This is a genomic window from Mesorhizobium sp. L2C084A000, from assembly GCF_000502875.1.
Taxonomy (GTDB): domain Bacteria; phylum Pseudomonadota; class Alphaproteobacteria; order Rhizobiales; family Rhizobiaceae; genus Mesorhizobium.
Genome location: NZ_AYWX01000010.1, coordinates 167,743 through 210,006 on the forward strand (window position 1 = coordinate 167,743; position 42,264 = coordinate 210,006).

A 42,264-nucleotide genomic window follows, 5' to 3' on the forward strand; every position below is an offset into this window, starting at 1 on the left:
GTTCTGGATGACGTCGGTCGCGCCCGCTGACTTGGCGCCGCCGACATAGCCGCATTCGAACTTGCGGATCAGCGGGATATCCATGCCGCCGACGAAGGAGACCTTCTTCGACTTCGAAGCCATGGCCGCCAGGACGCCGACGAGGTAGGAGCCCTCCTGTTCCTTGAACTTCAGCGACCGCACGTTCGGCAGATCGACCTGGTCGTCGATGATGGCGAAGTTCAGGTCGGGATATTCGGCGGCGACCTTGGCCAGCGCGTCCGTCCAGGCAAAGCCGGCCATGACGATCGGGTTGCGGCCGTCCTCGGCGAAGCGGCGCAGCGCCTGCTCACGCTGCGAGGCATTGGAGACCTCGAATTCGACGTAGGCCGTGCCGGTTTCCGTCTTGAATTTCTCGGCGCCGTTGTAGGCAGCCTCGTTGAAGGATTTGTCGAACTTGCCGCCGAGATCATAGAGGATGGCCGGCTGGACATCCGCGGCGAAAGCCGGAAGAACCATTGCGGTTGCGGCCAGGAGGCCGAGAACGATACGTTTCATGTGATCCACACCCTGTCGGTTATTTTTCCGTTATGCACCGCATGCCGGCCCGGTTCTCCGGCAGGCATACGACGTCAGCCAGGAGTGTACTCCCTCCCGCTCGGCGGCAATCTGGCATGGCCCGAAACAAAATTCACGCGGAATTTTGACCTTTTGGAAAAGCTTGATGCGGGCAAGCTGCACCGCAGCTTGTCCTTGCGCCAAGTGTTACGTGGACGCGGTGGCAGGGATGACGCAAGCGACGCCGGTGCCTTTGAGGTTGCACGTGCCGTAAGGGTTCTTCGCCAGATATTGCTGGTGATCGGCTTCGGCGAAGTAGAATTCGGCCGCCGGCGCGATCTCGGTGGTGATCCTGCCGTGGCCGGCACCGCGTAGCGAGGTCTCATATGCATCGCGCGAGGCGCTCGCCGCCCGCAATTGCGCCTCGTCGCTCGTGTAGATCGCGGAGCGATAGGCGGTGCCGACATCATTGCCCTGGCGCATGCCCTGCGTGGGGTCGTGGCTTTCCCAGAACAGCTTCAGAAGCCCAGCATAGGAGACGATCTCGGGGTCATGGACCACCAGCACCACTTCGGCATGGCCGGTAAGCCCGGTGCAGGTCTCCTGATAGGTCGGATTGGGCGTGAAGCCGCCGGCATAGCCGGCGGTCGTGACCCAGACGCCTTCGATCTGCCAGAACAGCCGCTCCGCACCCCAGAAGCAGCCCAGTCCGAACATCGCCGTCTCCAGCCTCTCGGGATAAGGACCTTTGAGCGGTCTTTTCAAGACCTTGTGCCTGGATGCGGTCGGGATCGCCCTGGCGCGGCCCGGCAGGGCCTCGGAGGGCTTCGGCAGATTGAGCTTCTTGTTCAGCATGTCGCTGAGAAAGAACATGCGCGGCTCCTCTCCGGGTGAAACATAAGATGCCGCATGATGGCGGCTTTGTTTGAGCATCGGATTTCCCAAAACCGGCAACCGCTTTTGGGTCCGATGCTCTAGGTGGCGGCGAACTGCCCAGCACGCGGTGGCCGCCTGTAGCCTATCGCATAGAGCAGGAAAGCCAGCACCGCGAACACGGCGAAGCCCGGCTGGTTCAGCACCCAGGCGATGGCGCTGTCCCACAGCAGCGGGCTGGCCTTGGTTCGGATGAAGGTTTCGAAGGCGGCCCTCGTGTCGGGCGAGACCGCCAGCCAACTGGTGTTGAGCGGGGTCAGCACCAGCACGGAGGCCGCCACGGTGCGTGTCGCGTCGAGCACCGCCATGATGACGGAAATCGACAGCGCGATCATTGCGGCAAGACGAAAGACGAAGCGAAACATCAGAACCCTCCTCCGGGCTGGTCCCCCTCCCGAGGGGCCTTTCAGAGATAGAATGCGCATGGCTGGATCGCAATCGCCATACGCGAATTTGCAGACTCCAAACTCAGGTCAACAGAAGGCCGGACGACAGTCGGTCGGGTGGCTTTTCATTGACATGTGAGGGCAGCTATGCTAACAATTTCGGTATGGTGCTGACTTGCGCCGACGACCCGCCGTACTGAACTGACCCCTTAAAGTTGGACAGTTTAAGGTGGCGGCAGATTTAAGGGCTGGTTCTGTATTGCACAGGGCTCAGCCCTTTCAGTTTCAGTTTGATGCGATCATGATTGTAGTAGTGGATGTAATCCTCGATGCTGGCCTTGAGGCTCNAGCCCTTTCAGTTTCAGTTTGATGCGATCATGATTGTAGTAGTGGATGTAATCCTCGATGCTGGCCTTGAGGCTCTGAACGTTCTCGAAGGTATTGGGGTAGAAGAGCTCGGATTTGAGTGTTGCGAAGAAGCTCTCGATAGGTGCGTTGTCGAGGCAATTGCCTTTGCGTGACATGCTCTGGGCAATGCCTCGTGCCTGGAGCCTGCGCTGGTAGGCAGGCGTCTGATACTGCCATCCCTGATCGGAGTGTAGGNGGGCAATGCCTCGTGCCTGGAGCCTGCGCTGGTAGGCAGGCGTCTGATACTGCCATCCCTGATCGGAGTGTAGGATGGGCCGTTGGGTTTGGTCGAGCCGGTCCAGCGCTCTGGCGAGCATATTTTCCACCAGCTTGAAGAGTGGTCGCCTTGCGGTCTCGAAGGCGATGATCTCGCCATTATAAAGGTCCATGACCGGTGAGAGATAGAGTTTGTCGCCCGCCAGGTTGAACTCCGTCACATCGGTCACCCATTTATGGTTGGCGCTGTCAGCGTTGAACTGGCGTTGAATGAGATCGGGAGCCGTCCTTCCGATGCCGCCTTTGTAGGAGCGATACTTCTTCGGCCTGACCAGCGACTTCAATCCCATCTCCACCATCCGACACTGCACCGCCTTGTGATTGACGACATGACCGAGCCGGCGCAGTGCAGCAGCCACCCGGCGATAACCGTAGCGGCCCTTGTGGCTGTCGAAGACGGCTCTGATCTTCTCCTTGAGACCAGCATGGCGGTCGACGCGGGACGCCTTCTGTCGATAGTAGAACGTGCTGCGGGAAAGCCCTGCCAGTTTGAGCAGACCATCGAGCGGATAGAGCAGCCTTAACGCTTGGACAGCTTGCGCTTTTTGGGCGCGTGTCCCTGCGTTAAGGCCTCCAGTTTTTTTAGGTAGGCGTTCTCCATGCGCAGATGGTTCAGTTCCGCAAGCAGCTCTTCGCGGCTCTTGGTCTCATCACTCTGCGCCACGGGCGGCTCGCCAGGCGACGGCTGGTCTGACATCGATCGCGGCCTTCCTCTGCGGCGCGGCGCGAGCGCCTCTATCCCACCGGCTTCGTAGCGCCTCTCCCAGTCCGGAAGGCAGCCGGCGTTGCGGATATTGAACAGCGCGGCCGTCTGTCGGCAGGACAGTCCATCCTCCCACATCCGGTGCAGAACCGACAGCTTGAACTCGCCGTCATAGTGGCTGAGCTTGCGAGCGAGGCCGGCAACCCCGTGCGCTTGATAGCTCGCAACCCATTTGCGCACCGTTGCAGCATCTACGCCGTCGGCTGCACCGGCGCTCGCATAGCTCTCTTCACCACTCAAATAACGATCAACAACAGTGCGCTTCAAACTCTCGCTGTGTTTGGACATGAAAACCCCCGAAGGTGGATGTCCAACTTTCGGGGGTCAGTTCACGACTGCCCGGCCACGCTAAATCCCCTCATCACCATGATAGAGCTGAACAGCTTGCGGTATTTACCGCTGTCGTGGCGTTCCTGGATGGAAAGAGGTGATTCCGTGACTTGCTATATAAGGCATAGCTAATCCTTGACGCCAGCCGGATGCCGCCCCAGAATCAGAAGCATGGCAATAAAGGTCGGCGACGAAGTGGCGGTCATGGCGACGGTGCTGAAGCGCGTCACGGAAGACCGCGTCAGCGTGTCGATCCCCGGTTACGATTTTTCGCATTCGGTCATTGGTCCAGCGACCAAGCTGACCGAGGGCCAGCCGATGGAATTATCCGGCGACGTTACGCAGATCGAGGGCGACAAGGTCACGGTGTCGTTCGGACAATGGTCACCGTGGGTCTGGACAAGGTGCACCTGGTGCAAAGCCACCTCCCGCCGAAGCGAAGGGATCTGAGGATGTGAACACGCGAAGCTCCACCGTCTCAGGGATCCAGCCCCTTACGTCCCAGCAGTGCAGAGCCGCACGAGCGATGCTGAAATGGTCGCAGGTGCGACTCGCCGCGAAGTGCGGCCTTAGCGAAGGAACGATCGGCAGTTTCGAGAGCGGACGAAGGATTCCGAGCTCGGCCAAGCTGGCTGCCATCCGTCGAGGGTTGGAGGCAGCGGGCGTGGTTTTCATCGATCAGAAGGTTGCAAGGACCAAGAGCGGTCCGCCTCGTCAAACTATCGGCGGAACATAATTTAGATATCGCTGTTAGATCCCAAACGGGAGGCGCGCGATGTTCAAAGGTGAAATCGGCATTGTTTCGGACTGGTCGAAATTGGTGGCGGACGATCCTCTGATCGCCGCCGATATTGCCCAGCGTCTTTCTCTACTCGCTTGCAATGACAACACTCCCGCTGCCGCCGACGGCCCGTCGCCCGGCACCGAAACATTTCGAAATCCCCACTTTGCCGGCCTCGCGACACCCGCCGAATATCCTCGCCCGATCGTGCTTCTAGCCACGATCTATGCGTCGACGGTCCTGGGGGTAACGCTGCTTCTGGCGGCGGCGGTTTGAGCGCACGAGGCCTGGTGACGCTCTCTGAAAGCCCATGTCCGCGACCTATGTGTCCGGAATGGACCCGAAAGGCTTTGGCGATCCCGACAGGATTCGAACCTGTGACCATCGGCTTAGAAGGCCGGTGCTCTATCCAGCTGAGCTACGGGACCGCTGGCCGGCCTTTGGACCGGCTGGATATTCTGGCGCTGGGCGCCGTTCAATGCGTCCAGGGCGTCCTGCGGTCATAGCGGAAATTCTCCGCATAGGAAATCTGGCGGCGCTTGGTCTCTTTCGGCTCTTCGACGCGGAAAGCGAGCCCTTGCTTTTCGGCGTAGGCCACCGCCTCTTCCCGCGTGTCGAAGCTAAGCCTGATCTGGCTTCTCATGTCTGCCGACGTCGTATAGCCCATCAGCGGATCGATCTTCTTGCGCGTCTCGGGATCGAATTCCAGCACCCAGTGGCCGGTCTTGGCCTTGCCGGACTGCATCGCGGTTTTGGCTGGGCTGAAAATGCGCGCGGACATGGCCACCTCGTTCTTGTGCAAGGCAGCATCGCCACCCTTCGCCCGTCATTACTGCGCAATGCGCACGGCGGCAAGGTTTTTGCTCTCGCGGGTTTTTGCACTTGCCATGCACCACCGAAATGAATAGGCAACAGACCGTTCGGAGTGTAGCGCAGCCTGGTAGCGCATCTGGTTTGGGACCAGAGGGTCGGGAGTTCGAATCTCTCCACTCCGACCATCCCCTCACAGCCCAATGCCCGGCGCAGCCATATGGTCACTTGCTCCGGCTCCGGTCGTGCATCCGGCAGCCGCGGGCCGGTTCGGCAAACAGGGGGTTCAGATGCTTGGAATCGATGCCTGGGTGTCGCTTTTCGGACCGGCCTACTTTGCCTATGCCGGCATCACCGTTCCGTTCATGGTGACGTGGGCAATTGCCTGCGCCGCGCTGGCGATGTGGAACAACCGTGAAAGCCGCAGACAGGCGAGGCAGGCCCCAGGCGCTGTCGTCTCCCGCTCCTGGCGTATCAGTATCGGAATGTTTGTGCTGGTCGCCGCCGGCTATATCGCCGCTCACTCTGCCGTCTACCTCGCGGTCCGTCATTTCGCCAGAATGTGGCTCTGAGACTGGCCTCTCAGGCTAAATCTCGAATTCGCCCTGCCCTTCGTCCATGGCGTTGACGGTTTCGGCTGCCAGCGCCCTGGTGATCGGCGTCTTGCGTTCGAGCGCGGTCCGGTCGAGCCGCTCAACCACGCGCATCGCTGTCGCCAGCGAGCGCTCGATACGGCGGACCAGATACTGCACGACATGCGGTTCGACCTCGATCTGACGGTCGGCGAAGAGTTTTGTGATGACGCCGGCGAGCAGGAGATCGTCGGGCTCATGAATTTCCACTGTCGCCGCTGCTTTCAGCCGTGAGGCGAGATCAGGCAGCGTGACGCCCCAGGCGGACGGAAAGCGGCGCGCCGTCAGGAGCAGCGTCGACCCGGCACCACGCACCGCATTGATCAGATGGAACAGGCCCTGTTCATCGACCGCGCCGGTATCGACATCGTCGATCAGCGCCGGCCGCGCGCCGAGATTGGCAATGCTGTCGCCGATGCGCCTGGCGTCGACCGCCACCGCATCGGCACGCGCGCGCCAGATCGAGGCCAGATGCGTCTTGCCCGAACCCGCGGGACCGGCCAGCACCACCACCGGCGATGGCCAGTCCGGCCAGCGGTCGACCAGCGCCACCGCCTGGTTGTTGGTGCCGGAGACGACGAGTTCGTCGCGCGAATAGCCGGTGCCATGGCCGAGATCGAGCGGCAACTGGCGTGGCGGGTCGGTTGGCTGGGCAGTCACTTCAGCGACGCGGTTGCGTGCGGTGGCCGCCGCCGCGATCGGCCGGAAGCTGCGGCACAGGTGCCGTGCCGCGACCCTTGTAGAGCGGCGATTCGAGATAGCGGGCAATGGCGAACCGCACCAGCACGGCGACGGCCGCAGAAGCCGGCACCGCGATCAACAAGCCGACGAAGCCGAACAGCGCACCGAAGGCAAAAAGCGAAAACATCAGCCATACCGGGTGCAGGCCGACGCTTTTGCCGACCAGCCGCGGCTGCAGGATGTTGCCCTCGATGAACTGACCGATGAAGAACACGACCGCGACGGCGACGATCATCGTCCAGTCCGGCCAGAACTGGACGAAGGCGACGCCGACGGCCAGCACCAGCCCGGTCAGCGAGCCGACATAAGGGATGAAGGAAATCAGCCCGGCGAACAGGCCGATGAGGATGCCGAAATTCAGTCCGGTCAGCGTCAGCCCGGTGGCATAAATGGCGCCCAGCACCAGGCACAGCGTGCCTTGGCCGCGCACGAAGCCGGCTGTGGCGGTGTTGATGTCACGCGCGATGGCGCGCACGGTCGCGACGTTGTCGCGCGGCACCCAACCGTCGATGACCGCCACCATGCGGTCCCAGTCGAGCAGCATGTAGAAGGCGACCACCGGCGTCACCACGAACAGGCTGACCACCGAGACCAGCGCCATGCCGGAACTCCACAGTGAGGTGAAGACGGTGGTGATCAGGCCGAAGCCCGAGGTCAGCAGCGAATTCAGCCCGTCGCGCAAGCTATTGGCGTTGACGCCGAACTTCTGTTCCAGCCATTTCGGATCGAACGAGGTGATCAGGCTTTGCAGCCGGGTCAGATATTCCGGCAATTTGCCGGCGAAATCGGCCATCTGCGTGGCCAGAACGGGGATGAGGATGACGAAGGCCAGCACCAGCACGATGAGGAAGGTGATGAGGATGACCACCGTCGCCATGAAACGGGACAGGCCGAGCCGCTGCAGCCGGTCGGCAACGGGATCGAGGAAATAGGCAAGCACCATGCCGGCGACGAAGGGCAGCAGGATCGCGCTGAAAACATAGAGGAAAAGCGCCAGCAGCGCGGCGCCGGCCAGCCAGAAGAAGATCTGGCGGCGAAAGGTCGCGGACGCGGCGGTGTCGGCGGCCGCGGCCTCGATCGCTGCCGCTTCTGTCTCAGATGTCCGGAGTGGAGCCTTCGCCATAGCCGCTCATGTGCCTCAGCCAAGTCACGAGATAGGCTGCGGCCGAAGCCACGGTCAAGACCCCGGACAGCAATATGAGAACTGACCTCAGCGGGTCGAGGTGAACGGCAAGGGCAAGTTCTCCCAGCACAAGCGCGGCCAGCACGATCTGGATCGCGGTGTTGGCCTTCGACACGAACAACGGTTTCATCTCGACCGGATGGGTCATGACGGCGGACAACACCACCGCGCAGACGATCAACGCGTCGCGCGACACCATGATGACGACAAGCCACAGCGGCAATTGCCCGATGAAGCTCATGACAACGAACACCGAAACCAGCAGCAGCTTGTCCGCCACCGGGTCGAGATAGGCGCCGAGGGTGGATTGCTGGTTGAAACGGCGGGCGATGAACCCGTCGACGCCGTCGGAAATACCGGCGACGAGGAACCCGGCAAAAGCCCAGTCCCAGCGCGCCTGCAGCATCGCCAGCACCACCGCCGGCACCAGGATAAGGCGCAGGATGGTGATCAGGTTGGGGATGGTCAAATGCTTGGCACCTCCTCTTGGTCGGAGATAGATGATGAAGATGGTGAGTGGCAACAAGGGAGAAGCTGCCGATCTCCCCGCATGGGAGAGCGGTTTTCAGCCCGGCTTTCGCCAATCACGAGCCCCTACGCGCGCCCTGTCCACGGTTTTGTAGGTCGAGATGGCCGTTATCCTTGCGGACAGAAACCGTTCATGCGAAGAGCCCGCGACAAGGAAAATTGTTGAACGGGCACCAGAAATGAGCAAGCGCGACGTGAACAAGCGCAAGAACGGGCTCACCTATGCCGCGGCCGGTGTCGATATCGATGCCGGCAATCTCATGGTCGAGAAGATCAAGCCGCTGGTGCGCGCGACGCGCCGGCCGGGCGCCGATGGTGAGATCGGCGGTTTCGGAGGCCTGTTCGACCTCAAGGCCGCGGGCTTTACCGACCCGGTGCTGGTGGCGGCCAATGACGGCGTCGGCACCAAGCTCAAGATCGCCATCGATGCCGGCAAGCACGACACAATCGGCATCGACCTCGTCGCCATGTGCGTCAACGACATCGTCGTGCAAGGTGCCGAACCGCTGTTCTTCCTCGACTATTTCGCCACCGGCAAGCTCGATCCCGACCAGGGTGCCGCGATCGTCGGCGGCATTGCCGAGGGCTGCCGCCAGGCCGGCTGCGCGCTGATCGGCGGCGAGACGGCCGAGATGCCCGGCATGTATCACGGCAATGATTACGACCTGGCCGGCTTTGCGGTGGGCGCCGCCGAACGCGGCCAATTGCTGCCCACCGACGATATTGTCGAAGGCGACGTGCTGCTGGGCCTGGCTTCCTCTGGCTTGCACTCGAACGGATATTCGCTGGTGCGCCGCATCGTCGCCGTCAGCGGTCTGTCGTGGAGCGATCCGGCGCCGTTCAACGACGAGGCCACGCTGGCCGAGGCGCTGCTCGAGCCGACCCGCATCTACGTCAAGTCGATTCTCAAGGCGATCCGCAACACGCATGGTATCAAGGCGCTCGCCCACATCACCGGCGGCGGCTTCCCGGAAAACATCCCGCGCGTGCTGCCCAAGGATTTTTCGGCCGAACTCGACCTCGAAGCGATCGACGTTCCTGCCGTGTTTTCGTGGCTGGCCAAGACCGGCGGCGTGGCGCCGGAAGAGATGATGCGCACTTTCAATTGCGGCATCGGCATGATTCTGGCCGTCGCATCCGGCCAGGCAGCACAGGTCGCCGCCGTGCTGCAGGAGGCCGGCGAGACGGTGACGCCGATCGGCCGCATCGTGCCGCGCCGCGACGCCGGGGTCATCTATCGGGGCTCGATCGGCCTATGAGCGCGCAGAGGAAACGCACCGTTGTCCTGATCTCGGGACGCGGCTCCAACATGACCGCGCTGATTGCCGCGGCCAGCGACCCGGCGTTCCCGGCCGAGATCGTCGGTGTCATTTCCGACAAGGCGGATGCCGCCGGGCTCGGCATCGCCAGGGCGCGCGGCATCGCCACGCAGGTCGTCTCGCGTGCCGACCATGGCAGCAAGCAGGCGCATGACGCGGCAATAGACGCGGCGCTCGCGGCCTTCAACGCCGAGATCGTGGCGCTGGCCGGCTATATGCGCATCCTCACCCCCGGCTTCGTCCAGAGATGGCAGGGCCGCATGATCAACATCCACCCTGCCCTGCTGCCGGCGTTCAAGGGGCTCGACACCCATGTGCGCGCACTGGCCGCCGGCATCCGCATCCATGGCTGCACCGTGCACTTCGTCACCTCCGAGATGGACGACGGTCCGATCATCGCACAGGCGGCCGTACCGGTGATGGTCGGCGACACCGCCGATACATTGGCAGCCCGCGTGCTGAAGACCGAACACCGGCTCTATCCGCTGGCGCTGGGACTGGTTGCCGAAGGCAAGGCGCGCATGGAGGCCGGCCGCACCGTGCTTGCCCACTTTGCCGACGATGCCGACAACGGCACCTCGGTGGTGATGGCCCCGGATCCGCTGCGCGAGGAAGCCGACCTCGAGCATCTGGCGCGCATCACGCCTTGAACCTAGATCGGGAATGACAACGGCACTTAGCCTGGAACCGCCAAATCAGACTCGGTGCCAGGCCGAAACGGACCGGCTGCGCAGAGCTTGGCTGGAAGGATTGGAAAGCGGCCCGTTAGATCCCTTCGACATTGAAGCGATCAAACAAAAGGCCCGCACTCGTCTGACCAGTCTCCCTGGTCCTGACCGACATCGATGAGACAACTACTCCTCCTCCGTCACGCCAAATCGAGCTGGGACGACCCTGATCTCGATGATTTCGACCGGCCTTTGGCCGAACGCGGGGTTAAGGCGGCGTGCTTGATGGGACGCGAGCTTGCGGCGCGCGGCTGGCTGCCGGACCTGGCGCTGGTGTCGCCGGCACTGCGCACCCGCGACACCTGGCGGCTTGTGGCGGCGGAGCTGCCCGTGCCACCCCGGATCGCATTCAAGGCGCTGTACGATGCTTCAGCGGCGGACATTCTGAGCCAGATTGGTCAAACCGACGCTTCAAGCGGCAGCTTGCTGGTAATTGGCCACAATCCGGGCCTGGAACATTTGGCCAGACAGCTTGCCGGGCCGGGGTCAGACGCCAAGGCGCTCAAGAGACTTGAGGAGAAATTCCCGACGGCAGCCCTGGCCCGGGTGGTCTTCGAAGGCGATTGGTCCGTCGTGTCCCCCGCCCGGTTGACACATTGCCTGCGGCCGAAGGACCTTGGCTAGCGTCCATGGCAGGTGCGGCAGGCCAAGCCCACCGCACGCCCGCTTGAGCCGTCAGTTTCCCCAGTTGCCCTGGCCGGATTCCGGCTGGACCGAATCGGGCCTCAGCGTGAGGTCGCGGTGCTTGACCAGCCTGTGGGTCGAAGCCGTGTAACTGTGGTCGACATTGACCGCGCGCGAGGTGACGGCCGGCTGATTGACATTGTCCGAACCATAGTTGTCGCTGCCGGCATAAGCGGTGCCAGTGGCAACGAGGATGGCGGCGGCGGTAAGAGCGATCCTGGTCATTTTATTTACTCCGGTATTCCTGTTCCTGTCCGTCTAGTGGCGTGCCCTTGGGAGGAATTTCGCGTCGCTCGGACAGCCTCGATCTGGGTTTTTCGTGCGCCGACTTCCAATCACGAAGACGTTCCCTCACGCGCGAAATCCGGACCTCGAACGTGGGCCAAGGTGTTGAGCTCACCCTGTTTTATCAATTGATCTCAAACGCTTATAAGGGGGATACCTGACGCACGGTGCGGCGGTTCGTCGAGCCAGCGCTCGCCATCCGTTCACGATTCGTCAACATAAATTGAACCAGTTGGTTCGATTACGATCGGCGCCCGACACTGGCGCCGTCGGCCGAAATCCTGCTCATGCATAAAAACAAGAGCGGCGGGCAAAGCCCACCGCTCTTTGTGGTCGCAGACTTCAGAAAATCAACGACCCCAGATGCCTTGGCCCGACTGAGCCGGCACGTTGGCATTGGCATCACCCTGCGTCTTCACGGACTTCGGGATCGAGCCGGTGTGCGTGGTGTCGATGTTGGACACGGACTGGTTCGCAACCGGCTGGTTGGCATTGTAAGAGCCATAATTGTCGCTGCCGGCAAAAGCGGTGCCCGTGGCAACGAGGATGGCGGCGGCGGTGAGTGCGATCTTGGTCATTTTAATTACTCCTGAGTTCAAGGTTAGGTTGATATCGGCAGTCGCGATTAGCGGCCGAAGAGATTGCGGTCAGCGCCCTGCGACGCTGGGGCCTGGATGGTCTGCGTCGACTTCGAGACCGAAGCGGTGACTGAATGGTCGACAGCGACGGCAGGCTGATTGGCGTTGGCCGAGCCATAGTTGTCGCTGCCGGCAAAAGCAGTGCCCGTGGCGACGAGGATGGCGGCGGCGGTAAGAGCGATCTTGGTCATTTTATTTACTCCTGAATTCAAGATTGGGTTGATATCGGCAGTCGCGATTAGCGGCCGAAGAGATTGCGGTCAGCGCCCTGCGAAGCGGGGGCCTGGACGGTCTGTGTCACCTTCGAGGTCGAAGCGGTGACCGAATGGTCGACAGTGACGGCAGGCTGATTGGCGTTGGCCGAGCCATAGTTGTCGCTGCCGGCAAAAGCAGTGCCCGTGGCAACGNCAGCGACGGCAGGCTGATTGGCGTTGGCCGAGCCATAGTTGTCGCTGCCGGCAAAAGCAGTGCCCGTGGCAACGAGGATGGCGGCGGCGGTAAGAGCGATCTTGGTCATTTTATTTACTCCAGTATTTCTTTGTTCTGTCCGTCTAGTGGCGTGCCCTTGGGAGGAATTTCGCGTCACTCGGACCACCCCGAGATGGGCTTGCCCTGCCGCGGATTCCAATCACGAAGATGTTCCCCCGCGGCTCGAATTCGGACCTTGAAATTTGGCACAGGGCCTCGGCGGTCATAACTTTACTGTTCGAAATCAAATCGTTAGTGAGATTCTTCTCCCACCATACGAGGCCGACAACCAAGCCAGCGTTCACCATCTGCTATACAGTCCGTCAACAGAAATCGAACCGAACGGTTCGGTTTGAATAGACCTGACCCCTCCAGCATTCTTTTTTACGGTGCGGAGGCGGACGAGATATGGGTGCGTACGTCCAACCGGGACGACAAACCGGCCGCTACAGGCCGGTCATGCCCAGCACGTCGCGCATGTCATATTCGCCGGGCGGACGTCCAGCCACCCAGAGTGCGGCGGCGATCGCGCCGCGGGCGAACATGATGCGGTCGCCGGCTGCATGCGACAAGGTCAAGGTCTCGCCCTCGGCGCAGAAGCTGACGCTGTGTTCGCCGACGATGCTGCCGCCACGCAGCACCGCAAAGCCGATCTCGCCGGTCGGCCGCGAGCCGATGACGCCATCGCGTACACGCCTTGCGACCGTGTCCAGATCGATGCCGCGTCCGCCGGCTGCGGCATGCCCCAGCATCAACGCCGTTCCCGATGGCGCATCGACCTTGTGGCGATGATGCGCCTCGACAATCTCCACGTCCCAGTCATCGGGATCGAGTGCCCGCGCGGCCTGCTCGACCAGTCCGATCAACATGTTGAGCCCGAGCGAAAAGCTGCCGGAGCGCACGATGGCAATTGTTTTCGCGGCGTCGGCGATCGCAGCCGATTCATCAGCATCGAAGCCCGTTGAGCCGATGACCAGGGCCGGCCCGCCGCGTTCGGCGCAAATGCTGGCCAGATCAGCCGAGGCAGCCGGCGTGGTAAAGTCGATGACCACGTCGGCCACGGCAAGCGCCTCGTCGCGGCTCACCAGCCCTTCGCCGATACTGCCCGGCCGGTGGAAGCGGGCGGCGAGCGCCAGCCGCGCGTCGCCCTGCACGGCNCGCCGATACTGCCCGGCCGGTGGAAGCGGGCGGCGAGCGCCAGCCGCGCGTCGCCCTGCACGGCGGCCGCCATCTCGCGGCCCATGCGGCCCAGCGCACCCGCGATGGCGACCCTGACCGGTGGTTTCGACATGGCGCTATCCCGCGGCTATTTATTTCCACATGCCGCGCATGCGCGCGCCGATATCGACGCGCACCTCCGGCCGGGCCGCCCTGCCCTGTGCCACCTGTGCGCTCGGCCATGACACCTGCTGGAACGCCGCCAGGATCGAAGCCGGGATGAAGCGGGTGCGCGACGCATAGAGATGGCGGTCGCCGCGCGCCGCCTGGCCGTGCGGAAAGAAGCGTTGCGGCATGACCAGGTTGAGATTGTCCTTGGCCCGCGTCATCGCCACGTAGAGCAGCCGGCGCTCCTCCTCGATGTCTTCCTTGGTGCCGACGCCGAGATCGGCCGGGATACAGCCGTCGACCGTGTTGAGCACGAAGACGTTCTTCCATTCCTGGCCCTTGGCCGAATGGATGGTCGACAGGATCAGATAGTCCTCGTCGCGATGCGGCGGCCCGGCCTGGTCACTGGTGGCATCGGGCGGATCGAGCGTCAATTCTGTCAGGAAGCGTTCGCGCGAAGCATAGCCCGAACCGATCTGCTCAAGTTGCAAGAGATCGGCGCGCCGCGTCGTCGCATCTTCGTGGATGCGCTCCAGATGCGGCTCATACCACAGCCTGATCTGTTCGAGGTCGGCCGGCCATTTGGCGCCGGCGCGCAGGCCGGAATAGAGCGAGACGAAGCCCGGCCAGTCATCCGCCGCGCGTTGCGGCGGACGCCAGCCGGCCAGCCCCATGGCTTCGTCCAGCGCCGTCGTCATGGTCTCGACGATCTGCGCGGCAGCCGAAGGGCCGATGCCTGGCATCAGCTGCAGCACGCGGAAGCCGGCGACGCGGTCGCGCGGGTTCTCGGCGAAGCGCAGCACCGCCAGCACGTCCTTGACATGGGCTGCATCGAGGAATTTCAGCCCGCCGAACTTGACGAAGGGAATGTTGCGCCGCGTCAGCTCGATCTCCAGCGGGCCGCTGTGGTGCGAGGCGCGAAACAGCACCGCCTGAGATTTCAGTGCCGTGCCGGCCTCGCGCTCGGCCAGAATGGTGTCGCAGACGAAATTGGCCTGCTCGACCTCGTCGCGCACGCTCACCAGTTTTGGCCTGTCGGTCGACTTGCGCTCCGACCACAGGTTTTTGGTGAAGCGCTCCGAGGCTTCGCCGATCACCGCATTGGCGGCCGCCAGGATGGTTTCGGTCGAGCGGTAATTGCGTTCCAGCATCACCACATCGGCGGCTTGCGCGAACTGGTTGGGGAAGTCGAGGATGTTGCGCACCTCGGCGGCACGGAACGAATAGATCGACTGTGCATCGTCGCCCACCACCGTCAGCCCGGCGCCGTCGGGTTTCAGTGCCATCAGGATCGAAGCCTGCAAGCGGTTGGTGTCCTGGTATTCGTCGACCAGCACATGGTCGAAACGCCCGCCCAGATGCGCCGCTATCTCGGGCTCCGCCGCCATCTGCGCCCAGTAGAGCAGCAAATCGTCGTAATCGAGCACGTTCTGTGCCTGCTTGGCCTCGACATAACCGGCGAACAATTCTTTCAGTTGCTCCGCCCAGCCGGCGCACCAGGGAAAGGCAGAACCCAAGACCTCGTTGAGCGGCGCCTGTGCGTTGACGGCGCGCGAATAGATGGCAAGGCAGGTTCCCTTGGTGGGGAAGCGCGCTTCCGTCTTCGAGAAGCCGAGTTCGTGGCGGACCAGGTTCATCAGGTCGGCGGAATCCTCGCGATCATGGATGGTGAAGGCAGGGTCGAGGCCGATCTCCAGCGCATAGTCGCGAAGCAGCCGCGCGCCGATGCCGTGAAAGGTTCCCGCCCAGGTCAGCGCATCGGTGATGACAGCTGCATCGCGGCCGAGCACTTCGCCGGCGATACGCTCGACGCGCCTGGCCATTTCGGACGCGGCGCGGCGCGAGAAAGTCATCAGCAGGATGCGGCGCGGGTCGGCCCCCTTGACGACCAAATGGGCGACGCGGTGAGCCAGCGTGTTGGTCTTGCCCGAACCCGCGCCGGCAATGACCAGCAGCGGACCGGCTATTTGGCCGTCGCCGTGCTCGACTGCCTGGCGCTGGGCATCGTTGAGCCGGGCGAGATAGGCAGGCTGGACGGTCGGGTCCCGAAAGGTCGAATCAGCAGTGGCGAGGTTCATCGCCCATCAAGCATCGTTTCTGCTTTGTTCGCAACGTCGATGCGAGGCTGGCCTCGTGCTCGACAGGCCGAAGCGTGACGTCCGTGTCTTAGCGTTGCGGATCGACACCCATGTCGGCCGACTGCCGCCGCAAGGTCTCGCGATCATATTGCGATGGCGGCAACAGCAGCGGGTCGACCGTATCGGGCACGTTTTCGACCATCTTCCTGGCGATACGATAGGTGACATAGGCGAAGGCGCCGACGACGAGCAGACGGAACATGGTGCAACACTCCTTTGGAGCAGAACCAACCGGGGAAACCGCCTTTGGTTCCCTTGCCAATCGTCCACGCGCGCAGTCGAAGATGGAGGACGGCTATGGGTTTCGCCAGCGCTTTCCCGATGCATTCTCGGAGCACCGGAGGCGGAACTTGGCGTTTGCGGGGCTCGTGCACTGCCGCATGCCGCTGTGGCGTCCCGGACAGGCTTTTGGGGAAGAAGGCCGGCGCCGCTTGGGAGGAGGAATGAAGCGCCGGCCAAGCGGATAATGAGGTCCGCCGCACAGGTGAGGCTAGCTGAGTCTTTCCCCTGCGTCATTGGGGGATTATCTTTGTTAAAAACGTACCTATGCGCACGGCCCTATCGGTCGCCGGTCCGTCACAAGCTTGTCTTGACCATCATCCCCGCAATCTCAATAAACTCCGGAGCTGGTTGGCAATAGCGGTGGTGTTTGGGCTAGCGGCGAGCGCGGCCTGGGGATCAAAACTCGATCATCTTCCCGCCTCGCCACTCAGCCTTTGCCTGACCACGGCGACATGGAAATTCGTGCCGAACAACAGCCCCTCATCGTTGAAGTCGTAGCTGGAATTGTGCAACGGCGCGGAAGCCTCGCCATTGCCGAGGAAGACGAAGCAACCCGGCACATGGTCGAGGAAGCGGGCGAAATCCTCGGAGGCGGTCATCGGCTCGCGGGCGACGGCGATGTTGCCGGGTTCGAAGACGTGCCTTGCGGCGGCAAATGCCGCATCGACCAGTTCGGCATCGTTGCGCAGCGGCACGAACTCCCTGCTGTACTTGACCTCGGCGGTGACATTGTAGGCGACGGCGATGCCCTCGGCGATGATGCGCATTTGCCGCTCGATCTCGGCGCTGACCTCGGGCCGGAAGCTGCGCGCATCGCCGAGGATGCGGGCAAGGCCGGGCAGAGCGTTGCGGGTGCCGTCGGTGATCAGCTCGGTCACCGAAACCACCGATATGTCGGCCGGGCTCAGCCGGCGCGAGACGATGGTCTGCAGATTGGTGACCAGCGCGCAGGCGGCGACCAGCGTCTCGTTGCCCGCATGCGGTCGCGCGGCATGACCGCCGAGCCCTTTAAGCACGATCTCGAAGATATCCTCGGCCGACATTATGGGGCCGGCACGGGTCTCGAAATGCCCGATCGGCAGGCCGGGCATGTTGTGCAGGCCGAAGATCTCGTCGAAGGGAAAGCGCTGCATCAGCCCATCGTCGAGCATGGCGAGCGCGCCCCTGCCCCATTCCTCGGCTGGCTGGAAGACGAAGCGCACGGTGCCGTCGAAACCGCCCTCACCTGCCAGCAGCTTTGCCGCGCCGAGCAGCATGGTTGTGTGGCCGTCATGGCCGCAGGCATGCATGATGCCAGGGTTGCAGGAACGGTAGGATGCGTCCGACCGCTCTGATATGCGCAGCGCATCCATGTCGGCCCTGAGCGCAATCGCCCGGTTGCCGCTGCCGCGCTTCAACGTGCCGACGACGCCGGTGCCGCCGACGCCTTCGCTGACGTCGTCGAGGCCGAACTCACGCAGTTTGGCGGCGACGAAGGCTGCGGTACGCTTCTCCTCGAAACCGAATTCGGGATGCGCATGCAGATCGCGCCGCCAGAAAATCATCTCGCGCCTCAGCGCGTCGCGATCGAGTTCAGACATTTTTCGCCCTGTTACTTCACAAGTTGCGCGGCCACATCAAGCAGGATGTTGGCACCGGCAACAAGCTCGGCATCTTCGGTGTGCTCGCGCGGACTGTGGCTGATGCCGCCGGTGCTCGGCACGAAGATCATCGCTGCCGGTGCGATGCGCGCCAGCATCTGTGCATCGTGGCCGGCGCCGGACGTCATGCGCCGGACGCCGAGGCCACGGTTCTTCGCGGCGGCCTCGATCAGCTCGACGATGCGAAGGTCGAAGATCACCGGTTCGAAGCGGGCCAGTTGCTCGACCGAGATCGTCACGTTCCCATCGGTGGCAAGCTGCTCGAGATAGGCGGCAAGCGCCGCCTCCTCCGCCTGCAGGCGCTGTTCGTCGGGATCGCGCAGATCGATGGTGAAGACGGCGCGCGAGGGAATGACGTTGATGGCATTCGGTTCGAAGCGGATCGTACCCACGGTCGCCACCGTCGGCGCGTTCGAGGCTTTGGTCCGGTCGAGCAGGAAGGTGATGGTCCGGGCGGCGGCATGGCCGGCATCGTTGCGCATCGACATCGGCGTGGTGCCGGCATGATTGGCGACGCCGTCTATGGTGATACGCTGCCAGGAGATGCCTTGCAGATTCTCCACCGCGCCGATCGGCACGCTTTCACGCTCCAGCACCGGCCCCTGTTCGATATGCAGTTCGAGATAAGCATGCGGTTTGAGGAACCCAGGTTCCCGGTCGCCGGCATAGCCGATGCGGGCGAGCTCCTGGCCCAGCACGCTGCCGTCGGTGCCCACAGCCGCCAGCACCGTTTCGGCATCGATGCCGCCGGCATGGACCAGCGAGCCCATCATGTCGGGAGTGTAGCGCACGCCCTCTTCATTGGTGAAAGCGGCGACCGCGACCGGACGCGACGGCGAAAAGCCTGATCCCTTGAGCGTCTCGATCACCTCCAGCCCGGCAAGCACGCCATAACAGCCGTCATAGATGCCCGCATCGATGACAGTGTCGATGTGCGAGCCGATGAGCAGCGGCGCCTGCTCCCTGTTGTCCGGGCTTTGCCAGATGCCGAAAATATTGCCGACCCGGTCGATGGCGACATCGAGCCCCACCTGCCGCAGCCAGCCGACGAAGAGATCGCGGCCCTGCTTGTCGGTGTCGGAGGCGGCCAGCCGGATCAGCCTGCCCTCGCCGTCGCGACCGACGGCACCGAGTTCGCGGATACGGCCAAGCAGGCGCTGTGCATCGATCGCGGTCATGCCGTTGCCTCGGCTTTCATCTTGCCTTCCAGCACATCGGCCGGGCTCATGCCAACCAGCTCGGCATAGCGATGCGGGTCGGTGGCACCTTCGGTGTTGATCACCAGCACCCGCGATTTGCCGTCCAGTCCAAGCTCGGTCGGGTTGTCGGCCATCGCCCGGATCAGCCCGGCAAGACCAACACCGCCGCTTTCGCCGGCGACGATCGCCGGATCGCCGGCGGCCGGCCGTGCCAGCCGCCGCATCACCGCGACGGCGTCGGCCTCATCCACCGTCATGAAGGCATCGGCGGCGCGCGCCAACACCCGCCAGGCGACGGGCGACGCCTCGTAGCATTCAAGCATGGCCATCACCGTCGGCTGGCCGTGCGCGACTTTGACCGGGTGCCCAATCTGGGCGGCTGCAAAAACACAGCCGGCACGCGCCGGCTCGACCACGATGAAGGTCGGCCTGGCGTCACCGAGCACGATGGCCAGATGGCCGGCCAGCGCGGCGGCAATGCCACCGACACCGGCCTGCACGAAGACGTGGGTTGGCGTCCGAGAGAGCTGGCGCAAGGCTTCGCGCACGATCGCCGTATAGCCCTGCATGACCAGGCCAGGAATCCGTTCATAACCGGGCCACGAGGTGTCGGACACAACGGTCCAGCCCTTCTCGGCCGAAACCTGGGCAGCTTGCCTGACCGAATCATCATAGTTGCCGTCAACGCGGATCATCTCGGCGCCATAACGGGCGATCGCGGCGATGCGCTCCTCGCTGACGCCGGCGTGGACGAAGATCGCCGCCCGCGCACCGAGGAGTTGCGCGCCTTGCGCGACGGAGCGGCCATGGTTGCCGTCGGTCGCACAGGCAAATGTCATCGCCGCGGCGACGGCCCGCACATCAGAGCGATCGAGATCGGCCACGTCGACAGGGCGACCAAGCCGGCTGCCTGCCTCCTCCAGCACCAGCCGGAAGACGGCATAGGCGCCGCCAAGCGCCTTGAAGCTGCCGAGGCCGAGGCGAAAGCCCTCATCCTTGATGTGGACGGCGCCAAGTCCGAATTCGGCGGCGAGCGCCGGCAGCGCATGCAGCGGCGTCATCAGGTGATTGTCGCGATGGCTGAGAAAACGCTCGACCGTGTCGGCGCCGGCCACGCCAAGAGTTTCGGCATCGGTTGGATCGAGTGGCAGGCGATGCAAAGCATTGCGGTTGAGCAGGAACACTGGCAGGCCTCCTTGGCATTCAGCGAGAATATATTGCAGGATCGGCGCAAGGAGCGCTGTAATATGGCCTCCCGAATGCAAATTTGTTTCGTCAGGAATATCTCATTGCCTGCAATCCCGCCCTCGCTCGACAGTTTCGATCTCGCCATCCTTGCCATCCTGCAGCGCGACAACACGACGCCGCAGCGGCTGATCGGCGAAGCTGTGAACCTGTCGGCGCCGGCGGTGCAGCGCCGCATCAAGCGCATGGAACAGACCGGCGTCATCGCCGGCAATGTCGCGGTGATCGAGCCGGCGGCGGTCGGCCAGCCGATCACCATCTTCGTCGAGGTGGAACTCGAGAGCGAACGCGCCGAACTGATCGACGCGGCTAAGCGGCAATTCTCGGCGACCCCTGAAATCCAGCAATGCTACTATGTCACCGGCGAGGCCGATTTCATCCTGGTCATCACCGTGGCCGACATGGGCGCTTATGAAGCGCTGACGCGAAAACTGTTCTTCGACAGCAACAATGTCCGCAAGTTCCGCACGTTTGTTGCGATGGACAGGGTCAAGGTCGGGTTGACGGTGCCCTTGCCCGGCTGAGCGTTGCAGGCATGGCAGGCTCCGGCTGCCATGCTTTTGCCATTCTCCGGAAGCGAATTTGTCGGGGGAGGCGCGCTTGGACGACACCACACCAGTTGCGATTATCGGTGCCGGGCCGGCGGGCCTGGCCATTGCCGCGTGCCTGCGGCAGGCAGGGCAGGATTTCGTCCTGCTCGAAAAAGAGGAGCAGGCCGCACCCGCGTGGCGACGCCACTATGAGCGCGTCCATTTGCACACGACCAAACGCTATTCGTCGCTGCCCTTCGTGCCCTTTCCCAGGGAGTATCCGCGCTATGTGCCGCGCGATCTGTTCGCTTCATATCTCGATGCCTACGCGCAACGCTTCGATCTGCGGCCCAGATTTGGAGAAACGGTGCGGGCGATCAGCCGGCGAGGCAGAAGCTGGCTCGTGGACACGACAACCGGCCCCCTGCACGCTTCAAACGTGGTGATCGCGTCGGGCAACAACGCGGAGCCGCTGATGCCCGGATTTGCCGGCGCCGATGCCTTCAGGGGCAAAAGGCTGCATAGCGCCGACTATCTCAACGCCATGCCTTTTGCCGGCCAGTCGGTTCTGATCGTCGGCATGGGCAACACCGGCGCCGAGATTGCGCTCGATCTGGTGGAAGGCGGTGCGCGACCGACGATTTCGGTGCGCGGCGGCGTCCATATCGTGCCGCGCGAGCTGCTCGGCGTGCCCATCCAGATGATCGGCATGGCGGCTCGCCTGATGCCGCAACGCATCAACGATGCCTTGTTCCCTATCATTCTCGATCTGGCGTTGGGCAGGCTGGGGAAATATGGGCTGAAGCGGCCGCGGCAAGGAATGCTGCAGCAGATCGCGCTCTCGTCGCGCATCCCGACGATCGATATCGGTACGGTCGGCAAGATCCGCGAAGGCGCGATCAAGGTCACACCCGATATTGCCGAGATCACCGAACAAGGCACCCGTTTTGTCGATGGCAAGCATGGCGCGTTCGATGCGATCATCTTCGCCACCGGTTTCCGGCCGGGCTATGCCAGATTGCTGGAGCCCGGCGTCCAGCCAGGCGGTAGCGGCGTCAATGCGAGGGCTTCGGACCTCGGTCTTTATCTGATTGGGTTTCACAATCCGGTCACCGGATTGCTGCGCGAAATCTCGATCGAGGCAGAGCAGATCGCCGACGACATCAGCCTCCGACGAGACCGAAACAAGGCGGCTGAAATCCTGCCGGTTTGATCTGCGGTCTGCCTATCCCAGCGCAGTCGTCAGCATCATGCTGGCAATCTCCTTCGTCAGCTTGGCGGCGACAAGCGCCATCGTGTTTTAGAGATCCTGGTTTGGGGCGGGGGCGGCCCTAGCTGGAGCCGGATTTACGGTCGAATGGGAAAAACGCCAGCCACGGCCGGAAGAGCCAGAATATTGGGTGATGGTGGTGAGATGACGCAAAGCCCGCTAAAGGGTGTTGCAAAGCTCTGGTACAAAATCGTAGCTTTAAATTGGGAGTTTATGCGAAACCTCTTATTTGGTAAAAGAGAGCAAGCGGCGCTTCATGAAATCTCCCAGATATAGCAATTTCCTAAGAATTTTAGTCCTCCCTAGAATGGTTGGGGATTTTAAATATGAGACATTAGAAAAAGATCTATTCTTTAAAATTTCTGATTCGAATGAAAAACACGGCAACCTGGTAAGCAGTGTGCTTTTAGACAAAGTTAACAAGAAATTCTGGATTGAAGCTGGAGTATACAGAAACATAACAACATTTAAGGCACAGTTTATTGAAGGCAAAAATGGTAATTTTATACGTGGCTCATTTACTAATAGTGGGACATTGATATCATACCCTATTTTAATTTCAGCCTTTTTTGGATGGGTATATTTCTTAGTAACCAATGAAAATGGGGCCGATATGTTTTTCTACCTCATATTTTTTGCGGTTTTCCACCTAATAATTTCGATTTCATTCAACAACCAAATAAAAAATATTCTAATATTTCTTGAAAATGAACTTCACGTGCATCCATCCCAAAGCGAAATTATTTCGAATCCCTCCTAACTTCCGCGATACATAGCCCCCGCTGAAATCTCAACAATATTAACGTCGCAGCTATGCACGGCGCGCGGCCAATACTTGTTATTGTTGCCGCATCGCCAGATGCACGACCAGGAAATCCCTGACCGGCTATGCCGCCCTCACCCCGCCGCGCGCAGCCAGACCTTGTTGTCATGGAAGGCAGCACCGCCATAGGGCGCCGGCGCATCGGCGCCGGTCAGCACGTTGATGCCCTCGCCGCGCTCATGGGCGCTGTTTGGCCAGATGCCTTCGGCGATCACCACGCCGCGCTTGATGCCGTCGAACAGCTTCGCATGCAGCACGACTTCGCCGCGCGTGTTGCCGACTTCGACGCGATCGCCGTCGGCCAACCCAAGGGCTGCGGCATCGTCGGGATGCAGAAGCAGTTCCGGGCGGCCCTCCCTGGCCTTCGACACCGGCGTTTCCGAGAATGTCGAATTGAGGAAGTTGCGCGCCGGCGACGTCGTCAGCCGGAACGGGTGCGCCTCGTCGGCAACCTCGATCAGATCGACATGATCAGGAAATTCCGGCAGCCGCGCCACCGGGCCGAACAGGCCCATGCTTTTCGGCGGCCGATTGGGCGCTGCCTGTCCCGTCCAGTCGGCACGGAAGCGGAATTTTCCATCCGCATGGCCAAATCCCCTGATGAAATGCGCGGTGTCGAAATCCGGCTGCAGGTCGACCCACTTTTCTTCCTTCAAGCTGTCGAAGCTGCCCAGCCCGCGCTTGCCCAGGATGATGTCGATATGCTGCTGCTCGGTCAGGCCGAAGCCCGGGCGATCGGCGACGCCGAGGCGATCAGCCAATTGCTCGATGACGAAATGGTTGGTGCGCGGCCCGTCCGGCGGCTCGATCAGCTTCGGGCCGAGCGTGATGTGCTGGTTGCCGCCGCCCTTGTAGACGTCGTCGTGCTCGAGGAACATCGTCGCCGGCAGCACGACATCGGCAAGCTTGGCCGTGTCGGTCATGAACTGCTCATGCACGCAAGTGAACAGGTCGTCGCGCATAAAACCCTGCGTCACCAGCCGCTGCTCCGGTGCAACATTCACCGGGTTGGTGTTCTGGATCAGCATCGCCGTCACCGGCGGGCCGCCATAGAGCGCGTCGCTGGCTCCCATCAGCACCGGGCCGATGCGCGAATGGTCGAGATGGCGGATCGAAGGATCGCGCATCTTCGTGCCTTCCAGCACATCCTGGTTGAGCTTGAAGATGCCGGAATTGGAATGGAAGGCGCCGCCGCCCTCATATTGCCAGCTGCCGGTGACAGCCGCGATGCAGGACGCTGCATGCATGTTGACGGCGCCATTGCGCTGGCGCGCGAAGCCGTAGCCGAGGCGGAAATAGGTCTTTTTCGTCGTGCCGACGAGGCGGGCGAAGGCCTCGATCTCGGCGACCGTCAAGCCGGTGATCCCGGCCGCCCATTCCGGCGTGCGCGTCTCGAGATGCGCTTCCAGCCCCTTCGGGTCGTCGGTGTATTTCGAGAGATAGGCGCGATCGGCCATGCCTTCCCTGAACAGGACATGCATGACCGCGCAGGCCAGCGCGCCATCGGTGCCCGGCTTCAGCACCAGGCCGAGATCGGCCTGCTTCATCGTCGCATTCTCATAGACGTCGATGACGACGATCTTCGCGCCGCGCTCCTTGCGCGCCTTGATGGCGTGGGTCATGACGTTGACCTGCGTCACCACCGCATTGGTGCCCCAGATCACCACGCAGTCGGATTTCGCCATCTCGCGCGGGTCCGGCCCGCGCAAGGCGCCGGCGCCCATCATCCAGCCGGTCCAGGCGAGATTGGTGCAGATCGAACCAAAGAAGCCCGAATATTTCTTGGCGTGGCGCAGCCGGTCGATGCCGTCACGCTGCACCAGTCCCATCGTGCCGGCATAATAATAGGGCCAGACCGTCTCCGAGCCGTATTTCTCCTCGGCCGCGATGAATTTTTCGGCGACGAGGTCGAGCGCCGCCTCCCAGCTTGCTTCCTTCCAGGCGCCGTCGCCCTTGGCGCCGGCGCGGATCAGCGGCTTCAGCAAACGGTCGGGGTGGTGGACGCGGTCGGCATAACGCGCGACCTTGGCGCAGACGACGCCGGCCGTGTAGCTGTTGGACTTGGCGCCATGGACGCGGCCGATGCGCTTGCCGTCGAGCAGCTCGACCTCGAGCGCACAGGTCGAGGGGCAATCATGCGGACAGGCCGAATGGCCGATGCGGAGGTGCGCGTGCTGGTTCATTCTGCAAGACTAACGGGTTCAGAACGCCGCGTGTAGGGCCAGATGCGGCGCACGGTTTTGCCTCGGCGAGCAAGCCCCCTGCCTTCTCCTCTTTGGAAGAAGCCGATCGGCCACTCAATGCTGGGGCAGTCTGCTTCAGGAGACTTCCGCCAGGGGCACGCCTTCCAGGCAGAGCCATTTGTGCTTCCTGTTGGGCCAATGGAGAATTGCCGGAGCCGGAAATTCCAGGTCCTCCAGACAGCCGACAGATACCGACAGCGCTTCCGTCAGGCCTTCTGCACGCATGAAGACGATCGATCCGCATGTGGTACAAAATGTCTGCTCCAGCCATTGCCCCGACGAACCGGTTCGTCGCCAGGATTTCGTCTCGCCTTTCTGGGCGACTATGGCGGAGTCGGCATAGATGGCTCGGTATGAGAACGCTGCCCCGGTGCATCTCTGGCATTCCAGGCAACTGCAGGCATAGACGCGCCGAGGCTCTCCGGCGAGAACCAGTTCCGCGCCGCGACACGAGCAGGTCGCCCTTCGCTCTGTCTTGCCATCACGCATTCGCGGGCTCCCTGCCCGGACGGGGCGAGCCATTTCCAAACAGGGGTGAGAGAGATGCAAAATCATCATCCGCGCGCCCGCGCGAGAGCGCCTGCTGAAAAATCCCGTCCATTGCGCGCGGCATGGCCGCGTCAAGACCTCGCTCCTGGCATGCTTCGAGAAGATGCCGGATGGCGCTGTAGTGGGCGCCCAATGACGCGAGCGTTGCGTCGTCGCCGGCAAAGAGGCGCGCCTTTGTCCGGTCAACCACATCGAACAAAGCGGCATCGACAACCGGCTTGAATGCGGACAGATGGCTCCTGAACGTATCCAGATCGAGACCTTCGGCCTCGGCGACAGCCATGCCCTGGAGCGCGCCGAACAGCCCGCCCCACATCTGGGTGAGCAGCGCGGTGTCAAGCGCGGAGGCTTGGCCAGGCACCTCGCCGACATAACTCGTGCCGCCACCAAGGGCAAAAAGCAGGGTCTTGTTCGCTTCGTAGACGGCGTGGGATCCTGAATACAGCAATGCGGTGTCCGGTTTGCCAATAAAATCCGGAGTCGCCAGGATCGCGCCGTCCAGATAGCCGGCGCCATGCGCTTCGATCCAGCGCGCCTCCTCCCGCGCCAAACGCGCTGAGCCGGAGGTGAGTTGTATGACGGCTTTGCCGGCCAGCGCCGAAGCGACATTGCGCTGCTTGAGCAGCGCATCGCTGGCGGCATAATGCAGAACGTTTATGATCAAGACATCGGCCGACCGGATTCCGTCCTCTACTGAAGAGGCCAACCTCGCGCCAAGAGCAGCCAGGGGCTGGCACTTGGCTGCAGTGCGATTCCACACGGATGTTGGATAATTTCGGTCGAGCAACGTTCGAACGATGGACGAGCCCATGCGGCCCGCGCCGAGCACGCAGACATTGGATTTCATGGTGACTTCTCCGATAGCCCTCTCGACGAGGGATTGGTTTGTGTTTGGCGCGCTGATCCAAAGATATATATTCTTGCTGTGTTGAGAAGTACGCACCTTGAGGTAAGCTATTGGAATCATGTCAGGAGTTGTCACATGAGGAGCAAGGAGCCAGACAGTTGCGGCTTTGCCGCCGCGATGCAGGCAATCGGCGGAAAGTGGAAAACCTCGCTATTGTGGGAATTGCACCTGCGGCCGCACCGCTTCGCCGAACTGCACCGGCGGTTGCCTGGAATCAGTGAGAAGATGCTCGCGCAACAATTGCGACAGATGGAGGCCGACGGACTCGTCAGCCGGCGCGCCTATGACGAGGTACCGCCACGCGTGGAATACTCGGTCACGACCCTGGGCATGAGTCTGAACGATGCGGTCACCGCTATGTCGGCATGGGGAAAGCGGCACGAGACATGGAAAGACGAGCGGAAAGCCGCCTGAAAAAAGCAGGAACTCGTGCATGGTCGCGGAAGAGTTTGTGATCCGCGGTCCGCTTCTAAACGCCAAAGGCGGCAATAGATGCCGGGCAGCGTCGTCCGGTCGAGCAAAATAGCCGCAGCAAGTGCATCTGTGCCACAGGCCTTTCAGCCATCTGCCGGATCCGCCGCTACTCTACACCGTCCCGGCGTTCACAGGCAATTCATCGTGCGGCTGGCACGATGAATTCGCTTGCATAGCCGGCTGCTCACTCCGCCGTGCCTTCCTCATACTCGGCCGACATGGTCAGCCATTTTTCCTCGTGGCCGGCCAGTGTCTGGGCCAGTTGCGAGCGCTCCTTGGCCAGCCGGGTCGCCGTCGAGGGATCCTTTTCGTACACCGCCGGATTGGACAGTTCGTCCTCGATGCCGTCGATTCGCTTGCGAATGCGGTCCATCAGCGCTTCGGTGGCGCGGATCTCCTTGGCGAGCGGCTCGAAGGCGGCGCGGCGTGCCGCTGCATCGCGGCGGCGGTCGGCTTTTGACGCCTTGTCGGCCTCGCGCTTGCCGCGGCGGTCGCCGGAGACGCCGGTGACCAGCGACTTGTAGTCTTCCAAGTCGCCGTCATACGGGTTGACCGCGCCGTCCTTGACCAGCCACAGCCGGTCGGCGGTTGCCTCCAGCAGATGGCGATCATGCGAGATCAGGATGACGGCGCCGGGAAATTCGTTCAGCGCATGGATCAGCGATTCGCGGCTGTCGATGTCGAGATGGTTTGTCGGTTCGTCGAGGATGAACAGGTTTGGGCCCTCGAAGGCCGACAGCCCCATCAGCAGCCGCGCCTTCTCGCCGCCCGACAGATCCTTGGCGGCGGTGTTCATCTTCTCGGTCGTGAGGCCGAACTGGGCGACGCGGCCGCGTACCTTCGATTCCGGGGCCTCCGGCATCAGCCGGCGGACATGCTCGTAGGCGTTTTCGTCCGGCCGGAGATCGTCGAGCTGATGCTGGGCAAAGATCGCCACCTTCAACCCGGGCGCCACCGTCATGGTGCCGCTCTCCTGCTTCAGCCGGCCCGACAGCAATTTGGCGAAGGTCGACTTGCCGTTGCCGTTGGCGCCGAGCAGCGCGATGCGGTCGTCGGCGTCGATGCGCAGCGTCATCTTCTTGAGGATCGGCTGACCCTCGGTGTAGCCGACATTGACGTTGTTCAGCGCCACGATCGGCGAGGCCACCGTCTTCACCGGCTCGGGGAAGGAGAACGGCCGCACCGAATCGTTCACGAGGGCCGCGATCGGCTTCATCTTTTCCAGCGCCTTGATGCGCGACTGCGCCTGTCTCGCCTTGGAGGCCTTGGCGCGGAACCGCTCGACGAAGGATTCCATGTGCTTGCGGGCGGCCTCCTGCTTGACCCGGCCCTTCTCCTGCAATTCCTTCTGCTCTGTATATTGACGCTCGAACTGGTCGTAGCCGCCGCGCCAGAAGGTCAGCTTTTTCTGGTCGAGATGGACGATCGAGTTGACGGCGCGGTTGAGCAGGTCGCGGTCATGCGAGATCAAGAGCACTGTGTGCGGGTATTTCGACACATAGTTTTCCAGCCACAGCGTGCCTTCGAGATCGAGATAGTTGGTCGGCTCGTCGAGCAGCAGAAGGTCGGGCTCGGCAAACAGCACCGCAGCGAGCGCCACGCGCATGCGCCAGCCGCCGGAGAAGGACGATGCCGGACGCCTCTGGGCAGCGTCGTCGAAGCCGAGGCCGGCGAGAATGGTGGCGGCGCGGGATTCGGCTGAGTGCGCGTCGATATCGGCCAGCCGCATATGGATGTCGGCGATGCGGTGCGGATCGGTCGCCGTCTTTTCTTCTTCGAGCAGCGCCGTGCGTTCGAGATCGGCCTTGAGCACGATCTCGATCAGCGCATCCTCGGTGCCCGGCGCTTCCTGCGCCACCTGGCCGATGCGGGTGCTCTTCGGCAGGCTGATCGATCCTGTCTCGGACGGGAAATCGCCGGTGATGGCCTTGAACAGTGTCGTCTTGCCGGTGCCGTTGCGGCCGACAAGGCCGGCCTTGGTGCCGGCCGGCAAGGTCAGCGAGGCATGGTCGAGAAGCAAGCGTCCGGCCATGCGGAGCGATAGGTCGTTGATGATCAGCATGGCCGCGCTTTTGCACCGGACATCAACGCTTCGCAAGGCCTTGCGGGCCAGTTGGCCGCACAAGGCCTCGAAACGACGCCCGCTAGGGCGCCGTCAAAGCAGCCGAACAGTGGCTTGCCTGCTCTCAGGCAGTCGCCTTGCGCTTCGTTGCCTTGGCGACAGCGGCCGGCGCTGCTGCCGGCTTGCGGCCAAGTCCCGTCGACTTTGCCAGCGCCGATCGCGTCGCCGAGTAGTTTGGTGCAACCATCGGATAGTCCGGTGGCAAGCCCCATTTGGCCCGATAGTCGTCCGGGCTCAGGCCGTAGTCGGTCCGCAGATGCCGCTTGAGCGACTTGAACTTCTTTCCGTCCTCAAGGCAGATGATGTAGTCGGGAAACACCGACTTCTTCGGATTGACGGCCGGAACCAGGTTTGGGACTTCCGCGACAGCCGCACCGGCGAGCTTGCGAACCGAGGCGCTGACGCTGGCAATCAGCTCGGGCAGGCCGGCAGCCGGAAGCGGATTGTTGCCTACATAGGCCGAGACAATATCGGCCGTCAGCTCGATAACGGTCTTATCATCGATATTTGACAATTCTTTCACCTTATTTGCGACAAAATCATCCACCCCAGCGAAGACTTGTGTCGATGTATCTCTTTAACCGCGTCCCCCAACGGACCGCCAAGCCTCATAAAAGAATCAAGAATCAGCAAAAATAGCATTCATGCAAAATCGACGCTGTGCAAATTAGAAAATCTAATACTTGGAACCAGCAGACTTAGAGGCAGGACTTTCGTCCAATATCTCCAGAATACGCTTCCAGCGGGCGCAACGCGCGAAATCCTTTTGTTCTATCGCCTTTTCGGCCCTCATCGCGGCGTAAAGCGGTGCCTCGGCGCCGAATTCATCGATCAGCCAATTCGCTTCCTGAATAGCCAGACGCTCATTCTCGTCAAACATGGTTTTCGGCCTCCGAACGTTCCACACCGACCGCGACACAACTGCCGATGACGAGGATAGCTCCGACAATGGCCGTCACCGTCAGCCGCTCGCCGGACAAGGTCAAAAGCAGGGTCGAGGCGATCGGCGTGAGATAGGCGACCACCGCGACCCTGCCGCTGCCTTCAAGCTTCAAGGCGCGCGACCAGAAATAGTAGCCCAAGCCCATCGGACCGGCGCCGAGATAAAGGCCGAGAGCCAGGTCCGCGCCGACGGGCCAGGTGAAACCGTCGCGAGCGCACCATAGAAACGTCAAAGCGACGCCAATCAAAGACGATGGCAGCAACAGGCGATCCGCTGGGGTGGCGACCCGTCCCACCATGATCGAGTAGAAGGCCATGCACAGCGCCGACCCGAATGCGGCGAGATAGCCGACCAGATCGCCCTGGAACCAGGATTGGCTGCGCCCTCCCGAAATCACCAGTGCGACGCCGATGAAGCCTACCACCGTGGCGAGACCCAACAGGGCCGGATGCCGCGGATTTTCCAAGGCGATGACTGCCACCGCGACCATCAACGGCCAGGTGTAGGCCATCAGATTGGCCTCGATGACCGGCATCGAAGCGAAGGCGATGTATTGCAGCACCATGGTGCCGACCAGACCGATGAATCCGACTGCGACAGAGATGAGCGCCGCCCCGGCCGTGACCGGTGCTACTCTTTCCCGGCTCATCAATCGGATGGCGGCGAAGACGAGTGCAGCGCCTGCAAATTGCAGGAACTGGACCTGCGACGCCGGGTGGCTGGCCAGCAGGGATTTGCCGACCAGCGCATTGGTGGACCACAACGCCACCGCACCGGCAGCGAAGACCAACGCGGATATCGAGCCGGATCCCTGCCGAAACAATCGGCATGGGATTCTATTTTGCTGTTCGACCATGATCCTGTCCGAAAACCGGTTCCGACTTTTCGGGATCTTGGTTCATTACCATGATTCCCTGGCGCCGCCCGGAACCGGTGCATCGACGGCCGCGGGCACGGGATGCTCTGCCTCGAACCGACGATAGGCCGGCAACTGGTTGGTCCAGACATCTTCGGCCAGTTCGCTGACCCACTCACGGTCGTGGTCATTGTCGGCGGCGAGATAGAACATTCTGTTGTCGTCGACATAGGGCTTGGCCACCGAGCGCTGGTTGAGCACCAGCGTGACGCGCTCGCCGAACCGGATCGGAGCGGTGCGATGCAGGACGCCCAGGAATTGCCCGAGCGTCGCGTAGTTCATCTTGTGATCGATGCGCATGACACTGTTGCGCGGGATCTCGCGGCCGGCTTCGAGAATGGCGCGGCCGGTTTCGGAGTCGTCGCAGTAGATTTCGAGGTGGCCGCCGACCAGCGGATTGCTGATCGACAATGGAATGAGCTCGGTGACCGGAACGCCATCGCAATGCCACTCCACGGCGCCGTCCTTGGGATTCATGAAGGTGACCGTCGAGCCGACGATCGACAGCGGATAGGGCTCCAGCTTGGTGCCCATCATGTCGGACAGCCGCTCCAGGCGCAGCTTGTCATGCAGCAATTCCTTGATCTCGGGGATGAAACGGTCGGCCCCGGTGATGAAGGTCAGATCGAGGTGCTTGTGCACGGCATGGCTGGCCTTGAGCTTCAGGGCAGCCTCCTCGATCGCGGCAAGCAGTGCCGGGTCATAGCCGTGCAGATATTGCGCGACACCGAAACTCGACACTTTCCAGGCGGTTTCATGGCCTATAATGGCTTCGCGGCTCATCGCATAACGCAGTTCGGGAATGGTATGGGCGTTCATTGTACTTCTCCAGGATGGGGGCAACACTTGGTAAACAGTCGATTAATTCACCCACCCCTGTAAAATTAGGAATGCTGGTGCTAGTGTAAGCCAAGCTTAAGGTCGAAACCGTGCGTCTGCTCAGTCAGGTCAACCTCAATTCGCTTAAAATCGTGGAAAGTGCTGCAAGGCACGGTAATTTCACGCGTGCCGGCGAAGAACAGTTCATTACCGCTTCAGCGGTCAGCCAGCGGGTGAAAAGCCTGGAGGATCAGCTTCGTTTCAAGATTTTCCAGCGCGGCGGCAATGCGGTCTCGTTGACGCCGGAGGGTGAGACCTATGTCTCGCGCGTTCGCGAGGCGCTGGAGCGAATCGTCGCCGCCAGCATGGAAGCGACCGGGCAATCGCAGGAGCATGTGCTAAAAATATCGGTGCTGCCGACCTTTGCCGCACGCTGGCTATTTCCACGCCTGCCGCTGTTCCAGCAGCAATATCCCGATATCGTGATGCGGGTCTCGACCTCCTACGCGACGCATGAGTTCACGGCCTCGGAATTCGATCTCGAAATCCGTTATGGCGACGGTCACTTTCACGGGCTGCAATCCGATCTGCTGTTTCGCGAAGACCTGACACCGGTGTGCAGCCGCAAGCTGTTCCACGAAGTCCTCGGCGATAAGCGGCTGTCGAAGGTGACACCGGACGACCTCAAGCACTTCACCCTGCTGCATTCCGACACCTGCACCCAGAATTGGCAATCCTGGCTTGGTTTCGCCGGCGCCAGCTTCGTGCTCAGCGAGACCAAGAGCATCTATTTCGACTCGTGCATGATGTCCTACGAGGCAGCCAATTCCGGGATGGGATTTGCGGTGGCCAACCGTGCCTATATGGCCAGCGACATCCGCGCCGAAAGGCTGGTGGCTCCCTTCGCCGTCCACCATCCCAACACGGCTGGCTGGTATTTTGTCTCTCCGCAGAAAGGCCTTGCCGCACGCAAGGTCCAGTTGTTCAAGCAGTGGGTGATGGCGGAAGCGGCTCTGACGCAGTGCCAGCTGGACAGCGAAATCAGGGGCGAAGCTTCGACGGCTGCCTGAAATGGACGTGCAATCCGTACAGCCCGCCTTGGTCGGAAAGATTGTTGAGCTCACGCCACTTCAGCAGGCACATTCGTCGGGGCTTCTGAGCGCGGCAGCGGATGGTGCGTTGTGGAACCTGAGGGCCAGCGTGGTCCCCGGGCCAGACACGATCGATGGATATATTGCCAATGCCCTGGCTGGACGACGGGCCGGCACTGTCATGCCTTATGCAATCGTCATGCGCAGCACGGGAGTGATCTGCGGAAGTACGCGGTTTTGGAAGATCGATCGCACGAATAGAAAGCTGGAGATCGGGCATAGCTGGCTCAGCAGTTCGGTTCAGCGGTCCGGGGTCAATACCGAGGCGAAGTATCTTCTCCTGGCCCATGCATTCGAGTTCATGGGATGTGTCCGTGTGCAATTCACCACAGACGAACTGAACGACGCGTCAAGGGCAGCCATCCTGCGAATTGGCGCCAAGCAGGAAGGGATCGTTCGCAACGAGCGGATCATGCCGGACGGTCGGAAGCGCAATTCCGTCCGGTTCAGCATCATCGATTCCGAGTGGCCCGAGGTAAAGACGATGCTGCAGCACAAAATGCAGCGATAGTGGCGCAAGCTCTTCAACCCCGGACCGACTACGCAAAACGCCACCGGATCAGGCGAAAGCCCTGCCCTCCTCGGTCCGCTGGAAAAGCATCAGGTCCAACCCCAGGCTTGGCCGTCCCAGGATGGTCAGGATCGTATGCGCCTGGCCGCGATGATGGGTCTGGTGGTTGAAGACGTGGTCCAGCGCCGGCGCCAGCCTTTGCGAGACGGTGCGCATATCCGAGACGGTCATGTAGGTGAAGCGGCCCGTCAACGCCTTGTCATTGAGGCCGCCGACCCAATCGATGATCCTCCTGTCCTCGGCTTCACGCGCCGCCCGCAGGCCGGTCAACCCCCGATGCAGGATGGCATCCAGTGTCGTCGGCGCGTCGCCCTCGCCGGTGAAGCGCTTCATCCAGATGCGGTCGGCAGTCAAAAGGTGGTTGAGCGTGCCCATCATCGAGCCGAAGAAGGCACCGACATCGCGGTTGAATTCCTCATCATCGAGCTCGGCGGCGGCCTCATAGATGCGGCCATTGGCCCATTGATTATAGGCCGCAAACATCATGAAATGCTGTCTCATGGCTTCCCCTCGGCTCGCGTCGATGCGGGGCCTACCTAACGCTTGAAGGGCCTGCCGCCAATGACCATTCTGCTCTATGATCTCGTCGGACGCGACAGCACACGTCCGTTCAGCCCGCATTGCTGGAAGGTGGCGATGGCGGTCGCCCACAAGGGGCTCGACATATCGACCGTGCCGACGCGCTTTCTCGAGGTGCCCGCTGTCGAGGGCGGCGTTTCGAAAACCGTCCCGGTGATCCGCGACGGCGAGACGGTCCTCGCGGATTCCTTCGCCATCGCCCTCTATCTCGATGAAGCCTATCCGGACCGGCCGACGCTGTTTGGCGGTGAAGGCGGCAAGGCGATGGCTCGTTTCGTCGAGCGCTGGTCGCAACTGACCATCCATCCCTACGTGACCACCGCCGCGATCATCGACCTCCACACCATGCAGGACGAGGAGAACGCCGCTTATTTCCGCCGGAGCCGCGAGCAACGCTTTGGCAAGACGCTGGAGGACGTCGTCACCGCGCGCGACGCCGGGCTGGCGACATTCCGCGCCGCGCTGGAGCCGCTGCGTTCAATGCTCGGCTATCAGCCATTCATCGGCGCCGCGTCGCCGCTGTTTAGCGACTATATCGTCTTCGGCGCCTTGCAATGGGCGCGCATAGCCTCTCCCTACCAACTGCTCGACGATGGCGACGTGGTGGCGCAGTGGTTCGTTCGCTGCCTCGACCTGCATGGCGGGCTGGGACGAAAGGTCGCCGCCGCGGCTTGACGCCGTAAAGCAGTAACTTACTTGGCCGCCTTCTTTGGCTTGCCGGCCTTCGTGGCAGCCTTTGCCTCCTTGGGGGCGGCCTTTGCCTTGCCTGCGCCAGCTGCCTTCCTGGTTGGCTTTTTGGCTGCCGACTTGCCTGCGGCGTCCTCCTGGTCGACATCGGTGGCCGCCTGATGCCAATGGCGCTCATGATGGCCAGCCGGCTGGCCCTCCTGCACCCAAATCTGGTGTGCGCGGTTGCGAATGCGTTCCTGACGATCGTCTGTCATGGTCATGGTGTCTCCATACGGCCCGACCTCAGCGCGGCGCCGACACGCGACTATAGCAAGCAAAGCGTTGCTGTGCAGCCGTCTGAACGGGGCCGGCTTGCCGCAGAAACGCGCAGCCGTCCGGCCCTTCGCTCCCGCTCCCTGCCCTTCGGGCGTTCAAACCCTTTGAAAGGTCCACTGGACCTTTCAATCCGCCCGAAGGCGGACCGGGCTTTCACCGTTCGTCACTCGGAAAGCCAAGCAGTTGGCTTTCCGTCCGCCGCGCGGACCGTTCCTCACCCCTTGGCAATGGGCCGGGCGGCTTGTATAGAGCCCGCCACTCTCAATTCCATTCTCAGACAAGGACGACCCATGGCGCTCGAACGCACATTTTCCATGATCAAGCCGGACGCAACCCGGCGCAATCTCACCGGCGCCATCACCAGGATGCTGGAAGAGGCAGGCCTGCGCGTCATCGCCTCGCGCCGGGTCTGGATGAGCCGCCGCGAAGCGGAAGGCTTCTATGCCGTCCACAAGGACCGCCCTTTCTTCGGCGAATTGGTGGAATTCATGTCGTCGGCACCGACGGTCGTCCAGGTGCTGGAAGGCGAGAACGCCATTGCCAGGAACCGCGAAGTGATGGGCGCCACGAACCCGGCTAACGCCGCCGAAGGCACCATCCGCAAGGTTCATGCGCTGTCGATCGGCGAAAACTCCGTGCACGGCTCCGACGCACCGGAGACCGCGGCAGAAGAGATCAAGTACTGGTTCTCGGACACCGAGATCGTCGGCTGAGCCGATAGTCCAGACCTTGGATCCCGTAAAAAGAAGGCCGGCGTTTCGCCGGCCTTCTTCGTTGGGGGGTCAGCTCGCCGCGCTAAAGCGCAGGATCTCGCGGCCGTCCTTGTCCGATATGATGAGCTTGCCGGCATCGACACGGTATGACGCCGCCTTGGCCAGCGCATCGAACAGCGCCTTTTCCTCGGCCATCACCTCGGGCGCACAGGCCTTGTAGGTAGAACCGATGTCTCTGATCACGATCGTTTGGCCATCGAGTTTGGCAGTGGCGAAATAGGTGTTGCAGGGGCCGCTGCCGCCCGCCTTGCCGGCCTCGCTGACCCTGAATGTCGCTTGCGGGGCAGCAATGGCGCCGATGCCGTCGACATAGTCGACCAGCCAGAGCTGATCGAAGACCGAAACCATGGGCTCGGCGCTCGGGGTGACCATCTTCAGCATGATGGTCTGCGGCACGTCGGCCAGCGGATCGACCTGATGGCGCATATCGGAGATGAACAGCAGCTTGTCATCGACGGTGATGCGGGCTTGCAACGCGTAGGTCATCTGCGACCGGATGACGGAAGGGTCGAATTTGATCTCGAAGCTGATCGGCACCTGGCCGGCCGGCTGCACTTTCTGCTCGCCGATGATGGTGGCAGGCGCATCGGCCAGCGACACATCGGCAAGTTGTACGGACAGCACGGCACTGGGCGGCAAGGCAATGCGCTCGCGATAGATGACCTCGCCCCTCACGGCCTGTTCGGCGGCAACAGACTGGTCCGGAACGGCCAATATGCCGACGACCAGAGGCACGAAACCGAAGATGAAGAACTCCGCGATCCTGTCCAGCATGACCATCTCCCTCACCCCTGGCTGCCAATGCCCCGGGCTGCCAATGCCCCAGGCTGACCAATCCTGCCAATTGGCCAAAGGATTGCGGTCAATGCATGGCTGCGGCGGATCTTATTCGGACTGAGACCAGCGTTGCGCGGCCGTTGCATCGGCCTCCTTGGCCTCGACCCAGCCACCCTCCGAGCCGTCAGCCCGATGCTCCTTCTTCCAGAAGGGCGCGCGCGATTTCAAATAGTCCATCAGAAAATTCGCCGCCTCGAACGCCGCATGGCGATGCGCCGAGGCTGCCACGACCAGCACGATGTTCTCGCCGGGCGCGATCTTCCCGTGGCGGTGGATGGCGGTGAGCCCCTGCAATGGCCAACGCTCGACCGCTTCAGCAGCGATGCGGGCGATTTCCGCTTCGGCCATGCCGGGATAGTGTTCGAGCTCGAGCGCTGAGAGCGCGCCCTGCTCGTCGCGGCAAAGGCCTGAGAAGGTCACCACGGCGCCGATATCGGCGCGGCCTTGCGTCAGTCTGGCGATCTCGGCGGCGACGTCAAAATCCTGGCGCTGAATGCGCACGACAGGTAAGACCCCGCCGCTCATGTCAGCCCCCGGTCATCGGCGGGAACAGCGCGATTTCGCGGGCGCCCGCGATCTTCTCGCGGTGCTCGACATGTTCCTGGTTGATGGCGACGCGGATCACGTCGGGATATCGCAGCGCGTGCTCGTAGCCCTCGCCGCGCGATTTCAGCCAGCGCAGGAGATCGGCGACCGTCTCGATGCCGGCAGGCAGGTCGACATCCTCCTCAGGCAGGCCGATGCGTTCGCGCACCCAGGCAAAATAAATGAGCCGGGTCGTCATCTCACTCGTCCATGATGTGCTTGAGGCCGGCGCGGAAATAGTCGTAGCCCGTATAGAGCGTAACCAGCGCCGCGATCCACAGCAGCACCAGCCCGGTCTGGGTGGTCAGCGGAAAAATCTTGTCGCCGGCCGGTCCGGCCAAGAGGAACGCTATGGCGACCATCTGGATGGCGGTCTTCCATTTTGCCAGCTGCGTCACCGGCACCGAAACTTTCAGCGCCGCCAAATATTCGCGCAGACCCGAGACGAGGATTTCGCGGCACAGGATGATGATCGCGGCCCACAACGACCAGCCGGCAATGCCCGCATGGCGATCGGTGTCGGCGGCCAGCAGCAGCAGGCAGGTGGCGACCAGCAGCTTGTCGGCGATCGGGTCGAGCATCTTGCCGATGTTGGAGGTCTGCTGCCAGGCGCGCGCCAAATAGCCATCCAGATAATCGGTGATCGAGGCGAGCAGGAAGATGATCAGCGCCGACCAGCGGGCAAAGTCGCTCGACTTCAGATGTCCTTCGAGAAAAAAGCATAGCACCACCAGCGGCACCGCGACGATGCGGGCGTAGGTGAGCATATTGGGCAGGTTGAACGCGCGCTTGGCCATATCTGGGAAACTCTTTCTGCCTGCCTACTCAAATCAGAAGCGAATGTAGGGGGTCAACAGGCGAGAATCGATTGACCAGACGAAAATAGCATCCTTGCTGTCAGCTCTCATGGAAATGATTGTAGACCAGTTTCGCCACCTGCTCGGAAATACCGTCGACTTTCCTCAAATCCTCGATGGCGGCGCGGCTGACCGCCTTGGCGGTGCCGAAGGCCAACAACAAGGCGCGTTTGCGGCCTGGACCGATACCGCTGATCTCGTCGAGCGGGCTCTTGACCATCTCCTTCTTGCGGCGCGCCCGATGCGAACCGATCGCGAAACGATGGACCTCATCGCGCAGCCGCTGGACGAAATAGAGCACGGGATCGCGAACCGGCAGCGAAAACGAGTCCCTGCCTTTGACGAAGAACCGTTCGCGGCCGGCGTCGCGGTCCTGGCCCTTGGCGATGCCGATGGCAACCACGCGGTCCTCGATGCCGAGATCCGAAAGGATCTTGCGCACCGCGGTCATCTGGCCCTGGCCACCGTCAATCAGGATGACATCGGGCCAGGCCGGGAAGCTGCCGGAGATATCGTCCTCCATATCGTCTGCCGAACCATCAACTGCATCGCCAGCCGGGACATCGCCATGCTCCTTGAGCAACCGCGAAAACCGTCGCTCCATCACCTCGCGCATCATGCCGAAATCGTCACCAGGCGTGATCTCGGTCGAGCGGATGTTGAATTTCCGGTACTGATTCTTCACAAAACCTTCCGGCCCGGCGACGACCATGGCGCCAACGGCATTGGTGCCCATGATGTGCGAATTGTCGTAGACCTCGATGCGCACCGGCGGCTTCGGCAGGCCGAATGTCTCGGCGAAACCCGCAAGCAGGCGTCCCTGGGTGGAGGTTTCAGCCAGCCGGCGTCCGAGCGCCTCGCGGGCATTCTGCAGGGCGTTGTCGGTCAGGTCCTTCTTCTCGCCACGCTGCGGCACGGAGATCGCGACCTTGCGGCCGGCGCGGGTGGAGAGCGCCTCGGCCAATAGTTCCTGATCCTCGACGCCATGCGACAGAAGAATGTTCCGCGGCGTCGGCTTGTCGTCATAGAACTGCGCCAGGAACGAACCCAACACCTCGGCTGCTTCCAACGCCGGATCGGCCTTGGGGAAATAGGCGCGGTTGCCCCAGTTCTGGCCGGTGCGGAAGAAGAACACCTGGATGCAGACCTGGCCGCCTTCCTGATGGATGGCGAAGACATCGGCTTCGTCGACGGTAGCCGGATTGATGCCCTGGTGGCTCTGCACATGCGACAGGGCCGCAAGTCGATCGCGATAGATCGCGGCGCGCTCGAAATCGAGAGCTTCCGACGCCTGCTGCATGGCGGCCGAGATTTCCGTCTTCACCTTTTGGCTGCGGCCGGACAAGAAGTCCTTCGCCTCATTGACCAGTTCGGCATAGTCCTGGTGCGAAACCTCTCCGGTGCAGGGGCCGGCGCAGCGCTTGATCTGATAAAGCAGGCATGGCCGCGTGCGGTTCTCGTAGAACGAGTTGGTGCAACTCCTGAGCAGGAAGGCGCGCTGCAGGGAGTTGATGGTGCGGCCAACGGCACCGGCCGAGGCGAAGGGCCCGAAATAATCGCCTTTGCGCGAGCGCGCGCCGCGATGCTTGTAGATGCCGGGCGAGACATGGTCGCCGGTCAAGAGGATATAGGGAAACGACTTGTCGTCGCGCATCAGGACGTTGAAGCGCGGCCGCAAGCGCTTGATAAGGTTGGCTTCGAGCAGCAGCGCTTCGATCTCGGTGCGGGTGACGACGAACTCCATCGTCGACGTTTCGCGCACCATGCGGCCGATGCGGGTGGTGTGGAAGCGGCCTTGCGCGTAGTTGGTGACGCGCTTCTTCAGGCTGCGCGCCTTGCCGACATAGAGCACATCGCCGGCAGCGTTCATCATGCGGTAGACGCCGGGCGCGTTGGGCAGCCGCTTAACCAGCGTCTGGATCACCTCGGCGCCGATCATGCCTTCCGCGTCGCCGGCATGCGGCGTCCAGTCGATGGCGGTGAAGGCGACATCGGGACCGACGGTTTCAACGATCTCCTCGACTGCCTCGTCCTCGACGTCGATATCGGGGGGCAGATCGTCGGCGCCGCCGCGCGGCTTGCTTTTGTGGTCTACGGGACTCATTCCGTCATGCCTGTCACATCGGGCGTCTGCCACGCAAGATGCTGGCCGCCATCAAGCGCGATCATCTGGCCGGTGACCGAGCGCGCTTCCCAGAGATAGCGGATCGTGGCGCCGAATTCCGGCAAATCCGGGCCGCGCTTCAGGACCAAGCCATCGACTTGGGCTGCAAAATCGCTGTCATCCTGACGCGCGTTCTTCAGGGTCGGCCCCGGGCCGATGGCATTGACGCGGATGCTGGGGCCGAGCGCTTGCGCCATCATCTGCGTGGCCGTCCACAGCGTCGACTTGGACAGCGCATAGGAGAAGTAGCGCGGCGTCGGCCGCCAGACGCGCTGATCGATCATGTTGACGATCAGGCCCTCCTGCCCTGCCGGCAACGCCCGGGCGAAATTCTGCGCCAGGAGCGCGGGCGCTTTCACATGGACGGCAAAGTGCCGGTCCCAGGCCCGCCACTCGAAATCCAGAACCGAATCGTCCTCGAACAGCGACGCATTGTTGACCAGCAGCGGAATCGGTCCGAGCGCTGCTTGCGCCTGGCCGACGAGATCGCCAACGGCGTCCATATCGGTCAGGTCGGCGGCGACCACGGCGGCACGGCCACCTCCGGCGATGATTTCGGCAGCCAACACATCGGCCTGGGTGCGCGAGCGGTTGCAATGAATGGCGACGGCAAAACCGTGGGCGGCGAGATCCTCGACGATCGCCCTGCCGATCCGCCTGGCCCCGCCCGTCACCAGCGCCGTGACAGTGGCTTTGCTCATATGGTGTCAATCCTCAATTTCGGGCCGAAAAAGCGGTGCCGGCGAAATATGGCCCGGCATGCGTTAAATGGTGTTCGCACCTTGGGCAGCATTGTGGCGAAACGGCCGTTTGGACATCCCGGCCCGCCCTGGACTCGGGCGCGCCCGACCGCAATATAGGGTGCTGGAGTCCTTGCACCAAGCGGTGTGCAGCGCAGCACGGGATGGTTCCTGCCATTTCGCTGTTGCGAAGATGCAACGTCAAGGTTCTGCCTCATTCGTGCCGGGGAATGACCCAAGTTCAGGTTCGCTTCAGCCGCATTTTGACACGACATTTGGAACCGACGAACGCCAGATCCGTTTCACCCCCCGGACGGGTAGATGGCGATCGTGAGAAACAAGCCTGTGTCCTGTGGCTTAAGGAGTAAAGAACAATGCAAGCCAATCTCAAATTCGCACGGCCGCTGGCCGTTGCGCTCGGCCTCTTCGCCCTCAGCGGAACCGCCTATGCTGCTGACGTGGTTTCGGAAGAGCCGCCGGCACCTGCGCCGATCGCTGAACTTCCGGTCGCTTCGTGGGCCGGCCCCTACGCCGGTCTCAACGTCGGCTATGGCTTCAGCGGCCGGACCAAGGAAAAGGATTTCGACGTTGAAACCGATACCAAGGGTTTCGTCGGCAGTGTCTTCGGCGGCTATCAGTGGCAGCAGGAGAACTTCGTCTACGGCGCTGAAGCCGAACTCGGCTACAACGGCGTCAAGGGCGACGACAACGGCATCGACTCCAAGGCCGGCTTTGAAGGTTCGCTGCGTGCCCGTCTCGGCTACGCGGTCAGCCCAGAAATCCTGCTCTATGGCACCGGCGGTCTCGCCGGCAGAAGCCTGAAGGTGGAAGACACCGTCCTTGGGGCCAGCGATCGCGCAACGATGCTCGGCTGGACCGCCGGTGTTGGCACCGACATCAAGTTGACCGACAATGTCTTCGGCCGCGTCGAGTACCGCTACACCGACTTCGGCAGCAAGAGCTTCGACGGCATCGGCAAGGTCAAGGCCACCGACAACCGCGTCACCTTCGGCGTCGGTATGAAGTTCTAAGTCGTTCAAGCCACGACACGAAAAAGCCGGGCCTCGCGCCCTAATGCAGTTCACTTAAGTTGGGCTGGATGAGGATCTGGTAAGACCTATCGAACAGGATGGAGATTCGTTTCCA

Annotated in this window: 48 protein-coding genes, 2 tRNA genes and 2 pseudogenes (1 of these 52 only partly in view); 17 read left to right on the forward strand and 35 right to left on the reverse strand. The window is 62.2% G+C overall.

Translation table 11 applies throughout. The features are described 5' to 3' along the window. From X735_RS144575 to X735_RS1000000168830, 4 genes and pseudogenes are all read right to left on the reverse strand, one after another. Nucleotides 1–537, reverse strand: partial view of a BMP family ABC transporter substrate-binding protein gene (locus X735_RS144575; RefSeq protein WP_023812582.1) — the 5' portion only. 453 nt of this gene lie to the left of the window's left edge; only the first 537 of its 990 coding nucleotides appear in the window; the start codon lies at nucleotides 535–537; the stop codon falls past the left edge of the window. 207 nt (nucleotides 538–744) lie between these two features. After that, on the reverse strand, nucleotides 745–1,410 hold the full coding sequence (gene msrA / locus X735_RS144570; RefSeq protein ID WP_023812583.1) for a peptide-methionine (S)-S-oxide reductase MsrA: 666 nt from the start codon (nucleotides 1,408–1,410) through the stop codon (nucleotides 745–747). 101 nt (nucleotides 1,411–1,511) lie between these two features. Further along, on the reverse strand, nucleotides 1,512–1,835 hold the full coding sequence (locus X735_RS144565) for a hypothetical protein (protein ID WP_023812584.1): 324 nt from the start codon (nucleotides 1,833–1,835) through the stop codon (nucleotides 1,512–1,514). A 320-nt stretch (nucleotides 1,836–2,155) separates the two neighbouring features. Then, nucleotides 2,156–3,591: pseudogene (locus X735_RS1000000168830) on the reverse strand (IS3 family transposase). A 213-nt stretch (nucleotides 3,592–3,804) separates the two neighbouring features. On the opposite strand from X735_RS1000000168830, the gene X735_RS01000000166075 reads away from it, so the two are divergent. The 3 genes from X735_RS01000000166075 to X735_RS144550 are packed head-to-tail and all read left to right on the forward strand — an operon-like array spanning nucleotide 3,805 to nucleotide 4,690. Beyond that, on the forward strand, nucleotides 3,805–4,083 hold the full coding sequence (locus X735_RS01000000166075; RefSeq protein ID WP_245273258.1) for a hypothetical protein: 279 nt from the start codon (nucleotides 3,805–3,807) through the stop codon (nucleotides 4,081–4,083). A gap of 4 nt (nucleotides 4,084–4,087) precedes the next feature. Beyond that, the gene (locus X735_RS1000000167795; RefSeq protein ID WP_031213538.1) at nucleotides 4,088–4,369 is read left to right on the forward strand and encodes a helix-turn-helix transcriptional regulator; all 282 of its coding nucleotides are present in this window, start codon (nucleotides 4,088–4,090) and stop codon (nucleotides 4,367–4,369) included. Nucleotides 4,370–4,408: 39 nt separating this feature from the next. Beyond that, nucleotides 4,409–4,690, forward strand: coding sequence for a hypothetical protein (locus tag X735_RS144550; RefSeq protein ID WP_023812589.1), 282 nt, complete (start codon nucleotides 4,409–4,411; stop codon nucleotides 4,688–4,690). 75 nt (nucleotides 4,691–4,765) lie between these two features. Here the strand turns inward: X735_RS144550 and X735_RS144545 are convergent. Both X735_RS144545 and X735_RS144540 read right to left on the reverse strand, forming a co-directional pair. Then, nucleotides 4,766–4,842: transfer RNA gene (locus X735_RS144545), tRNA-Arg, on the reverse strand. Between the two features lie 47 nt (nucleotides 4,843–4,889). Next, complete coding sequence (locus X735_RS144540) at nucleotides 4,890–5,195, reverse strand: ETC complex I subunit (RefSeq protein WP_023812590.1); 306 nt, start codon at nucleotides 5,193–5,195, stop codon at nucleotides 4,890–4,892. A 140-nt stretch (nucleotides 5,196–5,335) separates the two neighbouring features. Between X735_RS144540 and X735_RS144535 the strand changes: the two genes are divergently transcribed. Beyond that, nucleotides 5,336–5,412 (forward strand) — tRNA-Pro (locus X735_RS144535). A 102-nt stretch (nucleotides 5,413–5,514) separates the two neighbouring features. Then, nucleotides 5,515–5,796, forward strand: a complete 282-nt coding sequence (locus X735_RS144530) for a hypothetical protein (protein ID WP_023812591.1) — start codon at nucleotides 5,515–5,517, stop codon at nucleotides 5,794–5,796. A 15-nt stretch (nucleotides 5,797–5,811) separates the two neighbouring features. Here the strand turns inward: X735_RS144530 and hdaA are convergent, their stop codons facing one another. From hdaA to X735_RS144515, 3 genes are read right to left on the reverse strand one after another with little or no spacing between them, the layout of a single operon-like run. Further along, complete coding sequence (hdaA, locus tag X735_RS144525) at nucleotides 5,812–6,516, reverse strand: DnaA regulatory inactivator HdaA (RefSeq protein ID WP_023812592.1); 705 nt, start codon at nucleotides 6,514–6,516, stop codon at nucleotides 5,812–5,814. Nucleotide 6,517: 1 nt separating this feature from the next. Then, nucleotides 6,518–7,720, reverse strand: a complete 1,203-nt coding sequence (locus tag X735_RS144520) for an AI-2E family transporter (protein WP_023812593.1) — start codon at nucleotides 7,718–7,720, stop codon at nucleotides 6,518–6,520. After that, nucleotides 7,692–8,249 (reverse strand): CDP-alcohol phosphatidyltransferase family protein, encoded by a 558-nt coding sequence (locus X735_RS144515; RefSeq protein ID WP_023812594.1) that lies wholly within the window; start codon nucleotides 8,247–8,249, stop codon nucleotides 7,692–7,694. Before X735_RS144515 ends, X735_RS144520 begins: the two co-directional genes overlap by 29 nt. Nucleotides 8,250–8,487: 238 nt before the next feature. Between X735_RS144515 and purM the strand changes: the two genes are divergently transcribed. From purM to X735_RS144500, 3 genes are all read left to right on the forward strand, one after another. After that, the gene (gene purM, locus X735_RS144510; RefSeq protein ID WP_023812595.1) at nucleotides 8,488–9,567 is read left to right on the forward strand and encodes a phosphoribosylformylglycinamidine cyclo-ligase; all 1,080 of its coding nucleotides are present in this window, start codon (nucleotides 8,488–8,490) and stop codon (nucleotides 9,565–9,567) included. Then, nucleotides 9,564–10,277, forward strand: coding sequence for a phosphoribosylglycinamide formyltransferase (gene purN / locus X735_RS144505; protein WP_023812596.1), 714 nt, complete (start codon nucleotides 9,564–9,566; stop codon nucleotides 10,275–10,277). The genes purM and purN overlap by 4 nt, the downstream gene beginning before the upstream one ends. Nucleotides 10,278–10,472: 195 nt before the next feature. Continuing rightward, entirely contained in the window at nucleotides 10,473–10,979 is a 507-nt protein-coding gene (locus X735_RS144500; RefSeq protein ID WP_023812597.1) for a histidine phosphatase family protein, read from the forward strand. A gap of 51 nt (nucleotides 10,980–11,030) precedes the next feature. Here X735_RS144500 and X735_RS144495 read toward each other — a convergent pair whose 3' ends face one another. The 10 genes and pseudogenes from X735_RS144495 to X735_RS144455 form a co-directional block, all read right to left on the reverse strand. After that, a complete protein-coding gene (locus X735_RS144495; RefSeq protein ID WP_023812598.1) occupies nucleotides 11,031–11,264 on the reverse strand; it encodes a DUF680 domain-containing protein in 234 nt (77 codons plus the stop codon). A gap of 410 nt (nucleotides 11,265–11,674) precedes the next feature. Then, nucleotides 11,675–11,902: a DUF680 domain-containing protein gene (locus X735_RS144490; protein WP_023812599.1), complete on the reverse strand. Its 228-nt coding sequence runs from the start codon at nucleotides 11,900–11,902 to the stop codon at nucleotides 11,675–11,677. A 47-nt stretch (nucleotides 11,903–11,949) separates the two neighbouring features. After that, nucleotides 11,950–12,153, reverse strand: a complete 204-nt coding sequence (locus tag X735_RS144485; protein WP_023812600.1) for a DUF680 domain-containing protein — start codon at nucleotides 12,151–12,153, stop codon at nucleotides 11,950–11,952. A gap of 47 nt (nucleotides 12,154–12,200) precedes the next feature. Continuing rightward, entirely contained in the window at nucleotides 12,201–12,479 is a 279-nt protein-coding gene (locus X735_RS144480) for a DUF680 domain-containing protein (protein ID WP_023812601.1), read from the reverse strand. A 397-nt stretch (nucleotides 12,480–12,876) separates the two neighbouring features. Continuing rightward, nucleotides 12,877–13,721, reverse strand: a pseudogene (gene dapB, locus X735_RS0134585) (4-hydroxy-tetrahydrodipicolinate reductase). A gap of 19 nt (nucleotides 13,722–13,740) precedes the next feature. Next, nucleotides 13,741–15,834 (reverse strand): ATP-dependent helicase, encoded by a 2,094-nt coding sequence (locus X735_RS144470; protein WP_023812603.1) that lies wholly within the window; start codon nucleotides 15,832–15,834, stop codon nucleotides 13,741–13,743. A gap of 88 nt (nucleotides 15,835–15,922) precedes the next feature. Beyond that, nucleotides 15,923–16,096: a hypothetical protein gene (locus X735_RS1000000167810; RefSeq protein WP_023812604.1), complete on the reverse strand. Its 174-nt coding sequence runs from the start codon at nucleotides 16,094–16,096 to the stop codon at nucleotides 15,923–15,925. A gap of 487 nt (nucleotides 16,097–16,583) precedes the next feature. Beyond that, nucleotides 16,584–17,756 (reverse strand): M20 aminoacylase family protein, encoded by a 1,173-nt coding sequence (locus X735_RS144465; RefSeq protein WP_023812605.1) that lies wholly within the window; start codon nucleotides 17,754–17,756, stop codon nucleotides 16,584–16,586. An 11-nt stretch (nucleotides 17,757–17,767) separates the two neighbouring features. Then, nucleotides 17,768–18,994: a Zn-dependent hydrolase gene (locus tag X735_RS144460; protein ID WP_023812606.1), complete on the reverse strand. Its 1,227-nt coding sequence runs from the start codon at nucleotides 18,992–18,994 to the stop codon at nucleotides 17,768–17,770. After that, nucleotides 18,991–20,199, reverse strand: a complete 1,209-nt coding sequence (locus tag X735_RS144455) for a diaminopropionate ammonia-lyase (RefSeq protein WP_023812607.1) — start codon at nucleotides 20,197–20,199, stop codon at nucleotides 18,991–18,993. The genes X735_RS144460 and X735_RS144455 overlap by 4 nt, the downstream gene beginning before the upstream one ends. 105 nt (nucleotides 20,200–20,304) lie before the next feature. On the opposite strand from X735_RS144455, the gene X735_RS144450 reads away from it, so the two are divergent. The 3 genes from X735_RS144450 to X735_RS1000000168835 all read left to right on the forward strand — a co-directional run bounded on the left by X735_RS144450 (nucleotide 20,305) and on the right by X735_RS1000000168835 (nucleotide 22,820). Further along, on the forward strand, nucleotides 20,305–20,784 hold the full coding sequence (locus X735_RS144450) for an Lrp/AsnC family transcriptional regulator (RefSeq protein ID WP_023812608.1): 480 nt from the start codon (nucleotides 20,305–20,307) through the stop codon (nucleotides 20,782–20,784). Between the two features lie 76 nt (nucleotides 20,785–20,860). Then, nucleotides 20,861–22,003: an NAD(P)/FAD-dependent oxidoreductase gene (locus X735_RS144445; protein ID WP_023812609.1), complete on the forward strand. Its 1,143-nt coding sequence runs from the start codon at nucleotides 20,861–20,863 to the stop codon at nucleotides 22,001–22,003. Nucleotides 22,004–22,316: 313 nt separating this feature from the next. Continuing rightward, the gene (locus X735_RS1000000168835) at nucleotides 22,317–22,820 is read left to right on the forward strand and encodes a hypothetical protein (RefSeq protein WP_155930587.1); all 504 of its coding nucleotides are present in this window, start codon (nucleotides 22,317–22,319) and stop codon (nucleotides 22,818–22,820) included. Between the two features lie 137 nt (nucleotides 22,821–22,957). Here X735_RS1000000168835 and X735_RS144440 read toward each other — a convergent pair whose 3' ends face one another. The 3 genes from X735_RS144440 to X735_RS144435 all read right to left on the reverse strand — a co-directional run bounded on the left by X735_RS144440 (nucleotide 22,958) and on the right by X735_RS144435 (nucleotide 26,522). Then, nucleotides 22,958–25,066 (reverse strand): molybdopterin oxidoreductase family protein, encoded by a 2,109-nt coding sequence (locus tag X735_RS144440; protein ID WP_023812610.1) that lies wholly within the window; start codon nucleotides 25,064–25,066, stop codon nucleotides 22,958–22,960. 135 nt (nucleotides 25,067–25,201) lie between these two features. Continuing rightward, complete coding sequence (locus tag X735_RS0134590) at nucleotides 25,202–25,684, reverse strand: GFA family protein (RefSeq protein WP_348625600.1); 483 nt, start codon at nucleotides 25,682–25,684, stop codon at nucleotides 25,202–25,204. Further along, the gene (locus X735_RS144435; protein ID WP_081734918.1) at nucleotides 25,608–26,522 is read right to left on the reverse strand and encodes an NAD(P)-binding domain-containing protein; all 915 of its coding nucleotides are present in this window, start codon (nucleotides 26,520–26,522) and stop codon (nucleotides 25,608–25,610) included. Before X735_RS144435 ends, X735_RS0134590 begins: the two co-directional genes overlap by 77 nt. A 135-nt stretch (nucleotides 26,523–26,657) precedes the next feature. Here X735_RS144435 and X735_RS144430 point away from each other — a divergent pair, with 135 nt between their 5' ends. After that, nucleotides 26,658–26,996 carry a helix-turn-helix domain-containing protein gene (locus X735_RS144430; RefSeq protein WP_023812614.1) on the forward strand — a complete coding sequence of 113 codons (339 nt, stop codon included), beginning with the start codon at nucleotides 26,658–26,660 and terminating at the stop codon, nucleotides 26,994–26,996. Nucleotides 26,997–27,240: 244 nt separating this feature from the next. Here the strand turns inward: X735_RS144430 and X735_RS144425 are convergent, their stop codons facing one another. The 5 genes from X735_RS144425 to X735_RS1000000169330 form a co-directional block, all read right to left on the reverse strand. Beyond that, nucleotides 27,241–29,118, reverse strand: coding sequence for an ABC-F family ATP-binding cassette domain-containing protein (locus X735_RS144425; protein ID WP_023812615.1), 1,878 nt, complete (start codon nucleotides 29,116–29,118; stop codon nucleotides 27,241–27,243). 124 nt (nucleotides 29,119–29,242) lie between these two features. After that, nucleotides 29,243–29,692, reverse strand: coding sequence for a MucR family transcriptional regulator (locus X735_RS144420; RefSeq protein WP_023812616.1), 450 nt, complete (start codon nucleotides 29,690–29,692; stop codon nucleotides 29,243–29,245). 162 nt (nucleotides 29,693–29,854) lie between these two features. Further along, on the reverse strand, nucleotides 29,855–30,058 hold the full coding sequence (locus X735_RS144415; protein WP_023812617.1) for a hypothetical protein: 204 nt from the start codon (nucleotides 30,056–30,058) through the stop codon (nucleotides 29,855–29,857). Next, nucleotides 30,051–30,977, reverse strand: a complete 927-nt coding sequence (locus X735_RS144410) for a DMT family transporter (protein ID WP_023812618.1) — start codon at nucleotides 30,975–30,977, stop codon at nucleotides 30,051–30,053. The genes X735_RS144415 and X735_RS144410 overlap by 8 nt, the downstream gene beginning before the upstream one ends. 45 nt (nucleotides 30,978–31,022) lie before the next feature. Next, nucleotides 31,023–31,856 (reverse strand): hypothetical protein, encoded by an 834-nt coding sequence (locus X735_RS1000000169330; RefSeq protein ID WP_023812619.1) that lies wholly within the window; start codon nucleotides 31,854–31,856, stop codon nucleotides 31,023–31,025. Nucleotides 31,857–31,966: 110 nt separating this feature from the next. Here X735_RS1000000169330 and X735_RS144400 point away from each other — a divergent pair, with 110 nt between their 5' ends. Together X735_RS144400 and X735_RS144395 are read left to right on the forward strand one after the other, a co-directional pair. Next, nucleotides 31,967–32,926 (forward strand): LysR substrate-binding domain-containing protein, encoded by a 960-nt coding sequence (locus X735_RS144400; RefSeq protein ID WP_023812620.1) that lies wholly within the window; start codon nucleotides 31,967–31,969, stop codon nucleotides 32,924–32,926. 1 nt (nucleotide 32,927) lies between these two features. Further along, nucleotides 32,928–33,518: a GNAT family protein gene (locus tag X735_RS144395; RefSeq protein WP_031213543.1), complete on the forward strand. Its 591-nt coding sequence runs from the start codon at nucleotides 32,928–32,930 to the stop codon at nucleotides 33,516–33,518. Between the two features lie 48 nt (nucleotides 33,519–33,566). Here X735_RS144395 and X735_RS144390 read toward each other — a convergent pair whose 3' ends face one another. After that, a complete protein-coding gene (locus tag X735_RS144390) occupies nucleotides 33,567–34,079 on the reverse strand; it encodes a DinB family protein (protein WP_023812622.1) in 513 nt (170 codons plus the stop codon). A gap of 60 nt (nucleotides 34,080–34,139) precedes the next feature. Here X735_RS144390 and X735_RS144385 point away from each other — a divergent pair, with 60 nt between their 5' ends. After that, on the forward strand, nucleotides 34,140–34,832 hold the full coding sequence (locus X735_RS144385; RefSeq protein ID WP_023812623.1) for a glutathione S-transferase family protein: 693 nt from the start codon (nucleotides 34,140–34,142) through the stop codon (nucleotides 34,830–34,832). A 17-nt stretch (nucleotides 34,833–34,849) separates the two neighbouring features. On the opposite strand, the gene X735_RS144380 is transcribed toward X735_RS144385, so the two are convergent. Further along, nucleotides 34,850–35,107, reverse strand: a complete 258-nt coding sequence (locus tag X735_RS144380) for a DUF2934 domain-containing protein (RefSeq protein WP_023812624.1) — start codon at nucleotides 35,105–35,107, stop codon at nucleotides 34,850–34,852. 345 nt (nucleotides 35,108–35,452) lie between these two features. On the opposite strand from X735_RS144380, the gene ndk reads away from it, so the two are divergent. Then, the gene (gene ndk / locus X735_RS144375) at nucleotides 35,453–35,875 is read left to right on the forward strand and encodes a nucleoside-diphosphate kinase (RefSeq protein WP_013532476.1); all 423 of its coding nucleotides are present in this window, start codon (nucleotides 35,453–35,455) and stop codon (nucleotides 35,873–35,875) included. Between the two features lie 69 nt (nucleotides 35,876–35,944). Here ndk and X735_RS144370 read toward each other — a convergent pair whose 3' ends face one another. The 6 genes from X735_RS144370 to X735_RS144345 form a co-directional block, all read right to left on the reverse strand. Beyond that, nucleotides 35,945–36,709 (reverse strand): YbaY family lipoprotein, encoded by a 765-nt coding sequence (locus X735_RS144370; protein ID WP_023812625.1) that lies wholly within the window; start codon nucleotides 36,707–36,709, stop codon nucleotides 35,945–35,947. A 111-nt stretch (nucleotides 36,710–36,820) separates the two neighbouring features. Further along, the gene (locus X735_RS144365) at nucleotides 36,821–37,297 is read right to left on the reverse strand and encodes a molybdenum cofactor biosynthesis protein MoaE (protein ID WP_023812626.1); all 477 of its coding nucleotides are present in this window, start codon (nucleotides 37,295–37,297) and stop codon (nucleotides 36,821–36,823) included. Nucleotide 37,298: 1 nt separating this feature from the next. Next, entirely contained in the window at nucleotides 37,299–37,556 is a 258-nt protein-coding gene (moaD, locus tag X735_RS144360) for a molybdopterin converting factor subunit 1 (RefSeq protein WP_023812627.1), read from the reverse strand. A 1-nt stretch (nucleotide 37,557) separates the two neighbouring features. Then, on the reverse strand, nucleotides 37,558–38,154 hold the full coding sequence (gene pgsA / locus X735_RS144355; RefSeq protein ID WP_023673449.1) for a CDP-diacylglycerol--glycerol-3-phosphate 3-phosphatidyltransferase: 597 nt from the start codon (nucleotides 38,152–38,154) through the stop codon (nucleotides 37,558–37,560). A 100-nt stretch (nucleotides 38,155–38,254) separates the two neighbouring features. Next, the gene (uvrC, locus tag X735_RS144350) at nucleotides 38,255–40,318 is read right to left on the reverse strand and encodes an excinuclease ABC subunit UvrC (protein WP_023812628.1); all 2,064 of its coding nucleotides are present in this window, start codon (nucleotides 40,316–40,318) and stop codon (nucleotides 38,255–38,257) included. Further along, nucleotides 40,315–41,079 (reverse strand): SDR family oxidoreductase, encoded by a 765-nt coding sequence (locus tag X735_RS144345; RefSeq protein WP_023812629.1) that lies wholly within the window; start codon nucleotides 41,077–41,079, stop codon nucleotides 40,315–40,317. The genes uvrC and X735_RS144345 overlap by 4 nt, the downstream gene beginning before the upstream one ends. 413 nt (nucleotides 41,080–41,492) lie before the next feature. On the opposite strand from X735_RS144345, the gene X735_RS144340 reads away from it, so the two are divergent. Further along, the gene (locus X735_RS144340; RefSeq protein WP_023812630.1) at nucleotides 41,493–42,149 is read left to right on the forward strand and encodes an outer membrane protein; all 657 of its coding nucleotides are present in this window, start codon (nucleotides 41,493–41,495) and stop codon (nucleotides 42,147–42,149) included. Nucleotides 42,150–42,264: the final 115 nt, after the last annotated feature.

Bases quoted from the DNA above. Each gene is read 5' to 3' on its own strand.
- purM (WP_023812595.1), top strand. From the start codon at position 8,488: ATGAGCAAGCGCGACGTGAACAAGCGCAAGAACGGGCTCACCTATGCC.
- X735_RS144530 (WP_023812591.1), top strand. From the start codon at position 5,515: ATGCTTGGAATCGATGCCTGGGTGTCGCTTTTCGGACCGGCCTACTTT.
- ndk (WP_013532476.1), top strand. From the start codon at position 35,453: ATGGCGCTCGAACGCACATTTTCCATGATCAAGCCGGACGCAACCCGG.
- msrA (WP_023812583.1), bottom strand. From the start codon at position 1,410: ATGTTCTTTCTCAGCGACATGCTGAACAAGAAGCTCAATCTGCCGAAG.
- X735_RS144385 (WP_023812623.1), top strand. From the start codon at position 34,140: ATGACCATTCTGCTCTATGATCTCGTCGGACGCGACAGCACACGTCCG.
- X735_RS144380 (WP_023812624.1), bottom strand. From the start codon at position 35,107: ATGACCATGACAGACGATCGTCAGGAACGCATTCGCAACCGCGCACAC.
- X735_RS144565 (WP_023812584.1), bottom strand. From the start codon at position 1,835: ATGTTTCGCTTCGTCTTTCGTCTTGCCGCAATGATCGCGCTGTCGATT.
- X735_RS144465 (WP_023812605.1), bottom strand. From the start codon at position 17,756: ATGTCTGAACTCGATCGCGACGCGCTGAGGCGCGAGATGATTTTCTGG.
- X735_RS144550 (WP_023812589.1), top strand. From the start codon at position 4,409: ATGTTCAAAGGTGAAATCGGCATTGTTTCGGACTGGTCGAAATTGGTG.
- X735_RS144490 (WP_023812599.1), bottom strand. From the start codon at position 11,902: ATGACCAAGATCGCACTCACCGCCGCCGCCATCCTCGTTGCCACGGGC.
- X735_RS144415 (WP_023812617.1), bottom strand. From the start codon at position 30,058: ATGTTTGACGAGAATGAGCGTCTGGCTATTCAGGAAGCGAATTGGCTG.
- X735_RS144425 (WP_023812615.1), bottom strand. From the start codon at position 29,118: ATGCTGATCATCAACGACCTATCGCTCCGCATGGCCGGACGCTTGCTT.
- X735_RS144470 (WP_023812603.1), bottom strand. From the start codon at position 15,834: ATGAACCTCGCCACTGCTGATTCGACCTTTCGGGACCCGACCGTCCAG.
- X735_RS1000000168835 (WP_155930587.1), top strand. From the start codon at position 22,317: ATGAAATCTCCCAGATATAGCAATTTCCTAAGAATTTTAGTCCTCCCT.
- X735_RS144365 (WP_023812626.1), bottom strand. From the start codon at position 37,297: ATGAGCGGCGGGGTCTTACCTGTCGTGCGCATTCAGCGCCAGGATTTT.
- X735_RS144485 (WP_023812600.1), bottom strand. From the start codon at position 12,153: ATGACCAAGATCGCTCTTACCGCCGCCGCCATCCTCGTCGCCACGGGC.
- X735_RS144390 (WP_023812622.1), bottom strand. From the start codon at position 34,079: ATGAGACAGCATTTCATGATGTTTGCGGCCTATAATCAATGGGCCAAT.
- X735_RS144340 (WP_023812630.1), top strand. From the start codon at position 41,493: ATGCAAGCCAATCTCAAATTCGCACGGCCGCTGGCCGTTGCGCTCGGC.
- X735_RS144345 (WP_023812629.1), bottom strand. From the start codon at position 41,079: ATGAGCAAAGCCACTGTCACGGCGCTGGTGACGGGCGGGGCCAGGCGG.
- X735_RS144540 (WP_023812590.1), bottom strand. From the start codon at position 5,195: ATGTCCGCGCGCATTTTCAGCCCAGCCAAAACCGCGATGCAGTCCGGC.
- X735_RS144395 (WP_031213543.1), top strand. From the start codon at position 32,928: ATGGACGTGCAATCCGTACAGCCCGCCTTGGTCGGAAAGATTGTTGAG.
- X735_RS144520 (WP_023812593.1), bottom strand. From the start codon at position 7,720: ATGGCGAAGGCTCCACTCCGGACATCTGAGACAGAAGCGGCAGCGATC.
- X735_RS1000000167810 (WP_023812604.1), bottom strand. From the start codon at position 16,096: ATGTTCCGTCTGCTCGTCGTCGGCGCCTTCGCCTATGTCACCTATCGT.
- X735_RS144430 (WP_023812614.1), top strand. From the start codon at position 26,658: ATGAGGAGCAAGGAGCCAGACAGTTGCGGCTTTGCCGCCGCGATGCAG.
- uvrC (WP_023812628.1), bottom strand. From the start codon at position 40,318: ATGAGTCCCGTAGACCACAAAAGCAAGCCGCGCGGCGGCGCCGACGAT.
- X735_RS144495 (WP_023812598.1), bottom strand. From the start codon at position 11,264: ATGACCAGGATCGCTCTTACCGCCGCCGCCATCCTCGTTGCCACTGGC.
- purN (WP_023812596.1), top strand. From the start codon at position 9,564: ATGAGCGCGCAGAGGAAACGCACCGTTGTCCTGATCTCGGGACGCGGC.
- X735_RS144460 (WP_023812606.1), bottom strand. From the start codon at position 18,994: ATGACCGCGATCGATGCACAGCGCCTGCTTGGCCGTATCCGCGAACTC.
- X735_RS144500 (WP_023812597.1), top strand. From the start codon at position 10,473: ATGAGACAACTACTCCTCCTCCGTCACGCCAAATCGAGCTGGGACGAC.
- pgsA (WP_023673449.1), bottom strand. From the start codon at position 38,154: ATGGCCAAGCGCGCGTTCAACCTGCCCAATATGCTCACCTACGCCCGC.
- X735_RS0134590 (WP_348625600.1), bottom strand. From the start codon at position 25,684: ATGATGATTTTGCATCTCTCTCACCCCTGTTTGGAAATGGCTCGCCCC.
- X735_RS144410 (WP_023812618.1), bottom strand. From the start codon at position 30,977: ATGGTCGAACAGCAAAATAGAATCCCATGCCGATTGTTTCGGCAGGGA.
- X735_RS144440 (WP_023812610.1), bottom strand. From the start codon at position 25,066: ATGAACCAGCACGCGCACCTCCGCATCGGCCATTCGGCCTGTCCGCAT.
- X735_RS144435 (WP_081734918.1), bottom strand. From the start codon at position 26,522: ATGAAATCCAATGTCTGCGTGCTCGGCGCGGGCCGCATGGGCTCGTCC.
- X735_RS144370 (WP_023812625.1), bottom strand. From the start codon at position 36,709: ATGCTGGACAGGATCGCGGAGTTCTTCATCTTCGGTTTCGTGCCTCTG.
- X735_RS1000000169330 (WP_023812619.1), bottom strand. From the start codon at position 31,856: ATGAACGCCCATACCATTCCCGAACTGCGTTATGCGATGAGCCGCGAA.
- X735_RS01000000166075 (WP_245273258.1), top strand. From the start codon at position 3,805: ATGGCAATAAAGGTCGGCGACGAAGTGGCGGTCATGGCGACGGTGCTG.
- moaD (WP_023812627.1), bottom strand. From the start codon at position 37,556: ATGACGACCCGGCTCATTTATTTTGCCTGGGTGCGCGAACGCATCGGC.